52 protein-coding genes (1 of these 52 only partly in view) are annotated in these 57,671 nt (G+C 45.1%); 38 read left to right on the top strand and 14 right to left on the bottom strand.

The features are described from left to right. The first annotated feature begins 185 nt into the window (after positions 1-185). From NBH07_RS13075 to NBH07_RS13130, 12 genes are all read left to right on the top strand, one after another. Entirely contained in the window at positions 186-455 is a 270-nt protein-coding gene (locus NBH07_RS13075) for a hypothetical protein (RefSeq protein ID WP_005861164.1), read from the top strand. A gap of 15 nt (positions 456-470) precedes the next feature. Beyond that, positions 471-1,376, top strand: coding sequence for a transcriptional regulator (locus NBH07_RS13080; RefSeq protein ID WP_009276446.1), 906 nt, complete (start codon positions 471-473; stop codon positions 1,374-1,376). Positions 1,377-1,893: 517 nt separating this feature from the next. Continuing rightward, entirely contained in the window at positions 1,894-3,207 is a 1,314-nt protein-coding gene (locus tag NBH07_RS13085; RefSeq protein ID WP_005861166.1) for a porin, read from the top strand. Positions 3,208-3,237: 30 nt separating this feature from the next. Then, positions 3,238-4,449: an imelysin family protein gene (locus NBH07_RS13090; protein WP_005861167.1), complete on the top strand. Its 1,212-nt coding sequence runs from the start codon at positions 3,238-3,240 to the stop codon at positions 4,447-4,449. A 17-nt stretch (positions 4,450-4,466) separates the two neighbouring features. Then, a complete protein-coding gene (locus NBH07_RS13095; RefSeq protein WP_005861168.1) occupies positions 4,467-5,873 on the top strand; it encodes a di-heme oxidoredictase family protein in 1,407 nt (468 codons plus the stop codon). Between the two features lie 22 nt (positions 5,874-5,895). Next, positions 5,896-7,131, top strand: coding sequence for a porin (locus tag NBH07_RS13100; protein ID WP_005861172.1), 1,236 nt, complete (start codon positions 5,896-5,898; stop codon positions 7,129-7,131). Positions 7,132-7,140: 9 nt separating this feature from the next. Beyond that, positions 7,141-7,848: a hypothetical protein gene (locus NBH07_RS13105; RefSeq protein WP_005861178.1), complete on the top strand. Its 708-nt coding sequence runs from the start codon at positions 7,141-7,143 to the stop codon at positions 7,846-7,848. An 11-nt stretch (positions 7,849-7,859) separates the two neighbouring features. Continuing rightward, entirely contained in the window at positions 7,860-9,014 is a 1,155-nt protein-coding gene (locus NBH07_RS13110; RefSeq protein WP_009018360.1) for a Rid family hydrolase, read from the top strand. An 82-nt stretch (positions 9,015-9,096) separates the two neighbouring features. After that, positions 9,097-9,786, top strand: a complete 690-nt coding sequence (locus NBH07_RS13115; RefSeq protein WP_010185248.1) for a hemerythrin domain-containing protein — start codon at positions 9,097-9,099, stop codon at positions 9,784-9,786. 10 nt (positions 9,787-9,796) lie between these two features. Next, a complete protein-coding gene (locus NBH07_RS13120) occupies positions 9,797-10,408 on the top strand; it encodes a response regulator transcription factor (RefSeq protein WP_005861184.1) in 612 nt (203 codons plus the stop codon). Between the two features lie 171 nt (positions 10,409-10,579). Further along, the gene (locus tag NBH07_RS13125) at positions 10,580-11,146 is read left to right on the top strand and encodes a DUF3575 domain-containing protein (RefSeq protein ID WP_005861186.1); all 567 of its coding nucleotides are present in this window, start codon (positions 10,580-10,582) and stop codon (positions 11,144-11,146) included. A gap of 18 nt (positions 11,147-11,164) precedes the next feature. After that, a complete protein-coding gene (locus NBH07_RS13130; RefSeq protein ID WP_005861187.1) occupies positions 11,165-12,613 on the top strand; it encodes a DUF3868 domain-containing protein in 1,449 nt (482 codons plus the stop codon). A 59-nt stretch (positions 12,614-12,672) separates the two neighbouring features. On the opposite strand, the gene NBH07_RS13135 is transcribed toward NBH07_RS13130, so the two are convergent. Further along, a complete protein-coding gene (locus tag NBH07_RS13135) occupies positions 12,673-13,743 on the bottom strand; it encodes an NAD(P)H-dependent flavin oxidoreductase (RefSeq protein WP_005861189.1) in 1,071 nt (356 codons plus the stop codon). 255 nt (positions 13,744-13,998) lie between these two features. Here NBH07_RS13135 and NBH07_RS13140 point away from each other — a divergent pair, with 255 nt between their 5' ends. Next, a complete protein-coding gene (locus NBH07_RS13140; RefSeq protein ID WP_008773889.1) occupies positions 13,999-15,285 on the top strand; it encodes a putative porin in 1,287 nt (428 codons plus the stop codon). Positions 15,286-15,370: 85 nt separating this feature from the next. After that, a complete protein-coding gene (locus NBH07_RS13145) occupies positions 15,371-16,189 on the top strand; it encodes a PstS family phosphate ABC transporter substrate-binding protein (RefSeq protein ID WP_005861193.1) in 819 nt (272 codons plus the stop codon). 93 nt (positions 16,190-16,282) lie between these two features. Here the strand turns inward: NBH07_RS13145 and NBH07_RS13150 are convergent, their stop codons facing one another. From NBH07_RS13150 to rsmA, 8 genes are all read right to left on the bottom strand, one after another. Next, entirely contained in the window at positions 16,283-17,062 is a 780-nt protein-coding gene (locus NBH07_RS13150) for a UDP-2,3-diacylglucosamine diphosphatase (RefSeq protein WP_005861197.1), read from the bottom strand. Continuing rightward, a complete protein-coding gene (locus NBH07_RS13155) occupies positions 17,059-17,376 on the bottom strand; it encodes a metal-sulfur cluster assembly factor (RefSeq protein ID WP_005861198.1) in 318 nt (105 codons plus the stop codon). Before NBH07_RS13155 ends, NBH07_RS13150 begins: the two co-directional genes overlap by 4 nt. A 71-nt stretch (positions 17,377-17,447) precedes the next feature. Continuing rightward, positions 17,448-18,155 (bottom strand): RadC family protein, encoded by a 708-nt coding sequence (radC, locus tag NBH07_RS13160; protein ID WP_005861199.1) that lies wholly within the window; start codon positions 18,153-18,155, stop codon positions 17,448-17,450. 85 nt (positions 18,156-18,240) lie between these two features. Then, positions 18,241-18,807, bottom strand: coding sequence for an elongation factor P (gene efp, locus NBH07_RS13165; RefSeq protein WP_005861200.1), 567 nt, complete (start codon positions 18,805-18,807; stop codon positions 18,241-18,243). Positions 18,808-18,906: 99 nt separating this feature from the next. Continuing rightward, positions 18,907-19,611 (bottom strand): LrgB family protein, encoded by a 705-nt coding sequence (locus tag NBH07_RS13170; protein WP_005861201.1) that lies wholly within the window; start codon positions 19,609-19,611, stop codon positions 18,907-18,909. A 3-nt stretch (positions 19,612-19,614) separates the two neighbouring features. Continuing rightward, complete coding sequence (locus NBH07_RS13175) at positions 19,615-19,953, bottom strand: CidA/LrgA family protein (RefSeq protein ID WP_005861203.1); 339 nt, start codon at positions 19,951-19,953, stop codon at positions 19,615-19,617. Between the two features lie 111 nt (positions 19,954-20,064). Continuing rightward, on the bottom strand, positions 20,065-21,411 hold the full coding sequence (mgtE, locus tag NBH07_RS13180; protein ID WP_005861206.1) for a magnesium transporter: 1,347 nt from the start codon (positions 21,409-21,411) through the stop codon (positions 20,065-20,067). A 15-nt stretch (positions 21,412-21,426) separates the two neighbouring features. Further along, positions 21,427-22,227 (bottom strand): 16S rRNA (adenine(1518)-N(6)/adenine(1519)-N(6))-dimethyltransferase RsmA, encoded by an 801-nt coding sequence (gene rsmA, locus NBH07_RS13185; protein WP_005861207.1) that lies wholly within the window; start codon positions 22,225-22,227, stop codon positions 21,427-21,429. A gap of 95 nt (positions 22,228-22,322) precedes the next feature. Between rsmA and NBH07_RS13190 the strand changes: the two genes are divergently transcribed. After that, entirely contained in the window at positions 22,323-23,336 is a 1,014-nt protein-coding gene (locus NBH07_RS13190) for a lysylphosphatidylglycerol synthase transmembrane domain-containing protein (RefSeq protein WP_005861208.1), read from the top strand. A 50-nt stretch (positions 23,337-23,386) separates the two neighbouring features. Further along, complete coding sequence (locus NBH07_RS13195; RefSeq protein WP_005866769.1) at positions 23,387-24,841, top strand: aminoacyl-histidine dipeptidase; 1,455 nt, start codon at positions 23,387-23,389, stop codon at positions 24,839-24,841. 90 nt (positions 24,842-24,931) lie between these two features. Here the strand turns inward: NBH07_RS13195 and NBH07_RS13200 are convergent, their stop codons facing one another. Continuing rightward, on the bottom strand, positions 24,932-25,753 hold the full coding sequence (locus NBH07_RS13200; RefSeq protein ID WP_009018359.1) for an Rpn family recombination-promoting nuclease/putative transposase: 822 nt from the start codon (positions 25,751-25,753) through the stop codon (positions 24,932-24,934). Positions 25,754-26,808: 1,055 nt separating this feature from the next. Between NBH07_RS13200 and NBH07_RS13205 the strand changes: the two genes are divergently transcribed. After that, the gene (locus tag NBH07_RS13205) at positions 26,809-29,640 is read left to right on the top strand and encodes a DUF6383 domain-containing protein (protein ID WP_009018358.1); all 2,832 of its coding nucleotides are present in this window, start codon (positions 26,809-26,811) and stop codon (positions 29,638-29,640) included. A gap of 180 nt (positions 29,641-29,820) precedes the next feature. Here NBH07_RS13205 and NBH07_RS13210 read toward each other — a convergent pair whose 3' ends face one another. Continuing rightward, complete coding sequence (locus NBH07_RS13210; RefSeq protein WP_009276451.1) at positions 29,821-30,606, bottom strand: BRO-N domain-containing protein; 786 nt, start codon at positions 30,604-30,606, stop codon at positions 29,821-29,823. Positions 30,607-30,624: 18 nt separating this feature from the next. Here NBH07_RS13210 and NBH07_RS13215 point away from each other — a divergent pair, with 18 nt between their 5' ends. From NBH07_RS13215 to ispF, 5 genes are all read left to right on the top strand, one after another. Further along, entirely contained in the window at positions 30,625-31,275 is a 651-nt protein-coding gene (locus NBH07_RS13215) for a redox-sensing transcriptional repressor Rex (RefSeq protein ID WP_005861218.1), read from the top strand. 3 nt (positions 31,276-31,278) lie between these two features. Next, positions 31,279-31,893, top strand: a complete 615-nt coding sequence (locus tag NBH07_RS13220; protein ID WP_005861219.1) for a fumarylacetoacetate hydrolase family protein — start codon at positions 31,279-31,281, stop codon at positions 31,891-31,893. Continuing rightward, positions 31,890-35,303, top strand: coding sequence for a type IX secretion system sortase PorU (gene porU / locus NBH07_RS13225; protein ID WP_156682342.1), 3,414 nt, complete (start codon positions 31,890-31,892; stop codon positions 35,301-35,303). Before NBH07_RS13220 ends, porU begins: the two co-directional genes overlap by 4 nt. A gap of 91 nt (positions 35,304-35,394) precedes the next feature. Beyond that, complete coding sequence (porV, locus tag NBH07_RS13230) at positions 35,395-36,597, top strand: type IX secretion system outer membrane channel protein PorV (protein WP_005861221.1); 1,203 nt, start codon at positions 35,395-35,397, stop codon at positions 36,595-36,597. Positions 36,598-36,603: 6 nt separating this feature from the next. After that, positions 36,604-37,089 (top strand): 2-C-methyl-D-erythritol 2,4-cyclodiphosphate synthase, encoded by a 486-nt coding sequence (gene ispF / locus NBH07_RS13235; protein WP_008773883.1) that lies wholly within the window; start codon positions 36,604-36,606, stop codon positions 37,087-37,089. Here ispF and NBH07_RS13240 read toward each other — a convergent pair. Beyond that, the gene (locus NBH07_RS13240) at positions 37,058-39,367 is read right to left on the bottom strand and encodes a sensor histidine kinase (RefSeq protein WP_172986028.1); all 2,310 of its coding nucleotides are present in this window, start codon (positions 39,365-39,367) and stop codon (positions 37,058-37,060) included. The two genes, ispF and NBH07_RS13240, sit on opposite strands and share 32 nt — an antisense overlap. A gap of 210 nt (positions 39,368-39,577) precedes the next feature. Here NBH07_RS13240 and NBH07_RS13245 point away from each other — a divergent pair, with 210 nt between their 5' ends. The 5 genes from NBH07_RS13245 (at position 39,578) to NBH07_RS13265 (ending at position 44,870) form a co-directional block, all read left to right on the top strand. Continuing rightward, complete coding sequence (locus NBH07_RS13245; protein WP_156682341.1) at positions 39,578-39,922, top strand: translation initiation factor; 345 nt, start codon at positions 39,578-39,580, stop codon at positions 39,920-39,922. Between the two features lie 12 nt (positions 39,923-39,934). Continuing rightward, complete coding sequence (locus NBH07_RS13250; RefSeq protein ID WP_156682340.1) at positions 39,935-43,102, top strand: UvrD-helicase domain-containing protein; 3,168 nt, start codon at positions 39,935-39,937, stop codon at positions 43,100-43,102. Positions 43,103-43,174: 72 nt separating this feature from the next. Further along, entirely contained in the window at positions 43,175-43,837 is a 663-nt protein-coding gene (locus NBH07_RS13255; RefSeq protein ID WP_005861238.1) for a phosphatidylserine decarboxylase family protein, read from the top strand. After that, positions 43,834-44,535, top strand: coding sequence for a CDP-alcohol phosphatidyltransferase family protein (locus NBH07_RS13260; RefSeq protein WP_005861239.1), 702 nt, complete (start codon positions 43,834-43,836; stop codon positions 44,533-44,535). The genes NBH07_RS13255 and NBH07_RS13260 overlap by 4 nt, the downstream gene beginning before the upstream one ends. Positions 44,536-44,591: 56 nt before the next feature. Next, positions 44,592-44,870, top strand: coding sequence for a DUF4834 family protein (locus NBH07_RS13265; RefSeq protein ID WP_005861240.1), 279 nt, complete (start codon positions 44,592-44,594; stop codon positions 44,868-44,870). 3 nt (positions 44,871-44,873) lie between these two features. Here the strand turns inward: NBH07_RS13265 and NBH07_RS13270 are convergent, their stop codons facing one another. Together NBH07_RS13270 and NBH07_RS13275 are read right to left on the bottom strand one after the other, a co-directional pair. Then, complete coding sequence (locus tag NBH07_RS13270; protein ID WP_005861241.1) at positions 44,874-45,314, bottom strand: nucleoside deaminase; 441 nt, start codon at positions 45,312-45,314, stop codon at positions 44,874-44,876. Beyond that, positions 45,311-45,538, bottom strand: a complete 228-nt coding sequence (locus tag NBH07_RS13275; RefSeq protein ID WP_005861242.1) for a hypothetical protein — start codon at positions 45,536-45,538, stop codon at positions 45,311-45,313. Before NBH07_RS13275 ends, NBH07_RS13270 begins: the two co-directional genes overlap by 4 nt. A 69-nt stretch (positions 45,539-45,607) precedes the next feature. Here NBH07_RS13275 and NBH07_RS13280 point away from each other — a divergent pair, with 69 nt between their 5' ends. From NBH07_RS13280 to NBH07_RS13330, 11 genes are all read left to right on the top strand, one after another. After that, a complete protein-coding gene (locus tag NBH07_RS13280; protein ID WP_008773876.1) occupies positions 45,608-45,973 on the top strand; it encodes a YraN family protein in 366 nt (121 codons plus the stop codon). 12 nt (positions 45,974-45,985) lie between these two features. After that, positions 45,986-46,345, top strand: a complete 360-nt coding sequence (locus tag NBH07_RS13285) for an MmcQ/YjbR family DNA-binding protein (RefSeq protein ID WP_005861248.1) — start codon at positions 45,986-45,988, stop codon at positions 46,343-46,345. After that, positions 46,332-47,084, top strand: coding sequence for a biotin--[acetyl-CoA-carboxylase] ligase (locus NBH07_RS13290; protein WP_005861250.1), 753 nt, complete (start codon positions 46,332-46,334; stop codon positions 47,082-47,084). Before NBH07_RS13285 ends, NBH07_RS13290 begins: the two co-directional genes overlap by 14 nt. A 692-nt stretch (positions 47,085-47,776) precedes the next feature. Continuing rightward, positions 47,777-51,145 (top strand): DUF6383 domain-containing protein, encoded by a 3,369-nt coding sequence (locus tag NBH07_RS13295; RefSeq protein ID WP_005861251.1) that lies wholly within the window; start codon positions 47,777-47,779, stop codon positions 51,143-51,145. A gap of 855 nt (positions 51,146-52,000) precedes the next feature. Beyond that, positions 52,001-52,147, top strand: coding sequence for a hypothetical protein (locus NBH07_RS13300; protein WP_226766666.1), 147 nt, complete (start codon positions 52,001-52,003; stop codon positions 52,145-52,147). Between the two features lie 78 nt (positions 52,148-52,225). Continuing rightward, complete coding sequence (locus NBH07_RS13305; protein ID WP_005861253.1) at positions 52,226-52,645, top strand: DUF6575 domain-containing protein; 420 nt, start codon at positions 52,226-52,228, stop codon at positions 52,643-52,645. 196 nt (positions 52,646-52,841) lie between these two features. Continuing rightward, the gene (locus tag NBH07_RS13310) at positions 52,842-53,621 is read left to right on the top strand and encodes a ParA family protein (protein WP_005861254.1); all 780 of its coding nucleotides are present in this window, start codon (positions 52,842-52,844) and stop codon (positions 53,619-53,621) included. Continuing rightward, positions 53,609-54,496, top strand: a complete 888-nt coding sequence (locus tag NBH07_RS13315) for a ParB/RepB/Spo0J family partition protein (RefSeq protein WP_005861256.1) — start codon at positions 53,609-53,611, stop codon at positions 54,494-54,496. The genes NBH07_RS13310 and NBH07_RS13315 overlap by 13 nt, the downstream gene beginning before the upstream one ends. After that, complete coding sequence (locus NBH07_RS13320) at positions 54,493-55,203, top strand: DUF5683 domain-containing protein (RefSeq protein WP_005866821.1); 711 nt, start codon at positions 54,493-54,495, stop codon at positions 55,201-55,203. Before NBH07_RS13315 ends, NBH07_RS13320 begins: the two co-directional genes overlap by 4 nt. A gap of 5 nt (positions 55,204-55,208) precedes the next feature. Beyond that, entirely contained in the window at positions 55,209-56,765 is a 1,557-nt protein-coding gene (locus NBH07_RS13325) for a lytic transglycosylase domain-containing protein (RefSeq protein ID WP_005861261.1), read from the top strand. A 67-nt stretch (positions 56,766-56,832) separates the two neighbouring features. Beyond that, positions 56,833-57,671, top strand: partial view of a sensor histidine kinase gene (locus NBH07_RS13330; RefSeq protein WP_008780692.1) — the 5' portion only. It continues 220 nt past the right edge of the window; the window shows 839 of its 1,059 coding nt (coding positions 1-839); it begins with the start codon at positions 56,833-56,835; the stop codon falls past the right edge of the window.

The raw sequence follows: 57,671 nt of genomic DNA on the forward strand, positions 1-57,671 counted from the left end.
GGGAGTTGGGTCTTAGCCGAACCTTCGTCTACATAAATGTTCAGTCCTCGCCCTTCCTTTATTTTATAAGAAAGGACCACTACTTAACAAAAGCCATATAGCGCTCGTCTTTACGAAGGACATCTTTTCTAAAACATGTCCGGATCTTGTAAATCTAATAATTAATCATGTAAAGTGAATGGCTTATGGACGCTTGTAATATTGATGAGATCCAGAATCTCTTTATTTACTACTCCGCTTGTTTCAGCAAGTATTTTCCAGAGTTAGGGTTTTATTGTAATGAGAGGGAATTCCAGATACATGGTATCGTGCGGAGATATAGTGACATTACGGGAGTGTCCCATGATGGCTCTTATTTCTTAATTGAGATGCGAAAAGAATACCTGATCTACTTACCGTTATTGGTCGGTTCCAAATTCCGCATTTTAACTAAACAAAAACAACTTTATTCGTAATACAATCTTATGCTTATGCCAGAACTCATATCCATAGAAGAAGCCGCCCGTATTACCGGTTTCCCGTACGAGGAGATTGAAGATTGGGTAAAATCCCGAAAGATAACCTCTTTCCATACGAGAACCGGTACACGTATGGTAGATCCTGAGAACCTACGTGATTTCATTGCCCATATCGAACATCTAGGGATTCAAAAACTATACTTGCAACTGGTCATTCAAGACAAGGAGGAGGAAGCCGACGAGATTATCGCCCAGTACGACGATTACCTTTTCTGCCTACGATCCTTAAAGAACATCTCTCCCCTACTTAAACAAATCATCGCCGAACTATCCACATTTATAGATGATAAGCAAGATCGGTATATATTCACGGAAATAACCTCTGGGGCAAAAATACTGGACGTAGCCAAACGCTGCGATATATCTTACGATAGGATGTGCTACCGATATAAGAACATAGTACTCCGCTTGCAGGAAAACACCGGATTCTTAGCCGAATATAAGAAAACGATCAGCTGTCAAGACCTAGAGATAGAGCGCCTGCGGCTTGAGAAGCGAAACATGGAATATGAGCTGAGAACGCTCTATAAAGCAGTCCTCAAAAGTGGCTTGAGTCTCGATGCTCCGAAATCGTCGTTCGACATCCCCACGGATGCGGCCAGACGGATCTCCCTACCGGTCACAAGCCTAACCCTGTCTCCCTACATCCGTAAATGCCTCCAAAAATTGGAGCTGGAAACTATGGAGGACCTATTGCGCTACGCTAGGAAGAAAGGGCTCGATTCTTTGTTGAAGATCCCGGGATTCGGCCCTCTCGGTTTAGACCAGTTAAAATTTCAGCTGGAAAAGCATAAGATCATGAATAAGGCCGGAGACTCGGATCTCTATCAATACATCATCAATGAACCGGATAGCTGAACACAAAAAGAGCCTCTCTTCACAGGGAGGCCCTTTTTATGTGATGCCGGAAATAACCAATAAAAACTTCCCGACACTACGGTGTTAATCATCTTATATGCTTACATAAAATTAGCAGAAGGCTTTGGTTTGCGATATACTAATAGTGTTACATTCTTTTTGACATTGCAAAGATACGTCGGCCTATAAGGGTGCGCAATACCTATATATATGTAAAAAAGGAGAGCTCATACCTATTAATTGTTATATATCTTTTCATGGAGATCGATTTTTAGAACTAATGATCTTCTCGCTTGTAATAACTAACGCTTACCTCTGAAATAATACAAAACCGTATTTTCCAAAATTAACTATCAAGTTGTCTTGCGGGTCAATAATGGGGCCTATTGGGTGTGACGTCCTGAAAATATTCTTCCGGGATACCTATGAGTAGGTAATTAGGGTCTCATTTTACCTACTTCGGGCGATTGTAGCAAATTCTCAGCCCCTGTAATTTTGCCAAAAATTATAAAACGCAATGAGAACGTTAACAAATTTATTAGCGATTGGATTACTTTCCTTTACCGCTCTACATGCTCAAGAGAGTAATATGAGCTCTACCGTAAAGGCATCGGAGATGTATGCCGACGGTTTTTCTAAATTCCGTTTTGGAGGATATGGTGAGATGGCTGCCAGTTATATGGATTATGACTGGAATTGGGTGACACCTCAAGGTACATCACATATGAATCGGGCTACTGTCTCTATCCCTCGTTTTATTTTAGCTTTTGATTATAAGTTCTCTCCCAAATGGGTACTGAGTTCCGAGATTGAGTTTGAGTATGGAGGAACAGGCGCCGCACGGGAAGTGGAGTGGTACGAGGAGAATGGAGAATATGAGACCGAGATCGAGAAAGGTGGCGAGGTCGCCTTGGAGCAGTTCCATATCTCTTATCTGATGAACAAGCATTTAAACTTCCGTTTTGGACATATGATCGTACCGGTAGGCTTGACCAACGCACATCATGAACCCTTGAACTTTTTTGGTGTATATCGTCCGGAAGGAGAGACTACCATATTACCTTCTACTTGGCATGAGACGGGTGTGGCTCTATTTGGTGATTTAGGAAATTTCGATTACGAGTTACAAGTCGTTTCCGGTCTGGACCCACAAGGTTTCCGTATGGAGAACTGGGTTGGCAAAGGTACGCAAGGCGCTTTCGAGGAAACTCAATTTACGCATCCTGCCTTTGTGGCTCGTGTCAACTATAATGGAGTGAAGAAATTTAAAGGCTTACGTGTGGGCGCTTCTTTTTATTATAACCAACCCTCTAAGAATAGTAGCAAACCGCTGCGTAACCAAGGTGAGAAATATCCGCTTACCATCGTGACGGCGGACGCTCAATATAAAAGTCCGAACAATAATTTGATCGCCAGAGGTAATATCGTTTACGGCCATCTGGGCAACAGCAACGCTTTGACGAAGGTAAACAATAACTCATCTTCAGCTTCCGGATATCCTAATTCAACCGTGGCGGAGACCGCTGTCAGTTATGCGGCTGAGGTTGGCTATAATGTAGGTTCCTTCTTTAGCCGGAAAGCCCCTAGAATTTATCCTTTCGTTCGCTACGAATATTATAATCCGATGCAATCCGTAGAAAAAGGCAGTAATAAACTGGCGGATAGACGTCTTCAAAAGAGCGTGATTACGGCAGGCCTTAACTATTACGCGTTGCCTAATCTGGTCGTAAAGGCGGATTATGCGCACCGTATTGTAGGTAAGGGTGATTATAATAGCCAGAATATGGTTTCTGTCGGTATCGCTTATATCGGCTGGTTCTTATCAAGATAATAGACTATTAACAAATATATATGTAAGAATATGAAAAAAGTACTTTTATTACCCATGATGTTGATGGGTGTGGCTTTGAGCTTCACTTCTTGTGGAGACGACGATGATCCGGGTAAGGACCCCGATGTTGTAACTTATGACTTTAAGAATCTTCCTGCGGATTCGGGTACGAAACCAACAGAAGATCAGATGAGTGCGGTTGTCGCTACTTTCGTTGATGAGGTAGCTTTGCCTACCTATAAAGACATGTTGACAAAGATGACTGCCTATAAAAATGCGGTAGACAAGTTCATCGCGTCTGGTTCTAAGAATGATTTAGCGGATGCCTGCGACGCTTGGCGTGCGGTTCGTGTACCTTGGGAACAAAGTGAGGCATTCTTGTTCGGTGTGGCGGATTTGGCACAGCTCGACCCGAGCTTGGATAGCTGGCCTTTGGATAAGAACGGTATAGAGGAGATTATAGCTACAGGAGAATTCAGCAAGATTTCAGGAGCTGTAGACGAAGACGCGGAAGATGGTCCTCAAAATTTACGTGGATTCCATACGGCGGAAAAGATGTTATTCTTAGACGGCGAGCCTCGTGATCTGGAAACAAGCCCGTTCGCAAAGAATGAATTGGAGTATTTGAAGTTAGTGTCCGAACGTATGTTATCTGATACTCAAGACTTATACAATGGTTGGTTGAAAGGCTTAGGAACTTCGGATGTTCCTTCTTCTTATGCGGAGGCTATGAAGAAACATGACGGTTCTGCCTATTCCATTGGTAATGTTTATCAGGCGATTGAGCTTATGCTGAATGGAAATAATGGTATGGCCGGAATCTCCAATGAAGTAGGTTCCGCTAAGATAACTGACCCGGTGACCGCATGGAATGGAAGTAATAAAGACGCTACTGACCCGAATAACCCCGGTGTCTTGGCTGTAGAGTCTTGGTATAGCTGGAATTCCTTGGACGACTATAAGAACAATATCGTAAGTATCAAGAACGCTTATTTCGGCGGTCGTGATTTGGATGAGGAATCCGCTTCCGAGAGTAGCTTGCATGCGTTGACTAAAATGATTAATCCTACGTTGGATAGTTTGATGGTAGTTCAAATTGATAAGACAATCGACGCTATCAATGCGATCGGCTATCCTTTCCGTAACAATCTAGGGGATACGGAGCATATCAATACGGCTACAGAAGCTTGCGCTGATTTAACGACAGGTTTGGGCGTTGTTAAGTCTAAGTTCACGAACTAATCGGACAAGCCGATACGATGAAACGAAGATTACTTCTATTATTCGCTTTATCCGGTAGTCTGCTGTGTAGTTGCGAATCCGAGGACTTGGAAAATTGGCAGGTTAAGAAACCCAATGGGCAGGTAGCTTCCGAGAAGGAGTTGTCCGCGGGTATCTCAACCATTTTCTCCAATGCCCCGGATGCGTACGATACGCAGGCAAACTGGGTTACGGGCGAATTAGAGACGCGATTTAATCGTGGTGATGGATTGTACGACGATGCTCGCGGTGTTGAGAATGTGGATGGTGGAGGACTAGGGCCGCTTTATGCCGGATATTCTTGCGGTTCCTGTCATAAAAGTACCGGGCGGACCCGTCCGGCTATAGCTGATGGAGGTTCCGGCCCCGGCTTCTCATCCATGCTTATTTATATATCACGTAAAAGTGGCGGCTATTTTCAAGATTATGGCCGGGTACTACATGATCAAGCGATATACGGAACGAAACCGGAGGGAAGGGTTAAGATTACTACTACTTCCCAAAAATATACGTTTCCCGATGGGGAGGAATATGAGTTGGTCACTCCTCATTATGAGATAAAAGAATGGTATGCCGATAGTATCCCGATGTCGGATTTACGGATTTCCGTACGTCAACCCTTACGGCATGTCGGAATGGGGCAGATGATGGCGCTCGACTTGGATATGCTAAAGCAGATCGCCGCTAAAAGCAATTATCCGGAATATGGTATTAGTGGACGTATAAACTATGTGACGGAAAAGGGAAAGAAACAGATCGGTATCTCTGGTAATAAGGCGAATCATGCCGACTTAACGGTGGAATTGGGATTCTCTTCCGACCTCGGTGTAACGAACGATCGTTTCCCGCATGAGGTAGGAGAAGGACAGGGTAATATGATGGGTTTTGCCATGACCGGGGCGCAGGTCTCTACGGAAGATATGGAAGATGTGGATTTATACCTCCAGACCTTGGGGGTACCCGCCCGTCGGAATGTGGATGATCCTACGGTTCTTCAAGGAGAGCAACTTTTCTATCAAGCGAAATGTCATTTATGCCATGTGACTTCCTTGAAGACACGCCCTCGCGGATCTGTCCTTTTGAATAATACGGAATTGCCTCAATTAGGTAATCAGGTGATCCATCCTTATTCGGACTTTTTATTGCATGATATGGGTGTTGAGCTAGGGGATGATTATCCCAGTGGCTTGGCCAACGGTAATGAATGGAGGACTACCCCGTTATGGGGATTGGGATTACAAGAGGTCGTAAACGGCCATACCTATTATTTACATGATGGCCGTGCCCGGAACCTGACGGAGGCTATTATGTGGCATGGTGGGGAAGGAGCTGCGTCGCGTACCCTATTCTCTCGCATGACAAAAGACGAGCGGGCCGCTCTGATTAAATTCCTACAAAGTTTATAAATAAATAACGCATAGAATCGAAATGAAAAAAATATATAGGACGTTGCTTGTGGTGCTTCTATCAGCAGGTGTTTTCTCCGTGAAAGCTCAAGATACAAAGAAAGAGATGGATGATAAATATGTAGAGAACGATGTGGTTTCACTAGCGGGAAAGAAGGGCTTTTCTTTTTCTACCAAGGCCGGTGATTTTTTGTTTAAGCCCTATGCGTTGGTACAGGCAAGCGCTTGCTACAACCGATATGACGACCAAGGGCTGGAAAGCCATTATGCCAAGAGCGTAGCGAACTCCGGTTTCGCGATCCCTAACGCTATTCTCGGTTTTACGGGTAAGGCTTTTGGACGGGTTACTTTCAATTTATCGCTGAATGCCGCTAAGAGTGGAGGTGCCTTATTGCAACAGGCTTGGTTCGACGTAGCGATTAAGGAGTCGTTTCGTATCCGTGTCGGTAAGTTCAAGACACCGTTTATGCATGGCTATTTAAGTACTTTGGGGGAGACGTTGTTTCCGGTACTGCCTTATTCCGCTTCCCAATCCGTATTGCTTCCTTACGACGTGAATTATGTCATACCGAATATGTCCACGGGATTCGACTTGGGTGTACAGGTACATGGTTTGATCCATGATAAATGGATTTATCAAGTCGGTATTTTTAATGGTACGGGTATCGACGTGAATTTGGCGACTAAGACAAACTGCGATGATCATAAATGGTTGCCTTCGCTGTTATATGCGGGTCGTCTGGCCTTTATGCCGAAGGGGGAGATGCCAACGTCTCAAGGCTCACCGGAGAATCTGAACGACGATAAGATGTCTATCGCCGTATCTGCCTCTTATAATGCGGAGGCCGAGTTCTTGACCAGTAGCGACACCCGTGTGGGCGTTGAGTTCGCATGGATCAAGAACCGCTGGTATGTGGCTGCCGAAGGTTACTATATGAATATGCATTTTACCAAGATCATGCAAAAGCCGGATAAGAATTTCTGGGGAGCTTACGCTCAATTGGGCTATTTCATCACTCCGAAATTGCAGGGTGCTTTGCGATATGATTTCTATGATCGTAACGCTACGGATGAGGGTGGTTTGTTGAATATGCCCGCCGCTGGTTTGAATTATTATTTCTTTAATAATAATTTGAAGCTACAGGTTATGTATCAATATCTAGGTCGTAGCGGTCATGCTACGCAGAATGACCGGGATGAGGACGCTATTGGATTGGCTCGTCACTCCGCTACGGCTATGTTGCAGTTCACGTTCTAATCTTTGGGTATGAAACGATATAGTCAATATATAATGTATGCCTTATTCCTGTTATTCGGGCTGGGTTGTGATGAGGGTAAGATTTATCCGGATGAGACGGTTGATTCCGGGCGAACCGCTACCGTGTCACTTTCTTTCACTGGCCTGAAAGCTTGGCCGAAGGAGAATATGCTCTCGTTATGTGCTTTTGGCGAGGATAAGTCGAAACCTTTGCAAACCCAGCGTATCAGTAAGCCGGCGGAAGACGGCAAAAGACTAAAACTCCGATTGAATAATGTCACTCCGGATACGAGGAGTATAGAGGTCGCTGTGATTAGTAGGGGATTGCGGTTGGTTTACTCCTATTATACGTCTCCGGTGGATGATTCGGACGAACCGCTTGATTTGTCTGTCGGCGAATTGGATTTAGCGAGCTTCAAACGTATACAAGCGCAGGTGTTCGACTTGAATTGCTTGTCATGTCATGGAGGAGGATCGGGATTGGCCGGTCAGCTGGATCTTAGGGACGATGTGGCTTATAAATCTTTAGTGAACGTAAAGGCGCCCCTTTCGGAAGAGGGTAAGAACTACGTGACCCCGGGTAATATAAACAATAGTTTCTTGCTGGATATATTGGAGAATAATCCGGTACATAAGGATATGTTCAATAGTTCCGGGAAACAGGAGGTCCTTGCTTTGATCCAAGGTTGGATCTTAGGAGGGGCATTGGATAATTGATAAGAAAGAAAATGATGAATTATACGAGGAGGATAGATACGGATAAAGCGGTAGAAATGCAAATCTCTTCATTCACGGGTAAAGGTGGAACAACGGAATATCAGGTGATGGTATCGATCACGGACCCTTGTTTGTCTTTCGTGGAGCAATTGCAAAACCTTTTGCGGGTTTATGTGACTGTCGTGAAGGAAGAGCTATCGAATGACGCTACCGCCGTTTTCCGCCGTTATTTTTTAAGTGACGCAGCTAATCAGACGGATAGCGTGATGGAGTGGGAGTGCGAGAGCGCCTTTTGCCCGCTCTCTATCGTTCAGCAGCCGCCTTTGAATGGAACAAAGATCGCTATGTGGACCTATTTGCAAACGGGGATGTCGGTACAAACGTACGATTCCGGTTTACTGGAAGCGTCGCATAACGGTTATAGGCACCTCTGGGGGGGAGGTGCCTTCAATAAGGCGGCCAATTCGGAATACCAGACCCGGCTTTTATTGAATGACTATGTGATGCAATTGATGGGGCAGCGTTGTACGTTGGCCTCTCATTGTGTCCGTACTTGGTTCTTTGTGCAAAACGTAGACGTGAATTACGCCGGTGTGGTGAAAGCCCGGAAAGAAGTTTTTATCACGCAGAATCTTACGGAGAAGACGCATTATATTGCTAGCACGGGTATCGAGGGACGTCATGCCGATCCTTCGGTGTTGGTACAGATGGACAGTTATGCGGTGGATGGGTTGGAGCCGGGGCAGATTCAGTTCCTTTACGCTCCCACGCACTTGAATCCTACTTATGAATATGGGGTAACCTTCGAGCGGGGTACGGCTGTTACGTATGGGGATCGTAAACAGGTCTTCATCTCGGGTACGGCGAGTATCGATAACCGGGGAGAGATTGTCTATCCGGGCGATATCGTAAAACAAACCGAGCGGATGATGGAAAATATCAGCGTGTTGCTGAAAGAGGCGGACGCTACTACTCGTGATATTACGCAGGCGATCACCTATTTGAGAGATATGGCTGATTATGCGGTGGTTAAGAAGTATTTTGAGGCGCATTACCCGGATTTGCCACATTTGATAGTCTTGGCCCCCGTTTGCCGTCCCGGATGGTTGATAGAGACTGAGTGTATAGCGGTCGTGCCGACGGAGTCGTCCTTTAAGCCTTTGTGAAATAATAATAAATGTACGAGATATGGAAGAAAAAGGAGTATATTTGGCTATTCAAACACCAAGACAAGTTAGAAAGAAGCCTATGTATAAAAATGGAATGTACCGGGAAACCGATAAAATGAGTGATCTGATCTGCGAGAACTATCCGATGGTTTTAGTCATGAGCCGCTTTGGTATAGCGCTCGGGTTCGGAGAGAAGAATATCGGGGAGGTTTGCCGGCAGAATGGGGTGGATGCTTGTACTTTCCTGACGGTCGTGAATTTCTTGGTCGAGGAAGTGAATACGCCTGTCGAGAATATCAGCAAATGCCTGTCGATCGAGAACTTGATCCGCTATTTGCATAATGCCCATGATTACTTCTTGAACTTCCGCTTGCCACATATCCGTCGTAAATTGGTAGACGCTATATCCGGGTGCCCGGAGGATGTCGCTTTTGTGATCACGAAGTTTTTCGATGAGTATGCGGAGGAGGTAAATAAACATATGTCTTATGAGGAACGTGCTGTTTTCCCTTATGTCCGTAATTTGTTGGAAGGAAAGAGAGATCCGAAATACAATATTACGATCTTCCGTAAGCGTCATGATCAGATCGAGATGAAGATCACGGAGTTGAAAAATATCCTGATCAAATACTATCCGGGAGCGGGTACGAATATGCTGAATAGTGTCTTGTTCGATATTTTTGCCACGGAGGAAGACTTGGCTTCACATACCCGTGTGGAGGATTATTTGTTTGTACCGGCCATATTGGCTTTGGAAAAACAATTATAAGCATGAATCGATGAGTACAAATCTAAAGATTGCGATAGCCGAACCTTCTGTTATCATAAGGAGCGGACTGGAGAACCTGTTGAAACGGTTACCGGGTTTCCGTATCCAGATGGTGGAGATTCATTCGGTGGAATCTCTTTTCGACTCGCTTCGTATGCACAAACCGGATGTGTTGATCGTGAATCCGGCTTTGCCCGGCTATTTCACGTTGCAACATTTGAAGGAGGAAAGCGGCTGTGCCGAGATGAAATGTATCGCTTTATTATATTCTGTCTCAGACAGTGTGTTATTGCGTTCTTATGATGAACAAATTAACATATACGATAGCCCTGATGAGATCAAGCACAAATTGGAACGGTTGAACGCCGAGGTACTTCCGGATGACGAGCCGGAAGGGGATGACGAGCAACAATCGTTAAGCTCGAGGGAAAAAGAGATCGTAGTCTGCGTCGTGAAGGGAATGACAAACCGGGAGATAGCGGATCGTTTGTTTCTTTCTACGCATACGGTCATCACCCACCGCCGTAATATCGCTCGGAAACTTCAAATTCATAGTGCCAGCGGTCTTACGATCTATGCGATTGTCAATAAGCTGGTCGAATTAGGCGACATTAAACAGTAATCGTATATTTATAAGTAAGTTAAAGGGAATGTGGATAAGCGATAAAAGCGCCTTCCGCATTCCCTCTACTATTAATATAATTAAATTTAATGATCATATCTTATTAACGCTTATCGAAAACTAAAACCCGTTTATTCCTGTTTCTTCTTCAAATCATTAAGCTTATAAGAAATGAAGAAAGCATTTTTACTTGGATTAGCATTGTTATTTTCCTTATCTATGAGCGCACAGCATTTCGCGTTGAAGAACAATCTTCTCTACGACGCGACTACGACTCCGAACTTAGGATTCGAGGTGGGCTTAAGCAAAAAGGTTACATTGGATGTCTCGGCGGGATATAATCCTTTCAAGTTCAATGACGGTAAGAAACTGAAGCATTGGCTTGTCATGCCGGAAGTGCGTTATTGGACTTGCGAGAAATTCAACGGTACGTTTATTGGCGTGCATGCGTTGGGCGGACAGTATAATATCGCCGGGATTAAATTACCCTTTGGCATATTCCCTAATTTGAAGGATCATCGTTATGATGGTTATTTGTACGGTGGCGGACTTACGTTGGGACATCAATGGATACTGAATAAGCGTTGGAGTATAGAAGCCGCTATCGGCGCCGGTTATGCCCGTGTACATTATGATAAGTATAATTGCGGGGAATGTGGCTCCAAGATCGAGACCAAGAACTCGAACTATTGGGGTGTAACGAAAGCGGCCCTTTCTATCATTTATTTTATCCACTAAAAAACGATCTAGAGAGATATGAGACATTTATTGAGTATATGTATCGCTTTATTGTTCCTCGGAGGTGTGAGCCTACAGGCACAGAACGGTGTGCGGGGAACTGTTAGTTTCGAGAATGTAAGCGCAAGGAAGGACGGAAGCCAGCTTATGATGAATTTTACGACCAATCTGAGTAATCTGCGTTTGAAATCCCAAGAGATGGTCATACTGACACCGGTATTGCAATCGGTGGATAAATCGCAGTCTTACCAGTTTAACCCGATCGTGATTACCGGGCGGGCACGTATGAAGGCGTTGAACCGTGAGTTGGGTTTCGATAGTTATGAATTTCCCCAAACTCCTAGCTTGATTATCCGTCAGACGAAGAAGGGGCCGGAATTGATTCCGGTGGAATTGTCCGTACCCTATGCGGGATGGATGCGAAACGCTACCTTGATGGTGGATGAGAATACCACGGGATGCGCTTCTTGTGAGGTCTCAAATGACATCTATGGGGTGATGAGCCGTGTATTGCCTCCGTTAGCCCCTCCCGTTTATGAGCTTAGCTATGTTACTCCTCCGGTAGAACCTGTGAAACAACGGAGCGAGACGCATTCCGCTTATTTAAACTTTGAGGTAGGCAAGTCCGTATTGTTACGTGATTTCAAAGATAACGCTACCGTGCTGAATGAGGTGAATAAGATTGTAACGGAAGTCCGTAACGATAAGAATCTAAGCTTTACCGAATTTAAGGTTACCGGATACGCTTCCCCGGAAGGTGGCTACGATTATAATATGAGATTGTCCGAGAGTCGTGCCAAGGCTTTTGTCGCTTACATGAAAGATAAGGAGAAGATGGATCCTTCCTTGATGAAAGTGAATTGGATGGGTGAGGATTGGATCGGATTGCGTCAAGAGGTTACGAAATCAGATTTGGCGAATAAGAAGGAGATTCTGGAGATCTTGGATATTCAAGATATAAACAAGCGCAAGGCTAAACTACATGCCTTGAACGGAGGTCGGACTTATAAGATATTATTGGATAAATACTATCCTCCTTTAAGACGTATTGATTATACCTTGGCTTATATCGCACGTCCGTTCGACGTGAACGAGGCCAAGCAAGTGATCAAAACGAAACCTCAATATTTAAGTTTGAATGAGATGTTCTTGGTAGCCAATTCTTATGATAAAGGTAGCGATCAGTTCAAGGAGGTATTCGATATCGCCGTTCGTCTTTATCCGACCGACCCGATCGCTCAATTAAATACGGCGGCCCTTGAGATTGAGACTGGTGCTTACGATCCGGCCATCAGTCGTTTGCAAGGTATTAATTTGCCGGAAGCATGGAATAACCTAGGTGTCGCTTATGCGATGAAGAAGGATTATACGACCGCTATGCAATATTTCGATCAAGCTGCCCAAGCCGGCATGCAGGATGCCGCCGCGAACCGGGATGAGCTGGCCGCTTGGTTGGCCGAGCAATAATGGAGATACTTACCTTCGAATATAAAAAAAGCCCCCGTTTCCGGAGGCTTTTTTTGTGCTTATAATTTAGCTTTCCATTCATTCATCAACTCGGTAATGGTTTCCCGTACCGAAGTGATCTTATTCGCTCGCCAAGCGTTACTGCCGGCGAAAGCGTATCCATTCTCGAAATTCCCTTTGAAGGCGTTGTACAAGGCGGTGACGATACAATACGGGCTGCGTGATATATCGCACGTCTTGATACAGTTGAAGGGACAAGCTTTCGGTTGCTTGATTCCCGCCTTCACTTTCTCAAGGAAACTGCAATGGATGGCTCGTCCGGGCATGCCGACGGGACTTTTGATGATCTCTATGTCCTTCTCCTCTGCCTGTATATAGGTCTGTTTGAAGGCTTCCGAGGCATCGCATTCCGTGGTGGTAACGAACCGGGTTCCTAACTGAACGCCTGATGCTCCAAGGTCTATCATGCGTTTGATATCTTCACCCGTATAAATGCCTCCTGCCGCAATTACCGGGATCTTTTTGTCGTATTTCTGCTCGAAATGAGAGACTTCCTCTACGACTTGAGGTAATAATTCTTCCAATGAGAAATGCTGGTCTTCCAACTGGTTTTCCTTATATCCCAGATGTCCACCCGCTTTCGGGCCTTCTAGTACCACCGCATCCGGAAGATAATCATAGTTATTCTTCCATTTCTCGCAGATGATGCGTACGGCACGTGCGCTGGAAACGATGGGAACCAGCTTGGTGACGCTATCTTTCTTGAGGAAAGAAGGCAAGTCCAAAGGCAGTCCGGCACCGCTGAAAATGATGTCTACCTTTTCCGCTATACTGGTTTTCACCAATTCGGCGAAGTCGGAAAGAGCCACCATTACGTTTACGCCGATGATACCTTTCGCTTTTTCCCGGGCCTTGCGGATCTCTTCCGCTAACCCGAGATTCCCAGCTTCCGTATAATTGCTGGGTGACAATTTCTTATATAAAAGTCCGAGACCGGCTGCGGAGATAACGCCGATCCCACCTTCATTTGCAACGGCCGAGGCTAAGCCGGAAAGAGAGATGCCTACGCCCATTCCACCTTGGATGATTGGAATACGAGCCTTTAGGTCTCCGATTGTTAATGTCTTCATTAAAAAAATAAATATAGTGTTTCAATAATCGAGGCAAAGGTAGCACAATATCCCAATAAATGTGCGAAATGGACCAGAATTATCGCGCAAATATTCTAGTCATGTGCAATGTATGGAACGAACCGATTATTTTATGTAAATTCGTCCCTGAATAATTAGGCAAGACGTCTGTAACAGGATTGTAATGTATGTGAAACGGGTGTGAAACAGGAGCGTTGTAACTTTGCGACGCAAATATAGTTTTTATAGTTAGGAATGAAATTAGGAAAAGTTATAGCGCTCATGTTAGTGCTGCTTCCATTCAGTATGGGAGCGCAGGAGGTGGATCAGTCGGTGGAAAAACGTATCGATTCCTTGGCTACGGAAGTGACTACCTTGGATAAGGTAGTCCAGAAGCTAAGCAAATTCAAGGTTTCCGCTTATATCCAAGGACAATACCAATATGGACAGGAGGACGCTACCTTGAAAGTGGGCGATAAGAACGAGAACTTGGATAAAGGGTTTAACCGGATCGGTATCCGCCGGGGGCGTATGAAGTTTGAGTACAATGATGGGATCGGAACAGGTGCTGTCCAGATCGAGGTGAATGATAAGGGAGTAAGTTTCCGTGATCTGTATATCGGTATCAAGGACCCTTGGACGAAGCGTAGCCAGTTGATGGCTGGTGTGTTCAACCGTCCTTTCGGTTATGAGGTCTGTTATTCCACGAGTTCTCTCGAATCTCCGGAGAGAGCGACTATTATCCAGTATTTCTTCCCGGATGAGCGTGACTTGGGAGCGATGCTTACCTTACGTACCAAGACTACCAGCCCATTGAGTTTCTTGCGATTGGATGCCGGTCTGTTTGCCGGAAACAGTATTAACCGGGAGACGGATAGCCGGAAAGATTTCATCGGGCGTCTGGGTGCCGAGAAGGCGATAGGCGACTGGGGAAAATGGGGAGCCGGTTTCTCCTATTACCATGGTTTTGTCTACAACCCGACTACCGAGGCGTATGAGATGCGTGGCAATCATTTCGTTAAGAGGGATATGGGAGAGACGGGTACTTATATGAAGCGCCAGTATTTAGGTTTGGATGGACAGTTTAGTTTTCTTTCATCTTTAGGAAAGACCACTCTCCGTGCGGAAGGTTTAATCGGTACCCAACCCGGTATCGCCGGGAGCAGTAAAAGCCCGAACTACAGTACCCGACCGGAGAATTTGCCGGAAAATTCTTTGTTCAAGCGTCCTTTCCTTGGTTACTTCTTTTATTTGGTACAGGATATAGGCGCCTCTCCTTTCTCCGCCGTATTGAAATATGACGTTTACGATCCGAATACGAAGGTGAGTGGAAATGAGGTAGGGGCGGAAAATAGCTTCACCTCAAAAACCGACTTGGCTCAAAGCACGATAGGTATTGGCGGTATCTATAATTTCAATAAACATATCCGTCTACAAGCTTACTACGAGTTTAACTTCAATGAGAAAAGTAACCTCGTGAAGGGCTACGAGAACGACCGGAAGGATAATGTATTGACAGTCCGTCTTCAATATAAGTTTTAATTCATAGGATTGTAATATCTGTTTCATCCCATTGAAATACCGAAGTATTTATTTTGTATCGTAAATAAAAGATAAATACAAAGTAATGAAGAAGACGATTTTATTAGCTGCCATGGCAGCGTGTTTGTTTGCTACGAATGTGTTTGCCCAGAAGATAAAGGGTAGCGATACTTGTTTGCCTCTTACCCAGACTGAAGCCGAGAATTTCATGAATAAGAACAAAGCCGCTAAGATAACGGTGACGGGTGGTGGCTCCGGCGTGGGGATCTCCGCTTTGATGGAAGGCACTACGGATATAGCGATGGCTTCCCGTAAGATGAAATTCGACGAGCGCATGAAGTTGCAAGAAGCCGGAAAGAAAACGAAAGAGGAGGTGATCGCCTACGACGCTCTGGCTGTTGTCGTGCATCCTTCCAACAAGGTATCCAATCTGACCCGGGAGCAATTGGAAGGCATTTTTACCGGCAAGATTAAGAATTGGAAAGAAGTGGGTGGTGCGGATATGAAGATCGTGGCCTATTCCCGCGAGACTTCTTCCGGAACCTACGAGTTCTTCAAGGAGAGCGTGTTGAAAAATAAGAACTATATGAACGGTATCTTGAGCATGCCGGCTACAGGTGCCATTATACAAAGCGTAAGCCAGACGAAAGGAGCCATTGGCTATGTAGGTCTTGCTTATTTGAATAAAGAAGTGAAGCCGATCCATGTATCGTATGATGCCGGAAAATCCTACGTGGAGCCTTCGTTGGAGAACGCGAGGAATAAGACCTATCCGGTTGTCCGTCCGTTGTTCTACTACTATGAGACGAAGAATGCCTCAAAGGTGCGACCGTTCATCGATTATGTGATGTCTGCCGAAGGACAAGCGACGGTGAAGAAGGTTGGTTATATCCCGGTAAAGTAAGCGGAGAATCCGGACAGCGTTGTATGAGCACATCATACAACGCTGTCTAAGGTGCTTCGACAGTACTATCTAAGGTGTTAAGACAACGCTGTCTTATGTGTTGGGATAAGATTGTCCGTCCGTCTCTTCCAGAAACTGATCCATATACAGATTCTCGCCATCCCATACGATATAAGAGAAGAATTGCATCCAATCCCCGGCTATGAGAATACGGGAGGTACGGCTTAACATCAAGTCCAACATGATGTGGCGATGGCCGAAAATGAAGAAGTTTATATCGGGATGCGTCTTTAGATATTCCTTGGCGAAAACAACCATATATTCTGCGTCTTCCCCTTGATACTTTTTAGCCTCTTGCTTTTCCAGTCCGCTCTTCCGGCTGTTGAGCGACCAGCCTAAAGCGAACCCGAACGTCCAGCGGGGATGTATTCCCGCATATAACCATTGGCAGAACTTGTTCCGGAAAATAGCCCTGATCAGACGGAATGCCTTACTCCGGAAATCTACCTCATCGCCATGCCCGAGGAAGAAACGTTTCCCCAATAAATCGACTGTCAAGGTATCCCGATGGATGATGGCGCCTATCTCTTTCGGCAAGTAGTCGAACATCCAGATGTCATGGTTACCGATAAAGATATGTATTTCTATACCTCTGTCCGCTAACTCGGCCAATTTCCCCAGAAAACGTACATGGCCTTTCGGCACGACGTATTTGTATTCGTACCAATAGTCGAATAGATCTCCCAGAAACCAAATGGCGGAAGCGTCTTCCTTGATGCTATCCAGCCAACGTACCAGTTTCTTCTCGATGGCTAAAGGGTCCTTGTGGAAACGGGCTCCCAGATGTGCGTCTGAGGCGAAATATATTTTCATAGAAAACCTAATTCCAGTTTAGCCTCCTCCGTCATCATGTCCTTGTCCCATTCCGGCTCGAAGACGAGGTTTACCTCTACATTGTTCACCCCATCGACCGCTTCTACCTTCATACGGACATCTTCCAATATGAAATCGGCCGCCGGACAGTTCGGGGCGGTGAGGGTCATATCGATGCGTACATTTTTTTCCTCATCGATATCTACCTTATATATAAGCCCAAGATCGTATACGTTTACGGGTATTTCCGGGTCGTATACCGTCTTCAGCATAGCGACGATCGCTTCTTCTGTTTGGAGAAATTCGTTGTTCATCTTCTTTTGTTTTATACGCGAATATACATTAATACTTCTATATACTAAACCGGGGGAAAAGAGAATTTGTTTCACCGGATCAGCCTTCCTTCGTCTGCATAGCTATAATAGCCGCTATCGGACAGGATGATATGGTCCAGTATCCTAATATCCATCAGCTTCGCCGCCTTTTGGATACGCTCGGTCAAGGCATCGTCGTGCGTACTGGGGCGGAGGCTACCGGATGGATGATTATGGCATAGGATTATACCGGAGGCCAAGGCGTTGATCGCCGCTTTTAATACCAAACGGATATCCACGGAAGTCTGGTTTACTCCGCCCTGACTGATTTTTACCTTTTGTATCACCTTATTTAATGGATTGGTTAGAGCGATCCAGAGTTCCTCATAAGGTAAATCGCATAGTTGGGTACGGAATAGGAGATAGGAGTCTTTGCTGCTTCGGATAGCATCTTGAGGAGACGCCTCTGAGGTTTCCCGCCGTTTCCCTAGTTCCATAGCGGCGCAGATCGTGACCGCCTTCGCCTCTCCGATACCTTTAAAGCCGGAAGTTAATTCTTTGATGGAACGTTTACCCAATGTATTCAGATTGTTGTTTACGGAGTGAAGTATCCGTTGAGAGAGTTGTACGGCCGTCTCCTCATTGTTGCCGGATCCGATCAGTATGGCGATCAATTCGGCATCGCTTAATACGGAAGCGCCTTTTTGAAGCATTTTCTCACGGGGCCTGTCTTCTTCGGCCCATTCCTTGATGGAAAGTTTTCCTGTCTTTTCTTTCATAGTCGGGAAAGGTTTATGATTTGGTTAAAAAAATAGTTCCCGCCTGCTTATCAAGCGGGAACCGTATATTTTGACAAGACCCGGATTACTCGCGGATACGGCCTACGTAAGAACCATCAGTCGTATTGATCTCGATAACCTCGCCCTCGTTGATGAACAACGGAACGCGAACTTCCGCACCAGTCTCTACGGTTGCCGGTTTCAAGGTGTTAGTAGCAGTGTCACCTTTAATACCCGGTTCTGTATAAGTAACTTTTAATTGAACTTTTGTAGGCATGTCGGCGAAAAGAACCGTATCGGTAGATGCATCAGAAACAACGTCTACAATTTCTCCCTCTTTCATGAAATCAACGCCGTTGATCAAGTTTTTGTCGATGATCACGTCATCGAATGTCTCTTGGTTCATGAAATGATAATGCTCGCCTTCCGTATAAGTGAACTGATACGGGCGACGTTCTACGCGTACATCTTCCAACTTCTCACCGATATTGAAACGACGCTCGATCTGACCGCCTTTTACAACATCTTTCAATGTGGTACGCATGATGGTATTACCTTTACCCGGTTTTACGTGAAGGAAATCGACGCAGAAATAGAGTTTTCCGTCCAAACGGATACAAGTTCCTTTCTTAATGTCTTGTGAATTGATCATATTTATTTTCTTTATTTATAATGTTATAGAGTAATCCTTAACGATTTTCGGGGGCAAAAGTAGTACATTCCTGCTAAAGTAGCAAAAAGTTTTGCGTATTTATATGGAAAAATAGTTGCAAATCAACCGAATAACCGGAACCAAGACCGCTGTCATGATACCCATCAAGCCAATCGCCAGTCCGCTTAATGCTCCTTCGATGGCCCCGATTTGAATGGCCGCTGCTGTTCCTACTCCATGGGAGGAAGCCCCTAACGCCAGTCCTTTAGCGATATGGCTATCTATTCCCAGTACCCTCATCACGATAGGGCCCACTATACTGCCAAAGATTCCTACCGCTACGACGATGACGGCGGTAAGTGAAGGTATGCCGCCCGCTTTCTCCGCTATCCCCATAGCGATCGGGGTGGTGACGGATTTCGGTTGGAGCGTGGCGATCAACGCTTGGTCGGCTCCCATCAATTTACCGATGATGATTACGCTTACGATTCCGACAATGGCCCCGACAAATACGGAAGTCAAGATCGAAACGACATTTCCCTTTAGATATTGGATTTGCTCATATAACACATAGCCAAGGGCCACTACGGAAGGCCCCAGCATAAAATGGATCAAATGACTGCTTTGCTGGAACGACTCATATTGAATGCCTAGGACTTCCAGTACCACGATAATCACGAAGATGGTCGTAAGCAAAGGATGCAAAAGACTGATATGGACTTTCTTGTAAAGAGCCAAGGAAGTCAGGTAGGTACCAATTACCAAGGTAAGAGCGAAAATCTCGGAATGCGCCAGATTATCCATGGTCTATTTCCCCTTTTCCAGTTTTTGTTGCACCAACGCTACGCTGGCGATGACTAAAATTGTACTTACTACGGAAGCGATCAGCAGGACTGCCCAATACTCGGAGATGATCCCGAAGGAATTCATAAGCCCTACACCAGCTGGAACGAAGAATAATCCCATGTTTTGGGTAAGAACCGTGGAAAGACGTTTCACCTTTTCAGGTTTTACTTTCTTGAACGCGAGGGCTAAAAATAATAGCACCATCCCAATTACGCTACCCGGTATGAAACCGTCGATAAAGTAGCTGATAAACTCTCCCGTGAAATAGAAGAAGAGAATGTAAAATGCTTCTGTTAGCATAGTTTTTCTACCTTTTTTGATAACCGCTACAAAGATAACAGCTATTTCGTAGATATGTTCTATAACATATTATTTTAACATTGTAGGGACGGCGTCCGTCCCCCCGTGGTATCAAGCTAACGCGGAAGTAATGAACATATAAATCATCATACCGATAATATCGTTGGTAATGGTGATAAACGGCCCGGTCGCCAAGGCCGGATCTATCTTCATCTTATCTAAGGTCATGGGAACTAACGTGCCGAATATACTGGCGAACATTACGACGGCGAATAGGCTTAAAGATACGGAGGCCGTAATCCCCCGGTCTCCCAGCATGAAGAAGTTGTAAATGAACACGACCAGACTGATAATGCTGGCATTGATTAACGAAACTACGGACTCTTTTAGGATTTGCGGTACGATATTCCCTTCCTTCAAGGTATTGTTTGCCAAGCCTTGTACCACGATAGCGGAAGATTGTATGCCTACGTTTCCACCGGTACCACCGATCAGCGGGATAAATAGCGCCATCTTCGGGTTAGTGGCGAAACTGCTCTCGAAACCACCGAGGATAACGGAGTTTCCCAATCCTCCGATCATGCCGATCAGCAGCCAAGGTAGGCGGGCGGCGGTTTGGGTGAATACATTATCCGAGGTTTCCACGTCTTGCGAGATACCGGATGCCAACTGGTAATCACGCTCGTGTTGCTCGCGTACCTCATCCATAACGTCATCGATCGTGATACGTCCTACCAGACGTCCGATACTATCGACTACGGGCAAGGCTACCAAGTCGTATTTCTCGATCGTCTCCGTAACCTCCTCGATACTGTCGCTGTCGCGAACGGAGATCGGGTCTTTTTTCATGACATGCTTGATCTTGGAGACGGATGGGTGGGTAATCAGTTTCTGCAAGGGGAGCACGCCTTTCAAGCGCTCGTCGTCGTCCACTACATATACATAATAGATCTCGCTCATCTCCTCCGCTTGCTTGCGCATCTCGTCGATACATTTGGGCATACTCCAATTCTCGTTCACCACGATCATCTCGGTACCCATCAAACCGCCGGCGGTGTCCTCGTCGTATTTCAACAAGTCCACGATATCACCGGCCTGTTCTACGTCCTCGATATGCGAAAGGATCTCCTCTTGGGTATCCTCGTCCAACTCACGCATCAAGTCAACGGCATCATCCGTTTCCATGTTATCGACGAAACGCTTGGCGATAAGCTCATTGGGAAGTTCCTTCAATAACTTATGACGGTCTTCCTCATCCAACTCCATCAATACATCCGCCGCTTTGTCGCCATCCATCAATAGATAGAGATAAATGGCCTCTTGCAAGTTCAGTTCTTGATAAAGCTCGGCTATATCGGCAGGATACAGTTCATGAAGTACCTCCTGTGCCTTCGCGTCATCTTTGGCCTCGATGATGCTTTTCAGGTTCTCGATGTAATCTTTCGTCAGTTCGATCATTGGACTCTTATATTATTATAGGACATCACCAGCCTGCTTCTCCAGATGCTTTTGGCTGATCAAGGTCAGTTCCACGAATTGCTCCACGGATAACTGTTCCGGGCGCTTGTCGAATATCGGCAAGGCGTAATCCGGGCAATCTTTACCCAATAGGGGTTTCATGGAATTACGAAGCGTTTTTCTTCGTTGGTTGAATGAGGTCTTTACTACGGTCTTGAATAACTTCTCGTCGCATCCCAGCTCCTTGCGGTCGTTACGAGTCATTTTCAATACGGCGCTTTTCACCTTTGGAGGCGGATCGAATACTTTCTCACTGACAGTAAAGAGGTATTCCACGTCGTACCAAGCTTGAAGCAATACGCTCAAGATTCCGTACGTCTTGCTACCGGGACCTGCCGCTAGGCGTTCCGCTACCTCTTTTTGTAACATCCCCGAGCAGCAGGGAATCTGGTCCTTATAATCGAGGACTTTGAAGAATATCTGGCTGGAGATATTATAGGGATAATTACCGATCACACAAAACTGCCCCGGAAATAGCTTCGAGAGATCCAATTTCAGGAAATCCTCGGCGATGATACGTCCTTTCAGATCGGGGAAATTCTGGTTCAGGTAATCTACGGATTCCATGTCCAACTCGACAACGGTCAAATCATGTCCCGCCTCCAGCAAGAACTGGGTAAGGACTCCCATTCCCGGTCCGATTTCCAAGACCGGCAAGGATTTGAAAGTATCGAGTGTGTCCGCAATGCGCTGTGCTATTTGCAGATCCTTTAGGAAATGTTGCCCTAATGCTTTTTTTGGCTTAACTAATCTCATCCACTTTTCGGTGTAATGTGTTTGTTTTTAAATATTATGCTTATCTTTGCGGATGCACAAAAGTACAATAAATAATTTAAAGTTCCCTATACCTAATGGATTTTAAGAGCATTCTACGTACGTTTCTGAAGATAATTCTACCTTTAGCCTTCGGCTGTTTACTCCTTTGGTTTTTGTATCGGAAAATGGATATCACTGAGATTTGGCGAGTAGTCAAGGAGGGGGTTCGTTATGATATTATTCTGGTTTCTTTACTGTTCGGCTTGTTCGCCAATATCGTCCGTGGTTTACGGTGGGGATTGCTGATCAGTTCCTTGGGCGAGCGTTTCAAGATGAGTAACGTGATTTACGCCGTGTTGGGTAATTACGCGGTGAATCTGGTATTGCCCCGTGTCGGCGAGGTATGGCGTTGCGGCATGATCACGAAATACGATAAGATCTCGTTTACCAAGCTTTTAGGTACCTTGTTGATCGACCGTGTGAGCGATACGATCATGGTCGGTTTGATAACCTTGATGATATTCATATTTAATATAAGCTTCTTTACGAGTTTCTTCGCCAAGAACCCGGCTTTGCTCGAAGGGTTCCAATCCATGTTTAATTCGATATGGATTTACGTGGCGGTGATAATTTTTGTCGCTGTAATTTGGTTTGTATTCACTTATATGAGTAACTTTACGCTGGTACAGAAAGCCAAAGGCATGTTGAAGAATATATGGACCGGTATGAAGAGTATCTGGTACATGGAGCATAAGATGCGTTTCGTGATAGAGACGTTATTGATTTGGGGAGGTTATTTCTGTTACTTTTATATAACGTTCTATGCTTTCGACTTTACCAAGGACTTGGGTATCGTGGTCGGGCTGATCACGTTTACGATGAGTAGTATCGGCGTGGCGGTGCCTGTTCAAGGCGGTATCGGACCGTGGCATTTCATGGTGATCGCTACCTTGGTTTGTTTTGGCGTGAACGAGAATGACGCGGCGGCGTTCGCCTTGGTCGTTCATACGGTACAGACGGTATGGACTGGATTGTGCGGATTATTCGGCGTGGTGGCTTTGCCGCTCACCAACCGGGAGAACAAAGAGGCTCCGGTCGCTGTTTCGTGATGAATACAAGATATGTATTAAATATGAACTGAACTAAATTATTAACATCTATGTCAGCAGAAATCAAAGATCTATCTCCGAAGCATGTATGGGGTTATTTTTATGACCTTACGCAAATCCCCCGTCCGACCGGACATATGGAGGCAGTAACCCGTTTTATGATATCCTTTGGTAAAGGATTGGGACTGGAAACCCTGCAAGATGAGGTGGGTAACGTATTGATCCGTAAGCCGGCCACGCCCGGAATGGAAGGTCGTAAGACCGTGACATTGCAGTCTCATCTGGATATGGTTCCCCAAAAAAACTCTTCCGTAAAGCATGATTTCGAGAAAGATCCGATCGACGCTTACATAGACGGTGATTGGGTGACGGCCCGTGAGACGACTTTGGGGGCGGACAATGGCATGGGCGCCGCTCTGGCGATGGCCGTGTTAGCGGACAATAGCTTGCGTCACGGACCTATCGAGGCCCTGTTTACGATTGATGAGGAACAGGGAATGGACGGCGCTTTCGGCTTGAAGCCGCATTTCTTAAAGGGTGATATTTTATTGAATTGTGATTCCGAGAAGGAAGGGGAGTTGTTCGTAGGTTGCGCGGGTGGCGCTAACGTGAATGTCTCTTTCCAATTTAAGGAGGATACTTATATTCCGGAAGGTGACGTGGCTGTCAAGGTTAGCTTGGCTGGCTTGAAAGGTGGTCATTCCGGTGTGGATATTCATTTAGGGCGTGCGAATGCGAATAAGTTGATCTTCCGTTTCTTGAAAGAGGCGGTATGCGATTATGGCGCTCGTTTGTCTTCTGTGGCGGGTGGTTCCTTGCCTAACGCAATCCCTCGTGAGGCTTTTGCCGTGATAACGATTCCGGGTGATAACGTGGAGTCTCTTTGGGAGCTAGTGGCTGATTACCAAGATATGTTCCGTACGGAGTATATGGGTGTGGAGGATAAGATCGATTTCGTTGCGGAGATGGTTGAATTGCCGTCTACGTTGATTCCGGAGGAGATACAGGATGATTTGATCAATGCGATCGAGGGTTGCCAGAATGGTGTGATTAGCATGTTGCATGATTTCCCGGGTACGGTTGAGTCTTCCTCTAACTTGGCGATCGTGAAGACATCTGATGAGTTGATCGAGGTGAAAATCTTGGTGCGTAGCTCATCCGAGTCTCGCAGGGATTCTGTTTGCTCAAGTCTGGAAAGTGTATTCGCTTTGGCAGGGGCTAAGGTGGAGGAGTCCGGTCATTATAATGGCTGGCAGCCTAATATCAATTCCCCGATCTTGAACTTGATGAAATCTACCTATCTGGATTTATTTGGTAAGGAACCTGAGGTGAAGGTGATGCATGCCGGATTGGAATGCGGTATCATCCAAGGCGCTTATCCGGATATGGATATGGTTTCTATCGGACCGGATTTGGAATATCCGCACTCACCGGATGAGCGAGTGAATATTCATTCCGTACAGAAGATCTGGGAGTTTATTACAGCTACATTGGAGAGAATCTAAGGAACTCTTTCCTTATAGATAGTAGACAAGCCCTCCAGCCTTTGTTCTTCTAACCATTCGGTTAGCGAGAATAGGGCTGGAGGGCTTATTTTATAATTTCTCTATATCCTCAAGGGAGAGTCCGGTGCATTTTTGGATGATGAGAGGTGCGATTCCCTCGGCTTTCATGTTACGGGCCGTAGATTCTTTCCCTTTCAATATCCCTTTCTCCTCCGCGTAATCGATCGTATTCTTATAATCCCTGTATCGTTTCAGAGCCTCGTCGTATTGTATGCGCTCCTCTTTGCTGAGGTTTGCCACGTCGGCTACTTCCAGCAACTTGTCGAAGACCGCCTTTCTCGCCTTGAACGGCATTCTCTCTAAAGTGTCCATATGCTTCAATAAATAAATCCAACGTTCAAAATCGTTCTCGCACTCGTCCGGTTCTTTTTGGAAGTAGGGCAGCTCGAGGTAGACTTGCCGTATCCTGTCGCTGAACATCCTTCCGGTTTCCCTGTCCGCCAATATAACATCGGTCCGGAACTTTGAGTTCACGTCCATCTTGTAGTTAAGTAGGAATACCCCGTATACGGGTTGCAACGCGAATTTCCAGTCCTTCCCTCTTTGCCCTTGGTTACTGATGGCCCTCGCCAGATAGTACAGTCCCCTGTCGTGGAAATAGGGTTGTGCCCCGGTTTGCATCTCAACGACGAATAGGTTTCCGTTGCTATCCTTGCAATGCACGTCAAAAACGATTCCCCTGTCATCCAGCGTCTCGGGGGTCTGAATCGGGTTAAGGAACGTGATATCCTCAATGTCGTGCTCTCCGAAGAACAACTGGTTCAGGAAATCGATTAGTAACTCCTTGTGTACCTCCTGCCCGAATATCCGGTGAAAGCCGAAATCGGTGAAGGGATTGATAAATTTTCCCATAGTGTTTATAGGTTTTAGTGATTAATATGAAAGGGATGGTTCTTTTTCCATCTCTTGCGGTAAAGATACGCTTTTTATTTTTAACACGTACGTCTTTTTGAAAAAACATGTACGTGTTTCCGGAAAAAGACGTACGTGTTTTTTGAAGGTCATAATGTTGCCGTAATATCTAGGATCTTGAAGGAATCTCATGTCGTGAAAACGGTTGTTATCTTGACTTTTTGTTTGATATAAGGCTTAAATCGTGGCAATCCCTTTTTGCCGGTATTGTGAAATAGGGGGAAGGGGGAGACGATAATCGGGGTTTTATATAAAAAAGTACGGCCTTTTACGCACGATATACGACAAAAGCCTGCACATATAGTCGCGTTGGGTAACGCCTATACTGCCGTTGGGCATTATAAACAGTCACGAATAGGGTTGGCGGTAGTCGTGAATGGGTATTGTAACCCTGTTAGAACCCAGTCGTAACCCTATGGGATAGCCCGAAGAAGTCAATAGATATGAATTACGATGAATGAATTTCGCTAGAACGGAAGGCGGTTTTTTAGCATCTGCCTGTTAATTAGTTGATTGCTATTTTTTTCTTACTTATTTGGGAACGAGCTGTACCTTTGTTCGAAAAAATCGATTCTCCGGGAGTTAAGAATACAAAATGTCAACGTGTTACTTTTGGATAGATATATAAATGTACGTATGTACATTATTATAAAGGCGTAAAGTTTGTATGATTCATAAATACTATTATCGTGTAGAAACGACTAGTTTAAACGATCGATTCTTTTAGTCATTTGCAAAGGTACGCGTTTCTTCGACTTCTGCAACCCTTCCGGGCTATTTTTTTCACCCCTTATCCTCTTTCTTATCAATCAAATAGGCTATCCGTTACGAAATAACCGATTCCGTAAACGAACCTCTCTTTTCCTCCCTCAAAAAACGACTAATCTAGACGATCGTTTAGACTAGTCGTTTTTATGTGGTTTGGGGATCGGTTTAATAGAGCTAAGTATTTGATTATCTTAATAAACACTAGTATTAATATTAATTTCAGTATTATGAACAAAAAGTTTTCTACTTTGGCTGCTGTCTTCTTGGCAGTAAGTGCGCTTTCCACAAGTGCGGTAGCGAATGTGACGAACGGTAATTATTATCGTTTGAAATATAGCACGACTACCCCAACTTCAACCGAAAAATATTTGGGTGTGGATATAGCGAAGACGGATAGTGTCGTGCTGAATTCCAAGGCGACTGGCTCAACAGTCTCTGCGGGAACGGATACTCCGGATAATTTGTTGAGTGATCGTTATTTCTGGAAAGTCAACAAGACTATTGCGGCTAGCGGTGATTCATTGTTTACATTTACGAACAGAAAAACAGGAAAGGTATTGGCTTTCGACGCTAAGGAAGCGAATGCTATCATTTCTGGTGGTGCCGTAAATACTTGGGGATGGAAGGGGCATTCTTCTTCGGCTTCTGGAATTTATTCCGTATCTGGGGGTAATACTTATTATCTCGTAGAGGAGAGTGGCGTTGTAAAAGTAAAGAAACAGACAGGAGTTACCCCTCCCACAAGTGGTATGCTTGCGCTAGAGGAAGACGTACCTGCGGCAGCGAATATGTCTGCCAAGCAGTTGAATGAGAAAAATGGAGGTAAAGGTTTTGAGCTAGCGTTCTCTCCGGCTGCAAATGGTGAGAAAAATCTCTTCATAGAATCTATGTTAAGAGCGGAAGCTTTACATGATGGAAGTACGACTGGTACTTTCGAATTAGATTCTGATGCGGATCATGCTCCTGTTGTAAGTTCTCCTGCGGTTTTAGCTGGTGACACAGCTTTCTTCGCTGTTAGTGGCAAGGTTATTGAGAATGCGGCAAAACAAAAGGTACAATATTACTTGGTGGCTGATACTACTTATTTTACAGGATTGGGTACGACAGGTGTTGTGTTTACTCAAGATACGTTGAAAATAACGAAAGATGCCGCCGGAAAGATTACTAAAGTGGAGCCCGCTCCAGGACGTGTACTTAACGCTTATCGCTTTGTGACCTCGTATAATTATGATAAAGCCTCCATGAATATTGAGGTGGTTGGTTTACAGGCAAAGAAGACAAGCGGATATTACAAGGATGATGTGCAAGAGAAATCTCTTGCATCTGGTAAGTCTTGGTATGTATATGTGGCAGAATTGTCTGATCGGAAAGAGGTTTCTGTTATAGAAAATGCGACAGCTCCTTCTACAAAGATCACGTTTAAGACTGGCTCCGCAATCTCTGATCTGAATACGAAAGTAGCTTACGCCGTCCAGAAAGTGAAGGATGATGGTTCTTTGAGTAAGTATTATGGTGCTAATAATGCATCTACTAATAAGGATAGCCTGGATGTCGCTTCTGCCTTAGTTCCTGCTACACAGTATATCATGATTCATGAAGGTGAGAACAACTATTCTTTGTATAACAGAGCGTATGGTAATAAGCTTGAGGAGGCTTCTGGCGCTTACTATAAGACCGATAAAGAAGGTATCTATCGTATCAATGGTACGGATTATAAGTTGACAGCTCTTACTACCGCAGCTGGTGAAGCCGGCAAGTATGTTGGTTATAGACATTTCTCTGATTCAGAGGTAGCGAACACATCGTTTACTTTGCGTGTTCAATCTATCGCTGGCAATAGCATCTTCATTGCATCCAAGGATTCCTCTATTTTCGCCGCTAATAGCGATGGACAGTTCTTTACGGTGAAACCTTATGACTCTGAGAAGTTTGGTTATACATCGAAAGATTCCTTGAGCCGCACGGCTTATATGTTGGTTGAACGCTATGGTGACAGACATCTGGCCTATGATAAAGCGAATAAGTTTGTCTTGTCTAAAGAGGCTTATAATACGCAGAATGACACGGTGGTCGTATTCTTCCAGGCTACCGCCACTGAAGGTCAGTATTTGTTGGCTTATGCTCAAACAGATGAGACAAAGGGTAAGTTGGCATCCACTTCTATGGACGGTAACTATATTATCGCGAACATTACTACGGGTGCTATCGAGAAATCTGCTTCTACAGCGGTAGCTCCTACCGTATTCGTATTCGAGAATGAGAAGAATGAGTACCAAGCAGAGGCGGCAGGTCATAAGATCATTACTTTGGCTTCCGATGACGCTATGTCTATCACTCGTACGGATGACAATTTCGCTTCCTTGAAACGTGTCGGTCAATTGAGATCCGCTTTCGAGGCCGAGAACTTCGCTTTGTGGGTTGATACCGCAGATGCTACGGACGAGACGAAACCATTGTATTTTATCTCTACTAAGCAGGGTTTGGATTCTGCTACGGTAAAGGCCGGCAATAGCTTGTATATGGTAAGCGTAGAGGATTCTACGGCTAACGCTTATAAGTGGGAAGGTCTTTCTCGCGTAGCGTTTATCGAGGGTAAGTATGTGGCAGGCACTGATTCCTTGGAATTATATACCGCTACGGATACGGCTAAATATGTGAAGAAGCATGATAACGAGGCTAATTGGGCATTCGCTTTGAACCCGGATGGTGGCGTGTCTTTGCAGAACATGAAGTCAAATCAATATGTAGCTACTCGTAACGACGTATTGGTGATGGTTAAGAAGATGGATGAAGCCGCCATGTTTGGTGTTGCTAAATCTGAGGTAATCCCGACCTCAAATGGCACTATCGACGCTGTTGAGGGTGTGTCTGTGACAACTGATAACGGTACCGTAACTATCCAAGGTGCCGCAGGTAAATCAGTAGTTATCTCTAACATCTTAGGTAAGGTAGTCGCTGAGACAGTTCTTACATCTGATAACGTAACTATCGCCGTACCTGCCGGTATCGTAGCCGTAGCAGTTGAAGGTGAGACCGCTGTTAAGGTGGTAGTTAAATAATAAAGATATATAATTCTAAGATTCCCGTGCGGAGATTCGTCTTCAAGTAAACCGTGAGGTAGAACATGCGGGGATATTAATACTAAAGTAAAAAATTAAAGCTCTCCGTCAGTATTTCCGTGAGGCAAGAAAGCGGAAAAAGAATAAGCCCCGGTCGGTTTCTCGATCGGGGCTTTTTGTCTATTCTTTGTCGTTTTTATCTTTAAGTCTCAATCCGGTTCTAGCGTTGAGGGGAGAGATTACCGAGTGGCCTAAATCGCTTTCAAGTTGTTTGCGGGCGGCCTCTGCTGCTTTTCCTCCTTGTTTGGCGATAACTTCGTGTTCTTCGAGATGTTGCGGATTCTTTTCTTTGGCAGTTTTACCGGCCCACGTTTGATAGATGATATCTGTAAGGGTAGCAAACTGAACGCCCTCTTGTAGTCCGTGTCGTTTCCATTCATCGGTTAGGTCTTTACGTATCTCGATGCTTTTAAGGCGTTGATTAATCCAATTATCCGAGTACCCCAACGCTTTATATTCCCTCATGGCTCGATCTATCGTTAACTCGGGGTCTTGCATTTCATCCAATCGCTCTTTTGCCACTTGGGCCATCCATAGCTTGAAAGGTTCTGCTTTAGGGGATGGGATGGATTGGATAAGCCGGAACAGCTGTTCTGTCGTAGCTACGTCGGTTTTGTAGTATTTCCCATCGGTAGAAGGTAATTTCAGTTGGTTACAATTTGTAACCGACTCATTTCCCTCTTTTCTTAGCCTATGTTTCAACACCTTCCAGTAATTGCTAGGATTAGGACTATCTGTTAGGATAGCGACAACGCTAGGATCGTCATACTTGCCGGTATCGAAGCCGTGATTGTTGAATGTGAGACCACTGTTAAGGTGGTAGTTAAATACAGTTTCTCGATCGGGGCTTTTTTGGTGAATCTTTTTAATTTTGTACTTTTGTAAGCTTGCACGAATGTTATACATGAATAGGAGAATTAGACAATGGCCAGCGATGATATAAAACAGGCATGGAAAGTGCCGGAACCTACGTTAAGGAGGTTGCCGTGGTATCTTGCGTTCGTAAAGTTGATGAAAGGGAAAGGGGAAGCGTTTATCTCATCTACCCAGATCGCTAAGGAGATTAATGTAGATCCTAGTCAGGTCGCTAAAGATCTCTCTTTTGTGAATATCTCCGGGAAGACGAGAGTGGGATACGATATTAACGCGTTGGTTGACGTATTGGAGGATTTCCTCGGTTTTACATCCCAGCATAAGGCATTTCTGTTTGGGGTAGGGAGTCTGGGCGCTTCTTTGTTGCATGACACCGGACTGAGCCAATATGGTTTGGAGATCGTGGCGGGCTTTGATGTCCGTGAGGATTTGGACGGGAGCATGATCAATGGCATTCCCGTTTTTCATATGGATGATTTTCCTGCCAAGCAGAAAGAATATGGCGCGACGATCGGGGTGATCACCGTGCCGGTGGAGAAAGCGCAGGAGGTGACAGACCGGATTATCGAGGGAGGAATCAAGGCTCTTTGGAATTTTACCCCCTTCCGTATACGGGTGCCGGAACATATCGTAGTCCAGAATACTTCTATGTATGCGCATTTAGCTGTTATGTTTAATCGATTGAACTCAATGAATCACTAAAATATGAAGATTATCGCCGTTGGAATGAACTATGCCGCTCACAATAAAGAGCTGCATCATTCGTTAGAATTATCAGAGCCTACTATTTTTATGAAGTCGGACTCCTCTTTGTTGAAAGATGGGAAACCGTTTTTTATTCCGGATTTTTCATCGGAAGTTCATTATGAGACGGAGATCGTGGTACGGATAGACCGTTTGGGGAAAAATATAGCCGAGCGTTTCGCTCATCGTTATTATAATGAGGTTACGGTCGGTATTGATTTCACGGCACGGGATTTGCAGAATAAATTGCGTGCGCAAGGGCTACCGTGGGAGATTAGTAAGGCGTTTGATAATTCGGCTGTGATCGGGACCTTTATTCCGCTGGAGCAAGCGGGGGATGTAAACCGGCTTCCGTTCCATCTGGATATCAATGGCTCGAAGGTACAGGAAGGCAATACCTCGAATATGCTGTTTTCGGTAGATAAGATTATTGCGTACGTAAGTCGCTTCTTTACGCTGAAAATAGGCGATTTGATTTATACCGGAACACCTGCTGGCGTAGGTCCCGTGAAGATCGACGATCATCTGGAGGGATATCTTGGCGAGCGGAAGCTTCTGGATTTTTATGTGAGATGAGAAGATTAATATATATATTCATTATAGGTTTATTACTTTGCTCATATACATGGGCGGATGGTAGCCGTTATGCTTCTAAATCCCTGTTATCGGAGGGGAAATGGGTGAAGATCCGGGTGGATAAGACCGGAATCTACAAATTATCCTATGCGGATTTGAAGAATATGGGTTTCTCGGACCCATCGAAAGTCTCTGTCCATGGCTATGGAGGATGGCCCTTGGATGAGGATTTCAGTAAGGAATATATCGATGATGTCCCTTCTACACCGGTTTGGCGTGGGAGTGATTACCTGTTATTCTACGGGAAAGGGCCGGTTAAATGGGAGTATGACTCGTCGAGCCAGACATTCGTGCATACGAATAATCCTTATTCATTGTATGGCTATTATTTTGTGACCGATGCCACTCCGACGAATGATATGACTTCCGTGGCTCAAGCGAGTGGCGCGACTAATCGGATCACGACTTACGATGATTATTTGGTGCATGAGCAAGAATTAGTATCGTTGGCGAAATCGGGTAGGGAGCTGTATGGGGAAGATTTTAGCGGAGCTACCCCCCGAACCCTATCAACATTCTCTTCAATTCCGGGAATCACGAATGAAGACGCTAAGGTAACCATGAGCTTTGTATCCAAAGTCACTTCCGGTACGGGAGTCGCTTCTTTGAGTATTAATCAGTCTAATGTTCTGGACGTTTCGATCCGCTCGAATAGAGAGGAATATGTGAAGGCGCTAGAAGGGGTAAGCACGGCGGTATGGAAAGGCGAGAAGAGTGAGAAAAACAGTGTGGTCGTGTCTTATAATTCGGCTTCTCATAACAATGTACGGTTAAATTACGTTCGGTTACATTTTAAGAGGACTTTGCAGCCGTATGGGGCCTATACTTTTTTTCGTAGTATAGCTTCTATCGGAAATGTTTCCCGGTTCGTGGTACAGGGCGCAAACGCGAATACCTTGGTCTTTGATGTGACGGATGCTCAGCGGGTAAGACTGATGGAGACGGAATTGAATGGCTCCGAACTTACTTTCTCTATTCCTGCCGGTACCTTACGGGAGTTCGTTTTGGTACGGACGGATCAGAGCTTTATCTCTCCGGAGGTTGTCGGTGAGGTGGAGAATCAAAACCTACATGCCTTGGAGCAAAAAGACATGATCATCATAGCGGCTAAAGCTTTCCAAACGCAAGCGGAACGGTTGGCGGAGGAACACCGGGCAACAGACGGATTGACCGTGGAAGTCGTGGATCCTCAGTCGATTTATAATGAGTTCTCAAGCGGTGCGCCTGACGCTACCGCTTACCGCCGGTTCATGAAAATGTTCTACGATCGTAGCGTGTCTGCCGGTAACGCTCCAAAATACCTGTTATTGTTTGGCGATGGTATTTACGACAACCGGGGAATTTGCTCGGACGTGAAAAATATAGCAAGGGATAATATGTTGCTGACCTATCAGTCGAGAGCGTCCTTGTTTGAATATTCAGGATTGTTCTATAATTCTAATTTCTCGTATGTAACGGATGATTATTATGGGCTATTGGATAATGTATCCGAGGAGGCACTTGATAAGCCGAACAGTATTTGCATAGGTGTAGGACGTTTCCCCGTGCGGACGGTAACGGAGGCTACCCAAATGGTAGATAAGGTAATCGGTTATATGCGGAACGAGGACAGAGGCGGCTGGAAAAACCAAATCACCTTCGTGGCGGATGATGGTAACAATGCGGATCACTATACGAGTAGTCATGCGGAACAAGCTGATGAGCTGGCCCGGTTTATAGAGGAAAATCATGGGGCTTTCCTAACGAATAAAGTTTATTTCGATGCGTTTAAGCGAGATAATAGCGGAACGTATCCGGATGTACGTAAGCGGATCTCTGAATTATTGAAGAAAGGGCAACTGTTGATTAACTATACGGGGCATGGTAATACGACCGCTTGGTCTGACGAATACGTGTGGACACAGACGGATATCTTACAATCTACTTATACGAAACTACCCATTTGGGTGACGGCGACTTGCGATTTTACCCGTTTCGATGACGTGAATACCTCGGCGGGAGAATCTGTTTTCTTGAATGCGAAAAGTGGAGGGATCGCATTGTTTACGACAACCCGTGTGGTTGTATCTAGCGGTAACTCGGCACTGAATAAGGAACTTTACCGCAATCTCTTTGAGAGGGAGAGTGACGGACGGGCCCGTACCTTGGGCGAGGCCATGATGGAGACCAAGCGGAAACTGTCTGGTATCAATAAACTTAATTTTATTTTGATAGGTGACCCTGCTTTGAGAATCTCCTATCCGGAGTATAAGGCGCAAGTGACAGCCGTGAACGGCAAGGCCATATCAGATGAGCCTTTTACGTTTAAGGCTTTGGAGAAAATAACGGTGGAGGGAGAGATCTTAGATACGAAAGAGGGCTTGGCTAACGATTTTACCGGTATCCTAAATGCTACGGTGCTGGATAGTAAAGCTTCATTGACCACCTTGGGCAATAATACGAATGAAAAAGGAGATACGGTCCGCTTCTCTTACACAGATTACCCGAATACGATCTATATCGGGCAAGATTCGGTACGGCAAGGAAAATTTAGTTTTACATTTATGGTACCGAAAGATATCTCTTATTCGAATAAGCAGGGAAAACTGAATCTCTACGCCTCGGATGAGGTGAACAAGCATGAGGCACAAGGATCTTTCTTGAATTATATCGTTGGCGGTACCGCTGATAATGCGGAGGCAGATACGATCGGCCCTGAGATCCGGCAGATTTACTTGAATGATTCTAGTTTTGTAGAGGGTGATCAAGTGAATACGACTCCTTATTTTGTCGCTAGGCTGTGGGACAAGAGCGGTGTGAATATAACAGGTAGTAGTGTAGGGCATGATATCATGCTGACGGTCGACAGTATGCCTTCCATGAGTTATAACTTGAATAATTACTATGCACTATTACCCGATAAAGAAGGGGAAGGACTTGTCCAGTTCTCCATCCCCGAGATGGAGCCGGGAATGCATACGGCCGAGTTTAAGGTGTGGGATATCTTAAATAACTCCACAACCTATACCTTTACTTTTGAGGTGGCGGAAGGGTTGAAACCTAATCTGATCGAGATGTATGCCACCCCGAATCCGGCACGGGATCAAGTGGAATTCTTTCTGCATCACAATCGCCCGGAGTCGAACTTAAAGGTGACGGTTATGGTTTATGATATGACCGGTAAGTTCCTATGGAGTACCGAGAAGAGCGGTTCCTCCGAGTTGTTTAAGGCTTATATCGTAACTTGGAACTTGACGGATAACGGTGGCAGGCGGTTGCGCCCGGGAGTTTATCTGTATCGGGCGGCGATTAGTACGAATAACTCGAAAGAGGCGACGAAAGCGAATAAATTAATCATTCTCGCACAATAAAGTATCGGGTAATTAGTTTATAATAAGCATGGGGGTATGTTTATTACCCTCTAGGAATGATAAATGTAAATGTATTTTTAGAATAGAATATATGGTAAGAGTTTCAAGATTCAGTCTGTTACTAGCGGTTTTCAGCTTTTTGACGGCATTTACGGCTTTATATGCCCAAGGAGGCGCAGACGATGTTAAACATAAATTCGCCCCGATTAATACGGCGATACCGTCTTTGTCTATCGCGCCCGACGCTCGTGGAGGTGCTATGGGTGATAACGGTGTGGCTACTACGCCGGATGTGAATTCCCAATACTGGAACCCGGCTAAGTATGCTTTTAGCTATAGTAAGGCCGGAGTCGCCTTGTCCTATACGCCTTGGTTACGTAAATTGGTGAATGATGTGGCTTTAGCGTATCTGGCCGGTTATTATAAATTAGGCGATAGCGATATGCAGGCGATCGGAGCTTCTTTGCGTTATTTCTCTTTAGGAGAAGTACAGGAAAGCCGGGATGGAGGAATGGGTAATCAGCTCATATTGAATCCTTATGAGATGGCTTTTGATGTAAGTTATAGCCGTAAATTATCGGATGTGTTCTCTATGGCGGTCGCCTTGCGCTATATTCGTTCGGACATGGGTGCCTCGTCGGATGCGGATATGGTTCCGGATAACGCTTTTGCCGCTGATATCGCCGGTTATCTGGAGAAATACGTGATCTTAGGGAATAGCGAGTGCCTGTGGAGCTTTGGTTTTAATGTCTCCAATATCGGTACGAAGGTCTCTTACGACGGTGGAAATACCAACCAATTCTTGCCTACGATGTTAAAGGTTGGAACTGGTTTACTGTATCCGATCGATGATTATAACCAAATCGGTATCTATGTGGATTTGAGTAAATATTTAGTTCCTACCGAACCTATTCAAGAAGGTACGACTCCCGAGGATGAGGCTGCTTATAAGGAAAAACATGATGAATATAACAATATGTCCCCGATCACGGGTATCTTCAAATCATTCGGCGACTCGCCGAATGGCTTCAAGGGCGAGCTGGAGGAGATTATGGCCTCTATCGGTCTGGAGTATAATTACAATCAGCAGTTCTTTGTTCGCGGCGGTTATTACTATGAGAATAAATATCAGGGAAACCGTCAGTACTTCTCGGTCGGCGCAGGTTTCCGCATGAGCGTTTTCCAGTTGGATGCCGCTTATCTGATCAGTACGGTACAGAGTAACCCGTTGGACCAGACGTTGCGTTTCTCCTTGTCGTTCGATATGGATGGAATCAAGAACCTTTTCAGATAAATGGGTATGAAGATACGGGTAGGTTTTGGTTATGACGTCCACGCCTTGGTGCCGGACCGGGAATTATGGCTAGGCGGGATTAAGATCGAGCATACGTTGGGCCTATTGGGACATAGCGATGCGGACGTGCTGATCCATGCGATCTGTGACGCTTTATTGGGAGCGGCCAATATGCGGGATATCGGTTATCATTTCCCGGATACGGCTGGTGAATATAAGAATATCGATAGTAAGATCTTGCTCCGGGATACCATGAGGCTTTTAAGAGACGCGGGCTATGAGTTGGGTAATATCGATGCCACCGTAGCCGCCGAGCGCCCTAAATTGAATCCCCATATCCCTCTGATGAAGAAAACGCTGGCCGAGGTCATGAACGTGGACGAGGAGGATATCTCTATCAAGGCTACTACCACGGAGAAGCTGGGCTTCACCGGACGGCAGGAAGGGATCTCGGCTTACGCTACGGTCTTGATACAGCGCATGGGATCGTAAACCAGAAAGTACTCCCTTTTCCTTCTTCCGACTCTACGCCGATCTTCCCGTGAAGATTCTCTAGGATCGTTTGGCAAATGGATAGTCCGAGTCCGGTTCCTTGGATAAAGGAATCGAATTTGGCGAAACGCTCGAATACGTGCGGGAGGTTCTTCCGCTCAATACCTTTTCCGGTATCTTTTACGTAAAAGTATAATCCATCTTCCCTCTCCTTGTATCCCATGCGGATAGACCCTTGGAACGTGAACTTACAGGCGTTCGTGAGGAAGTTGGTGATCACTTGGGTCAAGCGATTCTTCTCGGAATAGATAACGCAATCCTGTTCAGGTATCTCGCAATAGAGAGTGACACCGTCTTTCACCCGGCTTTGGAAGGTCTGGTATAAGCTCCGGAATAGCGTGGATACGTTGAACTCGGAATAGATGAAATCCATTTGCCCGGCCTCGATCTTCGATAGGTCTAGGATATCGTTCACGAGTTGAAGGAGAAGCTCGTTGTTTGTCTCGATGATCTCGCAGAACTCTCTCGTCTCCTCGGAGTGGCAAGTTTCCGCTAGCAGGTTGGAAAAGCCTACGATAGCGTTCAGCGGGGTACGTATCTCGTGGCTCATGTTCGCTAGGAAGGCGGATTTCAACCGGTTGGATTCCTCTATCTTCTCCTTGTCCCTCAGTTCTTGTTCCATTTTTTTCCGTTGGTTGATGAGGGTAGTACCTCCGGTTAAGTAGGCGGGTTTTCCTTCCGGATCGGTTTTCCCTACGATCGCAAAGATCTCTATCCATGTATATTCGAGCCCTGTATCGTCTAAATAACGGATCTCCTCGTCGATCGATATGCTCTCGCCGGCGATTAGTTTATTGATTGCGTCTTGCATCTGTTCCAAGTCCTCGGGGTGAATGCCGCTATAAAACTCGTCCGCCGACATGCAGAATTGGCCGTCGATTCCCTTGTCGCGAATGGATCTTTGGGTCAGGTAAATATTGTTACATTCGAGCCGTGCTTCTTTTACGTCCCATATCCATGTCATCATGTTGCTGGCTTTCAAGACGAGCTGGTATTTCTGGTTCAGGTCTTGCGCTTGGCGTGCGATTTGCAGCTCCTTGTCTTTGGCCTTTTGCTTTTGGATGAAGAGGCGGACCCGTAAGATCCCGATCGTTATCAATAACGCCAGAATGACGAGTAGGCTTATGATATGGATCTTGTATTTCTGTAAGAAACCGGGAGGCTCTTGGAAATACGTGGCGTTCGGGGGATATAGGCCGGGATCGATCTGGTGAAGCAATAGATGCTGGTAATTTAGGTAGGCCCTCGGGGTTTCCGCGGTCTGGATCGGGATTTCCTTACTATCTTTCCCCGAGAGGATCATTTCGATCGTGTTGACCGTCACCTGCGCATAATCCTCCGGAGAAACATAATATCCCCCGGCGAAATTCCCGTTTTCTGTTTGTACGTCTTGCAAGGTAAAGATTGGGGGGACGGAGAAACTATTGGTCATTTTCTGGACGTTATCGACTAGGTAACGATTCTCGTTATCCTTCCGGGTCCTGTACCATGAGTAATAAAGGACTCCGGTCTTATTGTCGAAAGAGGCCAGTCTGTCCAATAAGTTCTCGGTGGAAATGGAGGTGGTAGACAGTGGCTCGAATTGGATGCCCGGAAAATCTTTCCGTAGCACGGCCTCTACATCCGCTTTCGTTTGCTGGCTTATATAACGGCGGTCAAAAATAAAGGCCAGTTTGGTTAATTCCGGTTGTAGCTTTTTGATTAGCTCGATCGTTTGTTTGATATAGACTGGGTATTTTATAAAAGTGGCGTTATAGCCTTTTACTACGTCCGTGATGGGAACCAGCGTATCGAGCACGTTTTTATCTAGGTCTATCAGGTACTCTTCTTTCGGGTACATATAATCTCTGGCGTAGCAGATGATAGAGGGAATATCTTTCCATTCCTTGTCGAACAACGGGCGGGCGACAAGCCAAGAGGGATCTCCTATGCATACGACTAAGGTGGGTGGCACGGGAACTCTCTCTAGGATCATTGTTCTCTTCTCTTGAAACCCTTCCATAGTGCGGATACCGGGGATCTGTAAGGGAATCGCCTTTACGGTAAACCCTTCCTCCCCGAATTTTCTTTCTATATCAAGATAGGTCTGTTTCGTCCAGCTTTCCTCGAAGTTGATGGAGTGCAGTACGACTATAGACGGTTTCTCGCCGGAGCCTCGTGCGCTCATGTTCAAGTGGACCGTTAGTATAATAAAAATAAAAAGAATGATATTTCTCATGGCCGTTAATTCTAAGCGATATATGTAGCAAACGTGATTCTGGTAGCAAATGTAGTGATTCCGCTTTATTAAGCAAGAGGTTTGCCTGAAAATAAAGGTTTTATATGTAGTAAAATGGTAATAGTTCCATCTTGATAGGATAGCCTTTTCGCCCTTGTTTGCCTATTCGGAGATTAATACGTAGCTTTGAGCCAATAAAGTGGTATTTTTATGAAGAATAATGATTGGAAAGATCGATTAGGCGTGATGTACTCCACGAATCCCGATTTTCAATATAATACGGGAGATACGGAAGAGGAAGATACGTTGCCGAAGGAGAAACAAGCTTTGCGCATATCCTTGGATAAGCGGAACCGGGGAGGGAAGATGGTTACCTTGATCACCGGGTTCCGGGGCACTTCCGAGGATCTGATCGCCTTGGGGAAACTCTTGAAAGTGAAATGCGGCGTAGGCGGTTCCGCTAAGGACGGGGAGATAATCATCCAAGGTGACCTGCGTGCCAAGGTGTTGGATATCCTCCGGAAAGAGGGCTATTCGAAAAGCCGTACGATCTAATCCCCGATCGCTATGCTAACAATCTATAGGGCTTCCGCCGGGGCGGGCAAGACGCATAAGCTGACAGGGGAGTACCTGATGTTGCTCTTCTCCCAGCCGGGCGCTTACCGCCGGATCTTGGCCGTGACGTTTACGAATAAGGCGACGGATGAGATGAAAACCCGTATCGTTCAAGAACTTTATCACCTCGCTTCCGGCCGTGCGTCCGATTATATCCAGCTACTCTCTTCCGCCTATTCCTTGACGGAGCGGCAGGTGAGGGAGCAGGCCCGGAAGATTCTGGTCGCTATCCTGCACGATTACTCCGCTTTTAATATCAGTACGATCGACTGCTTTTTCCAGCAAACGATGCGTGCCTTTACCCGCGAGATCGGCTTGCAAGGCGGTTATGGCATCGAGATGGACCAAGAACTGGTCTTGACCGAGGCGATCGATAACCTGCTGGCCGATCTGGAGAAGCCGGAGAGCAAGGATTTGCTAGGTTGGCTGCTGCGTTTCGCCGAGGACAAGATCGAGGATGGAGGCGGCTGGAGTTTGCGGCAAGACATCATGTCGCTCAGCCGGGAGGTCTTTAAGGAGAGTTATAAGGCATTTAGCGAGGAAGTAGGTAAGGATATCGCGGATAAGCAGGCGCTCGATGCCTATAAGAATGAGCTATACGCCATTATCCGCTCCGTAGAGGCGGAGGCGAAACGTTTAGGAGAGGAGGGAGTGGCGTTGCTGAAACAGTTCGCCTTACAACCCTCGGATTTTAAGGGAGGAAGTCGTTCCCCGTTTTTCTATTTCGAGAAGCTGGCGAAAGGTGAGATGAAAGAGCCGACAGCCACGTTCCAAGCTTTGCCGGATAATCCGGATGCCTATACGACCAAGACGACTCCACCGGGTCTCCGGCAGATCATCGGGTGTGTATATGAGGAAGGGTTGAATGCCTGCGTAAAGAATATCGTATCCCTGTTCGCCAACCTGACGGCCTATAACACGGCCCGGGAGATCGTACGTTATTATTATACGTTAGGGATCTTAACCGATATCTCCCGGCAAATCGCCTTTTACCGGGAAGAAAAGAATGTCATGCTGATCGCCGATACGACCGAGTTGCTGAATAAGGTCATCAGCGGCAGTGACGCCCCCTTTATCTACGAGAAGACGGGTACGCACGTAGATCATTATATGATCGATGAGTTCCAAGATACCAGCGGCATGCAGTGGAATAACTTCCGCCCCTTGGTGGAGGAGAGTCTGGCGAATGGCCGGGCGAATCTGATCGTTGGCGACGTGAAACAAAGTATTTATCGTTTCCGTAACTCGGATTGGAAGCTATTGGACGAGCAAGTCCGCAGAGATTTCGAGGACGAGCAAGTCCGTGAGGATACCCTAAAGGATAATTGGCGAAGCTGCCGCCATATCGTGGAGTTTAATAACGCGTTCTTTACCGCCGCCCCGGCGATCCTGCAGGATCTATATAATGAGGCGTTGAAAAACTCCTCATTAAGCGAGGAAGAGCGCACGGCCTTTTCCGCGAGGATCATGGCGGCCTACGACGATAGTTCCCAGCGTGTCCCCCCGCCCTTCCAGAAGAAGGATGGACATGTACGGATCGATTTCCTCTCCGGTGATGAGGATAAGGACTGGAAGCAGGAGGCGATGGAGCGATTGCCCGCTACCTTGGAGCGCTTGCAGGATAACGGTTACGCGCTAAAAGATATCGCCATACTCGTGCGTACCAATCAAGAAGGCGCTTTAGTGGCTGATACGTTGCTTGCCTATAAGGAAGAGCATCCGTCCGACCGGTACAATTACGATATCATCTCCGATGATGCTCTGTTCGTGGGTAGTTCTCCGGCGGTCCGTTTCCTGATCGCCGTATTGCGCTATTTGCGAAATCCGGAGGACCGGACGAACAGGAAATTGGCGATGTATGCCTATCAAGTATTAACCGGAAAATTCGGGGAGAGCGAGGCGGACGAGTCTGTTTTCCAAAACCTTCAGTCTATCTCCCGGCAATCCTTGTACGAGGTAACCGAAGGGCTTTTCCGTAACTTCTCCGCTTACTTCCCGGAAACGGAACAGGTATTCGTGCAAGCCTTTCTGGATATGGTTTCCGAGTACGCCCAAAAAGAAAGCGCGGATTTGAACCGTTTCTTGAGATGGTGGGACGAGACCGGTTATCAAAAGACGATCGCTACCCCGGATGGGCAAAACGCTATCCGCATCTTGACCGTACATAAATCCAAGGGCTTAGGTTTTAAGGTCGTTATCATTCCTTTCGGGGACTGGGAGATCGACCATAAGCCGACAAAGCCCGTTATCCTTTGGTGCCACCCGGAGAAGAAGCCGTTTGACCGCCTGCACTTAGTTCCTGTCCGTTACGGACAGATCTTGAGTAGCACGATTTTCGCCAAGGATTATTTCAAGGAACGCTTGCATGCTTTCATCGATAACTTGAACACCTTATACGTCGCTTTTACCCGTTCGAAAGAAGAACTGATCGTATTCTCCCCACGTCCGAGGAAGATCAACAAGGAAGGTAAGGTTGAGAAGATAACTTCCATCGCCGATCTATTGTGGGCGGGGGTGGAGACGGAGATCGAGGATGATACCTTTGAAAGGGGCGAATGGTGGCATCCAGCTTCGGGTAGAACGGCAGAAGATACCCTGGAGGAAATCCCCATGAGCCGCCTGTATTCCGTTTCCCCGGATGATCGTTTACAATTACGCCTGCATGGGAAAGGATTCTTTTTCGATAATGCCAGGCGGAAGCACGGTACCTTGATGCATGAGGTATTGAGCCGGATACGTACGCCGAAAGATATTCCCGCTTCGGTCGAAAGTTATCGGTTAGCCGGGGTGATTAATCGGGAGGAAGCGGCGGAGTTGATCAGCCGTCTGGAAGAATTATTGCAAGCGGAGGAGGTAAAGGCTTGGTATGATGGTTCCGCCCGTGTCTTGAATGAAGTGGATATCCTGTTCGGTAAAGGCTTGTCTAAACGTCCGGACCGGGTGATGATAAAAGATAACAAGGTAATTGTCGTGGATTATAAATTTGGCGAACGGCAAGATAAGCGCCATCCTAATCAGGTAAGAAATTACCTGCAATTAATTCGTAAAATGGGTTTCGAGCGGGTCGATGGATACCTTTGGTACGTAGAGTTAGGCAAAATAGAGGCAGTGAATAAGTGATATATTTTTGATATTCGGTAAAAATGAATATTTTTGCAGATTCTTAGTATAAAACGATACAGTCAAAGAAGAATGAAAGTACATAAAGAAGGAACCGGTTTACTGCTTACGTTGTTTACAATATTATTTATTGTGAATATAACTTTGTACCATACGGTAGGTAAGGGTATGCTGTTTTATTCTGTCGCTTTTGTTTCTACCGTATTGTTCCTATTGGTATTAAACTTCTTCCGTAGTCCTTTCCGCCGGTTTCCTTATGATTCGGAAGGCTTGGTGATCGCTCCCGCCGACGGTACGATCGTTGCCATCGAGGAAGTGATGGAGAACGAGATCCTTCATAAGAAGTGCCTACAGATATCTATCTTTATGTCTATCTTCAACGTGCATGCTAATTGGTTTCCCGTAAACGGTACCGTTAAGCATGTTTCCCACCAGAACGGGCGTTTTATGGCGGCTTATCTGCCGAAGAGTAGTACGGAGAACGAACGCTCGGCGGTCGTGATTACCACGAGGAACGGGGTGGATGTCTTGGCTCGTCAGATTGCCGGGGCGATGGCACGCCGCATCGTTACGTATGCCAAGCCGGGAGAGAAATGTCATGTGGACGAGCAAATGGGGTTTATTAAATTCGGTTCTCGCGTGGATGTCTACCTGCCGGTAGGAACAGAGGTGTTAATAGAGATGGATCAAAAAGTAACAGGCAATCAAACGCCTATAGCCCGTTTGTCAAAATGAGTATAAGAAAACATATTCCTAATACAATTACGTGTCTAAGCCTTCTGTCCGGTTGTGTCGCCAGTGTTATGGCCTTGCACGGAAATCTTTTATCTGCGTTGATTTGGATTATTATAGCCGCGGTCTTTGATTTCTGCGATGGCTTTGCCGCTCGTTTATTGAAGGCTTACTCGCCGATGGGAAAGGAATTGGATTCCTTGTCGGATATGGTAAGTTTCGGCTTCGCTCCGGGCATGGTGGTCTATTGGTTGTTGGGAGAGGCTTCTACGGCTTTGCCTTTTGGCTCTTTGAATACGTATATCCCTTATCTGGCGTTCGTGATCCCTACGTTTTCAGGTTTGCGTTTGGCTAAGTTCAATATTGATGAACGGCAAACTACCTCGTTTATCGGCTTGCCGGTTCCGGCGCATGCTTTATTTTGGGCTTCGGTGGGATATTCTGTTTTACCGGTTGTCCATGCGAATGAAGGCTTGTTCGTGTTGGTGACTGTTATCTTGGCGTTTATTACCTCCTTGCTGTTGGTGTCTGAGATACCGATGTTCTCGCTGAAGGTGAAATCCTTAGCGTGGAAGGGTAATGAGCTTCGCTATATATTGATCGCTTGTGCCATTATTTTCGTGGCGTTATGGGGATTCTTGGGAATCTCTGGAACCATCCTGTTATATATAGTCTTGTCTATTTTTAACAAAAAGGGATAAACAAGAATTCTTATCTTTGTGTTTGTGATAGTAAAGAATCATTTAAGTATCGGATTATGTTTAAGTTTTTGTTTGTAATATTCTTTTTCTTTATCCTGTTGGTGTTTCTGATGGGTTTCTCCATCTTGCGTACCTTTAAGAACATCTTTTTTGGTAGCGGAAACAGCACTCGTAAGGGAGAACAACGTCGTCAAACAAATAGCAATACTTCCGGACATCGTTCTACGACTACTACCGCCCGGGACGATGATGATGATCGTACACCTTATGTGCACCGTAAGAAGATATTCGCCAAAGATGAAGGGGAATATGTGGATTACGAGGAAGTTAAATAGAGCTTAGCGTCTTTGCTTGAAGAAACGCTGCATTTCTTCCGCGCACTCTTTTTCAAGGATACCTTTTTTGATAATCGCTTTCGGATGGAAGGCTTGAGGGGCGAATTTGGAGAAACCTCTTTTATCATCGGATGCCCCGTATACGATCGTGCTTAATTGTGCCCATCCGATCGCACCGGCACACATTATGCAGGGTTCCACGGTTACGTATAGACTACAATTTGTCAGGTATTTCGCTCCTAAGACTCCGGTGGCGGCCGTAATCGCCAACATCTCGGCATGTGCGGTCACGTCGTTCAAGCATTCGGTTTGATTATGCGCCCTCGCTATGATCTGGTTGTTGCAGACGATAACTGCTCCTACGGGAACCTCACCCTCGGACGCTGCCGCACGAGCTTCCACCAACGCTTGCTTCATGAAATATTCGTCATTGAAAGGATTCATCTTCTCATCTCATTTTCGTTGAAAAGAGTCGGATAATCCTCCTCCAAGGTCTTGAGGATGTGAGAAAGGATCGTCTCTCGGTACCAACGGGACTTATTCTCGATCTTGTAGCGTGAAAGGTAACGTTTTACCGCTTTATGCTCTTCGTCATTCAGCATAAAGGTCACTTTGTGTACCCTCGGATGATTGGGGTGAGCCGATGAATATTTACGTTCTTCTTTCATACATTTGCAAATGTACGAGTGAATAGCCGAATAACAAAGAAAATGGCTATATTTGTGCAAATTAATGCGATGGCAAGACAGAACGATATGGGTCGGGAAGGTGAGTCTGAGGCTCGTGCCTATCTGGTAAAACATGGATATAACGTGTTGCATACCAATTGGCATTGGCATCATTATGAACTGGATATTATCGCTGTCAAGGAAGATGAGTTAATCGTGGTGGAGGTAAAGACACGCTCTGAGGATTTTTTGCTTTCACCGGAAGATGCGGTAGACACCAAGAAGATTCGGAGGATTGTCGCCGCTGCGGATGCCTATGTCCGTTATTTTAATATAGACTTACCAGTCCGTTTTGATATCGTGACATTGATCAAGAAAGAGACGGGTTTCCTGATCGACCATATCGAAGATGCTTTCTATGCTCCTTGCCGTTAAAAGATAAAAGTTATGAATATAGAAGAAGTACGTGAATACTGCCTTTCCTTGAAGAATACCATCGAGTGTTTCCCGTTCGATGAGGTATCGCTGGTCTTTAAGGTAGAGAATAAGATGTTCCTGCTGCTTCCTTTGGATGCGGAGGAGCCTCATGTCTCCTTGAAATGTAGTACGGATTATGTGGAAGAGTTACGGGAACATTATACGGCGGTTGAGCCAGCTTACCATTTTAATAAGAAATACTGGAATAGCATTTATCTGGACCGGGATATGGAAGACGAGGAGATTAAACGCTGGATCTTCCATTCTTACCGGGAAGTGATCGCTAAACTACCAAAAAATATAAGGGAAATTTATAATGATGAGCACTGATAATGAATCTCCCCGCATCTTGCGTGTGGCGGAAACCGCTTCTACGAATAGCTTGCTTCGTGAGTTGGTCATCAAGGAATCTCTTGCGGAAGGAAGTGTGGTCGTTGCCGATTTCCAGACAGCCGGACGTGGTCAGATCGGGAATACTTGGGAGTCTGAGGCGGGAAAGAACTTGATGTTTAGCTTAGTCCTGTACCCTACGTGCATCCCTGCAAATCGCCAATTCTTGATTTCTCAAATAGCGGCCTTGAGCGTAAAAGAAACGTTAGACTCATATACGGATCATGTCACGGTGAAATGGCCGAATGATATTTACTGGAAAGATAAGAAGATTTGCGGAATGTTGATCGAGAACGATCTATCAGGGCATAATCTATATTGCTCCATCATCGGGATCGGCATAAACTTGAATCAAGCGGTGTTTCGGGGAGATGCTCCGAATCCTGTTTCCTTGTTTCAAATAACAGGCAATGAAGTAAACCGGGAAGAGGTTTTAGATCGTTTCCTCTCAATATTCTATCGCTATTATTTATCTCTCCTCCAAGAGGAATACGAGGATATTCGTATCCGCTATCAATTAGCATTGTATAGAAGGGAGGGCTATCATGCCTATAGGGATGAGGCGGGAGAATTCGAGGCCTGTATCCATGATATAGAATCAACCGGGCATCTTTTGCTAGCGTTACGGGATGGAAGCATCCGTCGTTATGCTTTTAAGGAGGTGTCTTATTGTAAGTGACCTCTTCGGGCGCGAATCTGGGATTTTTGCGAGGGCTTTCTCCTATGTTCTTCTTTCCTTCTAAGTAGCTCGTTTATAGAATCTCTTTTCATGTTAGTAGTTTGAGTGATCACAAAAAATGAACGAATTTGAAGGATGAGGCTTTTGACGTAGGTCTGATTGGGATGATGTGTATTGGGATTGGGTGTGTGAGGAAGGCTTGGTAACGGGCGAGGATTTTGGGAGCAGTTATACTTACTTGGTTGGGGAAGTATATATCCTTTGGCACTTATAATATATATCCTATGGGGAGGTAAATAGTACTTTGTATCCTTTCAAGATACGGTAATTCCAGTGGAAGTAATCTTTATAACATGAATAATAATGTACGTGTACATTAATTTATGTTGATTGGTGGTTGAGGGATTATTATGCTTGGCCTTGGTTCGAGAATGGCTTTTATGGAGTGGGGGATATAGGTAAGGGATGGGTAGTTCGTGGTTATAATCCGCTATTTCGTAATGAATAGCCTATTTGATTGATAAGAAAGCGTGTAGGATGACAAAAAAATAATAGGGAAGATTTGCGCGAATCGAAGAAACGCGTACCTTTGCAAATGATAGATAAAGTCGGCTGTCAGTATTATGGTTTTGTGAAGGCAGCCCAAAGAATGAGCTTATTACACTTTAGTATTAATATTAAATTATTTAATTATGAACAAAAAGTTTTCTACTTTTTTGTGCGCTAGCTTACTTTTAGCTTCAGCATTCACTACTGCGAATGCGGCAGATTTGACTGGCGTTAACAATGGTGCGGATGCTTTTATGGTATCAAAATTGGATAAAGCTGCGTTAAGCGGTTTGTATCAATTAAGAGTAACCAGCACCGCTGCAGGCAACACGACAAACGGTGTCCTTGCTATAGAGAATGGCAAGTATGTTGTCAAAGCTTCCAATTACAATTTACTGAATTCATTGTGGTGTATTACGATTACGGAGCAAGGTCAAGGTAAAGAGCCTATCTATGACTTCGTGAACAAAGCTACAGGTGAATTTTTGGCGATCAATGAGGCTGATGTTCAGGGCTTGGCGGTAAACGCTACTTCCGGGGCTCTTCAAGTTGGTGAAACTTACGGCGGTTGGGCTTTTGCTAGAACTTACAAGGAAGTGTTGGAGAAAAATCAACCGATGTTTACTTATCAAGAGGCTGACTATGTTCTTATCTTGTTGGAAGATAATGGTGTGTTAAAAGCTAAGAAAGTTTTAGCTAGTGAAGCTAGAGATTTAACTGATGCTGTAAAGTTTACTGTGTACGACGCAGGTACTTACGTGTTGAGTGCAGATGAGATTAACGCTTATTTGAAAGATAATAAGAATGTTCTTAATTTCAATCAGGATGCTAATGCTGACGTAAACCCGTTTACGACTAAAGCGTTTGTCGCAAAAGAACTAAAGGGTGGTCTTGCTGCTGATCACAATTTCGTTTATGTGACAGATAAAGAGAATGAGAACTCTTATTTGAAAGTTGATACCGCTGCTAATGGTGTAGGTATCCAATTCTTGAAGTTTGGCTGGACAAATGCTGAAAAAGAGCCGAACAAAGATGTAGAGAATTCAACGTTGGCTAATCAACATAAGTTCTTGTTCTCTTACAAACCTTCTACAGATAGCTTGTTTATCCAAGTAAAGCAGGTTCGTTATAAGAATGAAAAGAATGCCGAAAAATATTGGAAAGATGTAACAGATATTAAGAACTATGGTTCTAAGTATGTAGGAGTTTCTGATACTGACGTTAATTTAGATAATAACGCTGTAGCTGAGATGCCTGGTGATGCAGTTGCTCCTTCTCAATTGTTCGTTAAGTTGCAGAACTTTACGGTAGCTGACAGAATTGCGACAATCGGTGCTAGACCAATCAATACACATATCGGTTTTGGCTTGAAGGGTTGCAATGCTGCAAGTGACAAGACATCTATTGCTAACGGTTTGTATATCATTAAGAACGCTAAGGGACAAGTTCTGGCTGCTCCTATTCATGAGAATGATAACGTAGGTCACAACCAGGTTGAGTGGGTTACTTTGGATGAGCAAGATCCTATGCACATGCCAGCTTATCAATGGGTAATCACGAAGACTTTGAACTCGGAAGCTTCTCAGGCTACATCTCCGATTAAGGTGGTTAACCGTGAGTTCTTAGAGACTTATAACAATGTTCAATTGAGATTGAATGACAAAAATGAGATCGATGCTTCTTATGATCTTTTGGATGGGGTTACTTTTGTCCAGATCACAGACTCTGCCATAATCAAGGATAAGAAGTTGGGTTATAAGTATCTTGCTAAGAACGAGTTGATCGTTAATAAGTATAAGTTCAACTATTTGAATCCGTTCACTCAAGATTATTGGATCGCTAACGGTGCAGACAAAGATTCTTTGATTTACGTGAAGGAGGCTGCTAACGAATATACCTTGACTGAAGGATCTACCGCTGAGTATGGTATTGATGTTGACGCTACATTATTAAAGAAGATCCCGGGACTTGCTCAATTGGAAAGAACAAACTACGTGATCGCTAAGAACAAGACGGCTAAATTAGTTAAGGCTTATGGTAGCAAGTATTCTATGGGTGCTGCTAATTATGGTACTGTAGCAGAAGTGGATACATTCTTCTTCAAAGAGAACAACCACTATGATGGCAAGCATTACTATGCGATCTTGGAGACAGCTTATGATAACACGAAGCATGCGGCATATATCGCTGATCTGAATAAAGAGACTTCTAAAGTTGGTATCGCTGATGACGGTATGACCGCAGGTTTGAAGGTTCAGTTATTGAATGAGTCTAGAACCTCCGCATTTACTGTAGAGCCTAGCGATGCTCCTTTATATCGTCGTTTCAATAAGGCGGTTCTTGGCGAGAACGTGAATGATGGCGCAGATAGCTTGGCATTCGTGGAGAGATATCGTCATGAATACTTGATGGATGAGACCAATGCTAACTTTGAGGATAAAAATGGCGTTGTTGATTATTTAGGTATCTGGAACAAGGATAAAGCGAATGGTAAGTTGGCTATGCGTATTGATACCGCATGGTTGAACCGTGGCGCAGGCAATGTTAAGCCTCAATACTTGATTTCTGTAGCACGTGATGATCAAGGTGCTATTGAGACGATTCCTTGTGATGAGGCTGATGACAAACACTTCTATATCGATGAGAATGGCAACGCTCATAAGACTGATAAATGGCATTGCCAGCATGCTAAGCCGGGACGTGCAGGTTTCGCTTATGGTAAATACTTGGTAAGCTTTGCGGACTCAGCTAGAGCAGATAAGGATAAACCATACATGGATATTAAGAATGGTTATACTCGCGTAGGTTTCGTTAAGGCAATTCATTCCGGTGATAGCTTGTATATCTTGGTGAACGAGTTCAAGAATATGAAACCGGCGGATTTGAATATTGATGAGATTATTAAGTCTTACAAAGCTGCTAAGATCGATGGTGCTTATATCGTAAACTTACAAGGTGATCAACACAAGAATGTAACGTGGTCTTTCCGTTATGTAGATCCGGACAAGGCAGCGAGTGTGACAGAAGAGGGCGAAGCTAATGCGTTCATGTTTGAGTCGAATGTTTACTCAGATAGCCCTGAGACCTCTGTAAATGGAAATGTTCCTTTAGGAAATGTTCATGGCTTGGAAAATGCGATCGCTCCTAAGTATGCAGCTTGGTTGAAGATGCAAAATGGTTGCTTGGTATTAACTCGCGGCGATTCTGATTTCAACTCTTCTAAGACCGGTGGTGATGCAGCGTTGGTATTCAATGTAGACCCAGAGGCTTCTAAGGGAGATATGGTAACTTCTAACGACGAAGTAGCTGTAGAAGGTGTATCTGTAGTAGCTGGCAACGGTACTGTAACTGTTCAAGGCGCTGCTGGTAAGTCTGTAGTTATCACTAACATCTTAGGTAAGGTTGTTGCTGAGACAGTTCTTACTTCAGACAACGCAACTATCGCTGTACCTGCTGGTATCGTAGCTGTAGCTGTTGAGGGTGAAGAGGCTGTTAAGACAATCGTTAAATAAGTAGAAAACTGATCGAATTTCCGTAAGGAAAGACACAGTTCATAAGATAGAGCTCCGTCGATGTACTTCGGCGGGGCTTTTGTGCGTTCCCCTACGAGTGTTTCATATTTAAATACAAAAACAAGGTATCTTAGTTTCATTGAGCAAGTATCCTAAGTTCATTGGCGAAGTATCTTAGGCGTATGGGGCGATGAAACTAAGATACTTTTCTCATGAGCACCTTGTGTGAGTATCGGTGTCGTCATATGCGACTACCGGCGTGGATTGTAAGGACTACTCGTGCAGGTTCTAGGCTCTACTGCCCTGTTATTCTTTCTTTTTGATAGATAAATGTCTATATGTGTGACATCCCTTTTCGGTGGAGAGCGTAAAATAGCAGAGGCTGGATGACTGTAAACGGCATTTTTCATTGAAAAAGCCCCCTTTTTGTACGTGATAAGTGGTGAAAGCCTATGCGATAGGTCGCGTTGGGCAACGCCGGTAGTGCCGATGGGCATCGTGAATAGTCAAGAATAGGGTTGTTGATACTTGTGGATGGGCATCATAACCTTGTTACGACCCAGTTCTAACCCCATAAACCCCCTCAAGCAACCCACTAAATATGAATTACAATGAATGAATTCCGCTAGAATGAAAGGCCGTTTTTCGATAAGACGCTGTCATGTAAATGATTGCTGAAATTTTTTCTCGTATTTGAGAATGAACTGTCCATCAGCCCGGAAAAATCGATTCTCCGGGACTTGATATTACAAATTGTCAAAATGGTAAACGTGGTTTAGCTATGGTTTCTCGTTAGTCATATTTATGGAATTCTTGATATGGTATATTGTTTATTCTGCTTATATTTGCGATATCATGGAAGAAAGGAAATGGTTTGAGGAGCTACCGGACTTATGTCCACCTTCGGATGCTATGGCGTGTAGTGGGGTATTTTATAGAATTGCGGAAGGAGATCCTGTGAAATCATTGGATTTCTTCTCGCAAAGAAGATGGCATGATTAAAAAGACATTCGGTGTGGCTCATTATTCTTGGTGGCGATCTTATTGTTTTGATGTAAATAAGGCAAAGGTAATGATGTTATGACTAATTTGTTTTTAGATAGGATCCTAGAGTTTTATGGTGTGCCTCAAATCCTTGTGGCTAAAGATTCTTTTGGTACGCAATACTTATGCCTGCTTTTCGATGATGGGGCTGGATGCAGGTATACGGGTATTAAGATTTCATCCTCTAGGCTGGATGATTATTGGGGAGGAAGGATCGATTTAAGGACTCTTTATCTGAATCCGGAGAATGACAATGAATATTTCAATGTGTCTTATAATGATAATCATTATGAGCTACAGTCTTTTGAGGGAAAGGCCTTGCCGGAGGAAAGGCTTCCGGAAAAGGGATATTTTCATGTGGAATCACGGTCTGAGATCTATACGATAAAGGTTCCTTCCTGCGATAAAAATATATTCCAAGACATTGCCCGGAGGATGGGATGGGTCTGTATGTAACTTAAAACTTCGTTATCATTTCCAAAAAAACACCTATATACCAGCCTTATAACCCCCTATTTGATTTATTCTGCTTATATTTGCGAGTTATCAACAGTTAGGGCGATTTATCAACAAAACAAGCATTGTTTTGATTGAACCCTGTTTGGTTCAGTTTTTAATGTTTAGTTTTGCCCTCGAATTAATTAGGTATAGTATGGGAAAGATTATCGCTTTAGCAAATCAGAAAGGTGGAGTCGGGAAGACAACCACCACGATTAATCTGGCTGCGTCATTGGCCGCTCTTGAGAAAAAGGTGCTGGTCGTAGACGCTGATCCGCAGGCGAATGCCTCATCCGGTCTGGGTGTGGACATACGTAATGTAGAACTTTCTATCTATGAATGTCTGGTGAACGGTGAGGATGCGAGCGGCGCTATCACACAGACTGAAGTGGAAGGACTGGATATCATCCCCTCTCATATCGATTTGGTGGGAGCGGAGATCGAGATGCTAAACTTGGAGAATCGTGAACGGATCTTGAAGCAGATATTGACACCGCTGAAAGAGAAGTACGATTTTATCCTGATCGACTGCTCTCCTTCTTTGGGATTGATAACCGTGAATGCCTTGACAGCCGCCGATTCGGTGATCATCCCGGTACAATGCGAGTATTTCGCCTTGGAAGGTATCAGTAAGCTGTTGAACACGATCAAGATTATCAAATCAAAGCTGAACCCGGCACTGGAGATAGAGGGATTCCTCTTGACTATGTATGATTCCCGCCTGCGTTTGGCGAACCAGATTTATGAGGAAGTGAAACGTCCGTTCCGTGATTTGGTATTTACTACCGTGATCCAACGAAACGTGAAGTTGAGCGAGGCTTCCAGTTACGGTAAACCTGTCTTATTGTATGACGCGGATTCGAAAGGATCTATCAACCATATGCAGTTGGCACAGGAGATTGTTGAAAAAAATAAAGGATTATGGCAGCATTAAAAAGATCGGCGTTAGGCCGTGGATTAGACGCGTTAATTACGATGGATGACCTGAAGACAGGTGGTTCATCGTCTATTAGTGAGATCGAGTTAAGCAAGATCCAGCCTAATCCGGAACAACCTCGATCCATCTTTGAGGAAGAGACCTTGGAGGAGTTGGCTACCTCTATCCGCTCGTTAGGCGTGATACAGCCGATTACGTTGAAGGAAATCGGCCCCGAGCAATATATGATCATCTCTGGCGAACGCCGTTATCGTGCGTCGCTAAAAGCAGGTTTGGAGCGTATTCCCGCTTATATTAAGACGGCGGCCGACGAAAACGTGGTGGAGATGGCTTTGATAGAGAATATCCAACGAGAGGACTTGAACTCTATCGAAATCGCGTTAGCTTATCAAAAATTAATCGATAATTACGGCTTGACCCAAGAGGGGCTGAGCGAAAGGGTTGGAAAGAAACGTGCTACGATCGCTAATTACCTTCGTTTATTGAAACTTCCCGCCGAGATCCAAGTAGGATTGAAGGACAAGAAGATCGATATGGGACATGCCCGGGCATTGATCCCGGTGGATGATCCGGAGGTTCAATTAGCTTTATATGAGCAGATATTGGCTCAAGGACTCTCCGTTCGTAACGTGGAGGAGATGGTGCGTAATATAGCCGAGGGAATACAACCGGAATTGCCGGAAAAGAAAAAATCGGATCGTAAGCCGATACTTCCGGAAGAGTTTAAATTGCTGAAAGATCATTTGTCCCGTTACTTCAATACGAAAGTCCAGTTGACTTGCAATGAGAAGGGAAAAGGTAAAATTACGATTCCTTTCGCCACGGAAGAAGAGTTGGAGCAATTGATCGGGTTACTGGATAAATTGAAATGAGAAATCGAATCATACTCCTTTTGATCGGATTCATGTGCTATGCCGGGATGGGTAACGCACAGGAGGATAAGACGGAGAAAGCCGTTCCTGCTATAGTTTCCGATTCCGTGGAGGTAGCTGCCCCGGATTCTACCGTGCAAGCCGTCTTGATGGCGGCCGATTCGGTGGGTGTACCGGAAGTGAAGATGAAGCTGGCTTTTAAGCCGAATCCGACAAAAGCGGTCTTGTTCGCCTTGGTACCGGGTCTGGGACAGATCTATAACCGGAAATATTGGAAATTACCGATCGTTTACGGTGGCTTGATGGGATGTATGTATGCCGTGACTTGGAACAACAAGAACTATAAGGATTATTCGACGGCTTATAAGGATATCATGTATGATGCCGCTAAGAATCTGGAAAATCCGGATGCTTGGAGTAAAAGTTGGCAAGACTTGACTTCCATGGCTCCTGAGGATGCGATTAATAATTCAAATTTCAAGGATCAATTGAAAAGACAGAAGGATTATTTTCGTCGATATAGAGACTTGAGTATAATTATTACGGTCGGGGTGTATGCGTTGAGTATCGTGGATGCCTACGTGGATGCCCAGTTATTCGATTTTGATATATCACCGGATTTATCCTTGCATTTGGAGCCGGTTGTTAGTCCGAAGACGAGTGTCACGCCTCGTACTTACGGATTAAATTGCAGTCTAAAATTCTGATATACATGAAAAGATACCTGCTAGCACTCATTTGTTTAAATTGTTTGGTCTCATTGGTCTATGCGCAGGAAGAGACCCGAATTGAGGAAAAAGATACCTTAAGCTCGCTGGAGTCTGAGGTCGGATTGATTCCGGAAAGCTTGGATGCGAACGTGGATAGTTTGCTCCGTACTTGGCATGTGCAATATTTCTCAAAAAGAGAGGACTTTTGCCATGATGACGACGAGAATGTCTATTTCCCGGATTCGGTCTATATCGACCGCCTGTCTAGGCTTCCCAGCGTGATCGCTTTGCCCTATAATAATATAGTGCGTGATTGTATTGACTTATATGCGGAGCGTAAACGAAATTTAGTGCGTTATATGCTGGGGATGGCGGACTTTTATTTTCCGATAATCGAGCAGGTGTTGGATGAGCATGACCTGCCTATTGAATTGAAATATCTCGCCGTCGTGGAAAGTGCCTTGAATCCGGTAGCCCTCTCTCGTGTGGGCGCTTGTGGTTTATGGCAATTCATGCTTCCTACGGGTAAGAGCTATGGCTTGGAGATTAATAGCTTGGTGGACGAGCGCCGGGACCCCTTGAAAGCGACCGAGGCCGCTTGTAAGTATTTCAAGGATATGTACGCTATCTATGGGGATTGGAATTTAGTGTTGGCATCTTATAACTGCGGGCCGGGCAACGTGAATAAAGCGATCCGTCGTTCGGGGGGCAAGACGGACTTCTGGGATATCTTCCCTTATTTACCGAAAGAGACTCGTTCATACGTCCCCTTATTTATCGCCGCCAATTACGTCATGAATTATTATTGCGAGCATAACATCTGTCCGATGCAAACCAGCTTGCCGCTAGCCACGGATACGGTCATGGTGAATAATGCCCTACATTTGCAGCAGGTATCGGATCTATTGCAAGTAGATATTGAGACGTTGCGTGCGTTAAATCCACAATATAAAAGAGACATCGTTCCGGGTAATACCCGCCCTTCGGTTTTGAAACTACCTGCGGCGGAAACCTATGCTTTTATCGATAAAGAAGATACGGTCTATACGCATCGGATCGAGGAACTGTTGGCGAATTGCATTTCTGCGAATAACTCTAATGGCTCTTTACCAAGTGGTGCGACCCGGGAAAAAATCACCCACGTGGTATTGAGTGGTGAGAATCTTTATACGATCGCTAATCGCTATGGAGTGACAGCGAAAGATATCCGTAAATGGAACGGGCTAGGCTCCAACCGGGTAGCGAAAGGAAAACGGTTAAGATTATATGTAGATAATGGGGGTGTCGCTTTTGCCTCGGCTACCAAGACTCCGGTGAAATCAACTACCGTGACTGCGAAATCAACTGCGACAACAACGAAAAAGTCGGCTTCCGCCGCTACAAAACAGATCGCTTCCGCTAATAAAGATTTTGTCTCTTATAAGGTTAAATCGGGAGATTCGCTTTATTCGATTTCCAAGAAATACCCTGGGGTTACCGCCTCTTCCTTACAAAAGGTGAATGGGCTGTCAAGTCCGGATATCCGTCCGGGTCAAGTACTGAAGATACCGGTAGGATGATCATTCGGGGATAATTCGTCTTTAACTCTTTTTTTTCGCTTTCTTCCTGCACTGGAGAAGGATGTGAATGATTTTTTATTCCTTTGTATACGAAAAAAGATACAATCGTATGGGTTCATTGGATGAAAAGATATCAGTGGTCAAGGCTAAACCTTGGTTGGTCAGTTTGGTTTGCGCGGTGTTTATCGCCTACCCGAATTTGGCATGGATCTTTTGTGACATGAGCTATCTGGCTCCGAACGATCATCAAGGATTTTTACTCTTCTTTGGGTTCCGTTTTCTTTACTTCTGGGGACTTATTTGGTTTTTGCTGAAAAGTAACTTGAGGCATGAGGATTGTACCTCCTTCTTCGAGCGGTTGCTCTGGAATGCCCTGTACGTTTCCGGAGGCTTTGTTGTCTATAAATTGATCTCCTTCCTGACTATTAGTTATGATCGTTTTTTGAGTATCATTATCTTCCAGTTTATCGTGTTGGCGTTGTTATGTACCTTGATCGGCTATATACAAATGCTATATCACAATCAACGGGAAAAGGATCAATTGATCGAGAATCTGCGTGTCGAGAATTTGCAGAGCCGCTGCGATGCATTGGTGAACCAGATCAATCCGCATTTCTTTTTCAATTCATTGAATGGAATCTCCTCCTTGATACGGAAGAAAAACGATGAGAATACCTTGTTGTATGTTACGAAATTGTCCGATATATTCCGTTATATCCTTCAGAGTGATAAAAAGAATTTGGTACCACTGTCGGAGGAGCTTGCGTTTATAGAGGCTTTTCAGCATGTAATGGTAGTCCGTTTCGCCAATAAGCTTACTTTTACGATCGAAGTTCCCGAAGATAAGCGGAACTTGCGAATTCCCGTATTATCTTTGCTTCCGTTGGTAGAGAACGTGACGGTACA

The organism is Parabacteroides sp. B2-S-102 (assembly GCF_023656665.1).
GTDB classification, from domain to species: Bacteria; Bacteroidota; Bacteroidia; order Bacteroidales; family Tannerellaceae; genus Parabacteroides; species Parabacteroides distasonis.

What these genes read in the sequence shown, in the direction of transcription:
- NBH07_RS13075 (WP_005861164.1), top strand. Translation starts at nt 186, where the DNA reads ATGGACGCTTGTAATATTGATGAGATCCAGAATCTCTTTATTTACTAC.
- NBH07_RS13080 (WP_009276446.1), top strand. Translation starts at nt 471, where the DNA reads ATGCCAGAACTCATATCCATAGAAGAAGCCGCCCGTATTACCGGTTTC.
- NBH07_RS13085 (WP_005861166.1), top strand. Translation starts at nt 1,894, where the DNA reads ATGAGAACGTTAACAAATTTATTAGCGATTGGATTACTTTCCTTTACC.
- NBH07_RS13090 (WP_005861167.1), top strand. Translation starts at nt 3,238, where the DNA reads ATGAAAAAAGTACTTTTATTACCCATGATGTTGATGGGTGTGGCTTTG.
- NBH07_RS13095 (WP_005861168.1), top strand. Translation starts at nt 4,467, where the DNA reads ATGAAACGAAGATTACTTCTATTATTCGCTTTATCCGGTAGTCTGCTG.
- NBH07_RS13100 (WP_005861172.1), top strand. Translation starts at nt 5,896, where the DNA reads ATGAAAAAAATATATAGGACGTTGCTTGTGGTGCTTCTATCAGCAGGT.
- NBH07_RS13105 (WP_005861178.1), top strand. Translation starts at nt 7,141, where the DNA reads ATGAAACGATATAGTCAATATATAATGTATGCCTTATTCCTGTTATTC.
- NBH07_RS13110 (WP_009018360.1), top strand. Translation starts at nt 7,860, where the DNA reads ATGATGAATTATACGAGGAGGATAGATACGGATAAAGCGGTAGAAATG.
- NBH07_RS13115 (WP_010185248.1), top strand. Translation starts at nt 9,097, where the DNA reads ATGTATAAAAATGGAATGTACCGGGAAACCGATAAAATGAGTGATCTG.
- NBH07_RS13120 (WP_005861184.1), top strand. Translation starts at nt 9,797, where the DNA reads ATGAGTACAAATCTAAAGATTGCGATAGCCGAACCTTCTGTTATCATA.
- NBH07_RS13125 (WP_005861186.1), top strand. Translation starts at nt 10,580, where the DNA reads ATGAAGAAAGCATTTTTACTTGGATTAGCATTGTTATTTTCCTTATCT.
- NBH07_RS13130 (WP_005861187.1), top strand. Translation starts at nt 11,165, where the DNA reads ATGAGACATTTATTGAGTATATGTATCGCTTTATTGTTCCTCGGAGGT.
- NBH07_RS13135 (WP_005861189.1), bottom strand. Translation starts at nt 13,743, where the DNA reads ATGAAGACATTAACAATCGGAGACCTAAAGGCTCGTATTCCAATCATC.
- NBH07_RS13140 (WP_008773889.1), top strand. Translation starts at nt 13,999, where the DNA reads ATGAAATTAGGAAAAGTTATAGCGCTCATGTTAGTGCTGCTTCCATTC.
- NBH07_RS13145 (WP_005861193.1), top strand. Translation starts at nt 15,371, where the DNA reads ATGAAGAAGACGATTTTATTAGCTGCCATGGCAGCGTGTTTGTTTGCT.
- NBH07_RS13150 (WP_005861197.1), bottom strand. Translation starts at nt 17,062, where the DNA reads ATGAAAATATATTTCGCCTCAGACGCACATCTGGGAGCCCGTTTCCAC.
- NBH07_RS13155 (WP_005861198.1), bottom strand. Translation starts at nt 17,376, where the DNA reads ATGAACAACGAATTTCTCCAAACAGAAGAAGCGATCGTCGCTATGCTG.
- radC (WP_005861199.1), bottom strand. Translation starts at nt 18,155, where the DNA reads ATGAAAGAAAAGACAGGAAAACTTTCCATCAAGGAATGGGCCGAAGAA.
- efp (WP_005861200.1), bottom strand. Translation starts at nt 18,807, where the DNA reads ATGATCAATTCACAAGACATTAAGAAAGGAACTTGTATCCGTTTGGAC.
- NBH07_RS13170 (WP_005861201.1), bottom strand. Translation starts at nt 19,611, where the DNA reads ATGGATAATCTGGCGCATTCCGAGATTTTCGCTCTTACCTTGGTAATT.
- NBH07_RS13175 (WP_005861203.1), bottom strand. Translation starts at nt 19,953, where the DNA reads ATGCTAACAGAAGCATTTTACATTCTCTTCTTCTATTTCACGGGAGAG.
- mgtE (WP_005861206.1), bottom strand. Translation starts at nt 21,411, where the DNA reads ATGATCGAACTGACGAAAGATTACATCGAGAACCTGAAAAGCATCATC.
- rsmA (WP_005861207.1), bottom strand. Translation starts at nt 22,227, where the DNA reads ATGAGATTAGTTAAGCCAAAAAAAGCATTAGGGCAACATTTCCTAAAG.
- NBH07_RS13190 (WP_005861208.1), top strand. Translation starts at nt 22,323, where the DNA reads ATGGATTTTAAGAGCATTCTACGTACGTTTCTGAAGATAATTCTACCT.
- NBH07_RS13195 (WP_005866769.1), top strand. Translation starts at nt 23,387, where the DNA reads ATGTCAGCAGAAATCAAAGATCTATCTCCGAAGCATGTATGGGGTTAT.
- NBH07_RS13200 (WP_009018359.1), bottom strand. Translation starts at nt 25,753, where the DNA reads ATGGGAAAATTTATCAATCCCTTCACCGATTTCGGCTTTCACCGGATA.
- NBH07_RS13205 (WP_009018358.1), top strand. Translation starts at nt 26,809, where the DNA reads ATGAACAAAAAGTTTTCTACTTTGGCTGCTGTCTTCTTGGCAGTAAGT.
- NBH07_RS13210 (WP_009276451.1), bottom strand. Translation starts at nt 30,606, where the DNA reads ATGTATAACATTCGTGCAAGCTTACAAAAGTACAAAATTAAAAAGATT.
- NBH07_RS13215 (WP_005861218.1), top strand. Translation starts at nt 30,625, where the DNA reads ATGGCCAGCGATGATATAAAACAGGCATGGAAAGTGCCGGAACCTACG.
- NBH07_RS13220 (WP_005861219.1), top strand. Translation starts at nt 31,279, where the DNA reads ATGAAGATTATCGCCGTTGGAATGAACTATGCCGCTCACAATAAAGAG.
- porU (WP_156682342.1), top strand. Translation starts at nt 31,890, where the DNA reads ATGAGAAGATTAATATATATATTCATTATAGGTTTATTACTTTGCTCA.
- porV (WP_005861221.1), top strand. Translation starts at nt 35,395, where the DNA reads ATGGTAAGAGTTTCAAGATTCAGTCTGTTACTAGCGGTTTTCAGCTTT.
- ispF (WP_008773883.1), top strand. Translation starts at nt 36,604, where the DNA reads ATGAAGATACGGGTAGGTTTTGGTTATGACGTCCACGCCTTGGTGCCG.
- NBH07_RS13240 (WP_172986028.1), bottom strand. Translation starts at nt 39,367, where the DNA reads ATGAGAAATATCATTCTTTTTATTTTTATTATACTAACGGTCCACTTG.
- NBH07_RS13245 (WP_156682341.1), top strand. Translation starts at nt 39,578, where the DNA reads ATGAAGAATAATGATTGGAAAGATCGATTAGGCGTGATGTACTCCACG.
- NBH07_RS13250 (WP_156682340.1), top strand. Translation starts at nt 39,935, where the DNA reads ATGCTAACAATCTATAGGGCTTCCGCCGGGGCGGGCAAGACGCATAAG.
- NBH07_RS13255 (WP_005861238.1), top strand. Translation starts at nt 43,175, where the DNA reads ATGAAAGTACATAAAGAAGGAACCGGTTTACTGCTTACGTTGTTTACA.
- NBH07_RS13260 (WP_005861239.1), top strand. Translation starts at nt 43,834, where the DNA reads ATGAGTATAAGAAAACATATTCCTAATACAATTACGTGTCTAAGCCTT.
- NBH07_RS13265 (WP_005861240.1), top strand. Translation starts at nt 44,592, where the DNA reads ATGTTTAAGTTTTTGTTTGTAATATTCTTTTTCTTTATCCTGTTGGTG.
- NBH07_RS13270 (WP_005861241.1), bottom strand. Translation starts at nt 45,314, where the DNA reads ATGAATCCTTTCAATGACGAATATTTCATGAAGCAAGCGTTGGTGGAA.
- NBH07_RS13275 (WP_005861242.1), bottom strand. Translation starts at nt 45,538, where the DNA reads ATGAAAGAAGAACGTAAATATTCATCGGCTCACCCCAATCATCCGAGG.
- NBH07_RS13280 (WP_008773876.1), top strand. Translation starts at nt 45,608, where the DNA reads ATGGCAAGACAGAACGATATGGGTCGGGAAGGTGAGTCTGAGGCTCGT.
- NBH07_RS13285 (WP_005861248.1), top strand. Translation starts at nt 45,986, where the DNA reads ATGAATATAGAAGAAGTACGTGAATACTGCCTTTCCTTGAAGAATACC.
- NBH07_RS13290 (WP_005861250.1), top strand. Translation starts at nt 46,332, where the DNA reads ATGATGAGCACTGATAATGAATCTCCCCGCATCTTGCGTGTGGCGGAA.
- NBH07_RS13295 (WP_005861251.1), top strand. Translation starts at nt 47,777, where the DNA reads ATGAACAAAAAGTTTTCTACTTTTTTGTGCGCTAGCTTACTTTTAGCT.
- NBH07_RS13300 (WP_226766666.1), top strand. Translation starts at nt 52,001, where the DNA reads ATGGAAGAAAGGAAATGGTTTGAGGAGCTACCGGACTTATGTCCACCT.
- NBH07_RS13305 (WP_005861253.1), top strand. Translation starts at nt 52,226, where the DNA reads ATGACTAATTTGTTTTTAGATAGGATCCTAGAGTTTTATGGTGTGCCT.
- NBH07_RS13310 (WP_005861254.1), top strand. Translation starts at nt 52,842, where the DNA reads ATGGGAAAGATTATCGCTTTAGCAAATCAGAAAGGTGGAGTCGGGAAG.
- NBH07_RS13315 (WP_005861256.1), top strand. Translation starts at nt 53,609, where the DNA reads ATGGCAGCATTAAAAAGATCGGCGTTAGGCCGTGGATTAGACGCGTTA.
- NBH07_RS13320 (WP_005866821.1), top strand. Translation starts at nt 54,493, where the DNA reads ATGAGAAATCGAATCATACTCCTTTTGATCGGATTCATGTGCTATGCC.
- NBH07_RS13325 (WP_005861261.1), top strand. Translation starts at nt 55,209, where the DNA reads ATGAAAAGATACCTGCTAGCACTCATTTGTTTAAATTGTTTGGTCTCA.